The following is a 54294-nucleotide window of genomic DNA, read 5'->3' on the forward strand; positions in this document are numbered from 1 at the left end:
CCGCTCGCCCGCCTCATCGGCACCTGCCCCACCTGCCAAACCCGCTTCCCGCAACAGAAACCCAGACACCGGCGAAGATCATGACAAAGCACTACTAGTCGCAGTTTTCGGACTTATCCGGCTTGCGTTTCGCCGCCGCCGCGCAGCCCGGTCCCTGATCGCGACTCCACCGAGCACGTCGCTCTCGTCGCTGGCCGGCGACCACGCCGAGGCAGCGACCGAGACCGACGCCGAGCGCCGGGAGCGACTCGTCGAGCGGGCGTTCCTGTCGGGCGGCGTGCCCGCGGTCTGGTATCGGCAGGCGAAAACCGCGCTCGCAGCCGAAGCAGCCGAAGCCGAGGAAACCCGCGACTAGCACACACCGCCGCCCGCTCGGGCGTCGTCCACAGATCCGCGCCGTCCACAGGCCGCCCGGACACGCCCTCCCTAGGCCGCCAATTTCCACGACAATGGCCGCGGGGGCCGCCCCCTGGGAGGGCGGGCTTTGCGGCGGGCGAGCTTTGCGGCGGGCGGGCTTTGGGGGCTGTGGCGGTTTGGGCGAGCTACGTCGATTCGTCCGGCTGCTCCGGGTCCGTGCGGCGGGGGCGTCCCGGCCGGCGCATCTTGCCCGCCTCGTTGGGCAGCCTTCCCTCCTCGCGGAGCGCCTCGCGCAGCAGGAACTCGATCTGGGCGTTCGTGCTGCGCAACTCGGCCGCCGCCCACCGGGCCAGGGCGTCGTGCACCGCCGGGTCCAGTCGTAGCAGGATGCTCTTGCGTTCTGGCATCGGGCCGGATCAGTGGTAGAGGGTGCCGGTGTTGACGACCGGCTGGGTGTCGCGATCGGCGCACAGGACCACCAGCAAATTCGATACCATGGCCGCCTTGCGCTCCTCGTCCAGTTCGACGATCGCCTGCTCGGAGAGCCGGGTCAGGGCCATGTCGACCATCCCGACCGCGCCCTCGACGATCCGGTGCCGGGCGGCCACGACCGCGTTGGCCTGCTGGCGGCGCAGCATCGCCTGGGCGATCTCCGGTGCGTACGCCAGATGGGACAGCCGCGCCTCCACGATGGACACGCCGGCCGACGCCACCCGGTCGCCGATCTCCTCGGCGAGCCGGCGGGTGATCTCGTCGGCGCTGTCCCGCAGCGAGATCTCGCCCTCGCGGTGCGCGTCGTACGGGTAGCTGTTCGCGATGTGCCGCACCGCCGTCTCGGCCTGGATCGCGACGAACTGCTCGAACGAGTCCACGTCGAAGACCGCCTTGGCGGTGTCGCTGACCTGCCACACCACGACCGCCGCGATCTCGATCGGGTTGCCGTCGGCGTCGTTGACCTTGGTGACCTCGGTCTGGTGGTTGCGGATCCTGGTCGACACCGCCTGCCGGGTGGTGAACGGGTTCACCCAGCGCAGCCCGGTCTCCCGCACGCTGCCGGTGTACTTGCCGAGCAGCAGGATCACCCGGGCCTGGCCGGGCCGGACGGCGGTCAGCCCGAGCAGCACGATCGCGTCGGCGACCAGCAGCACCACGCCGATCGTCACGGTCGCCGGGGCGCCCACCACGATCAGCACCACCGCCACCACGATCGCCGCGATGCCGCCGAACAGCACGGGAAGGCCGGGCGCCCCGTTCGCGGGCCGCTCCTGATAAGTCGTCATCGAGCACTCCTTGTTCCGACGCCTATCATAGTGATATCACATTTCTCATGGAACGCCAGTTGGAAATCGACCGGGTCAGCAAGCGCTACGGCGACGTGGTCGCGCTGCACGGCATCACATTCGAGGTGCGCGCCGGCGAGATCTTCGGCCTCGTCGGCAGCAACGGCGCCGGCAAGACCACCGCCATGCGGGTGGCGCTGGGCGTGCTGGAGGCGGACGCGGGCGCGGTCCGCTGGGACCGCCGGCCGATCGGCCCGGAGACCCGCCGGCGCATCGGCTACATGCCCGAGGAGCGCGGCCTCTACCCCCGCATGCGGGTCGGCGAGCAGCTGGTCTACCTGGCCCGCCTGCACGGCATGACGCCGGCGGCGGCGCGCGCCGCGGTGGACCGCTGGGTCGAGCGGCTGGGCGTGGCCGGCCGCCGGGACGACGACGTGATCAAGCTGTCGCTCGGCAACCAGCAGCGCGTCCAGCTGGCCGCCGCGCTGGCGCACGACCCGGAGATCCTGGTGCTGGACGAGCCGTTCTCCGGCCTCGACCCGGTGGCGGTCGACGTGATGAGCGGCGTGCTGCGCGACCAGGCCGACGCCGGCGTGCCGGTGATGTTCTCCAGCCACCAGCTCGACCTGGTGCAGCGCCTGTGCGACCGGGTCGGCATCGTCCGGCAGGGCCGCATGGTCGCCGTGGGCACCGTCGACGAGCTGCGAGACCAAGGACAGGACGAATTGATCGTACGGGCACCCGCCGCTCCGCCGGGCTGGGCCGCGCAGCTACCGGGCGTCACGGTGGTCGAGGAGTCCGGCGCCGGCACCCGGCTGGCCCTGCACGACGGCGCCGACGACCAGGCGATCCTGCGCGCGGCCCTGGAAACCGGCCCGGTGCACGAGTTCACCCGCGCCCGCCCGTCACTGACCGACCTGTTCCGGCACATCGTCAGCGCAAAAGACGAGGAGGGCGAGCGAAAATGACCAGTTTCGGCACCGTACGGCTGATCGCGGGCCGCGAAATCAGCACCCGGCTGCGATCGAAAGTGTTCCGGATCGCGACCCTGGTCATCATCCTCATCCTGGTCGGCATCGCGGTGGCCACCAAGCTCGCCGGCGGCGGACCGTCCTATCAGGACGTCGGCATCGCCCCGGGCGCCGCCCCGCTGACCGCCGCCATCGCCTCGACCGCGAGCGCGATCCACGTCGACGTGCGCACCCATGCCGTCCGCGAGGACGCCGGCCGCCAACAGGTGCGCGACGGCAAGCTGGACGCGCTGCTCGTGGGCGCCCCCGGATCGATCCAGGTCGTCGTCAAGACCAGCCTCGGCGACGACCTGCGCTCGGTGCTCCAACTGGTCGCCCAGCGCGCCGCCCTCGACCGGCAGGTGACCGCGCTCGGCGGCGACCCGGCCAGGGTGGCCACCGCCGTCTCCGCCGCCGCGGTGAGCGTGACCGCGCTGGAACCGCCGAAGAAGGCCACCGGCGAACAGCTCGCGATCGGCATCCTGACCAGCGTCCTGATCTACCTGGCGCTGGTGCTGAACGGCCAGGCGGTGGCGCAGGGCGTGGTCGAGGAGAAGACCAGTCGCGTGGTCGAGATCCTGCTGGGCGCCGTACGCCCATGGCAGTTGATGATCGGTAAGGTTCTGGGTCTCGGCGCCGTCGGGCTCATCCAGGTCGCGGCGATCGCGCTCGCCGGCGTCGCGGCCGCCGTCGCCACCGGCGTGCTGCACCTGCACTCGCTCTCGACGGCCGGCGCGATCGTCTGGCTGCTCGTCTGGTTCCTGCTCGGCTACGCCGCCTTCTCGCTGGCCTTCGCCGCGGTCGCCTCGCTCGTCTCCCGGCAGGAGGAGGTGGCCGCTGCCACCACGCCGGTGCTGATGCTGCTGGTCGTCGGGTACGTGGTCGGCGTGTCGATCCTGCCGGGCCATCCCGGCTCGCCGCTGGTCGCCGTGCTCTCGATGATCCCGATCTTCGCGCCGACGCTGATGCCGGTCCGGCTGGCGCTCGGCGCGGCCCCGGCCTGGCAGGTGGCGGTGTCGCTGGCCGGCGTGGTGGTGGTGATCCCGCTGCTGCTCTGGGTCGCGGCCCGGATCTACCGCAACGCGGTGCTGCGCAGCGGCGCGCGGGTCCGGCTGCGGGACGCGTGGCGGGCGAGCTGACGTGATCATGCCGGGTACAGTGCGTGACATGGCAGACCTGAGGCAGCGGATCCTGGCCGAGCTCGGCGTCAAGCCGGCGATCGATCCGAAGGCGGAGATCGGGCAGCGCGTCGACTTCCTCAAGGACTACCTGCGCGCCTCTCCGGCCCAGGGCTACGTGCTGGGGATCAGCGGCGGCCAGGACAGCACCCTGACCGGCCGGCTCTGCCAGCTCGCCGTCGAGCAGCTGCGGGCGGAGGGCCGCGCCGCGACCTTCGTCGCCGTCCGCCTGCCGTACGGGGTGCAGGCCGACGAACACGACGCGGTGATCGCGCTGGAGTTCGTCCGCCCCGACCGGTCGATCGCGGTGAACGTCAAGCCCAGCGCCGACGCCGTCGCGGCCGAGGCGGCGCAGGGCCTGCGCGAGCTGCTCGGCGACGAGCCGCACCTGCGCGATTTCGTCCGCGGCAACATCAAGGCCCGCGAGCGCATGGTCATCCAGTACGCGATCGCCGGCCAGCTGAACATGCTGGTCGCCGGCACCGACCACGCCGCCGAGGCGGTCACCGGCTTCTTCACCAAGTACGGCGACGGCGGCGTCGACGTCACCCCGCTGACCGGGCTCACCAAGCGGCAGGGCGCCGCGCTGCTGCGGGAGCTGGGCGCCCCGCCGAGCGTGTGGGAGAAGGTGCCGACCGCCGACCTCGAGGACGACCGGCCGGCCCTGCCCGACGAGGTGGCGCTGGGCCTGACGTACCGCGAGATCGACGACTACCTCGAGGGCGTGGACGTCACCGGCGAGCTCGCCGCGAGGGTGGAGTCGGTGTTCCACGCGACCCGGCACAAGCGGGCGCTGCCGGTGACGCCGTTCGACGTCTGGTGGCGCTGAGATGGCCGAGCCGGCCGTCGGGCTGCGGCCGGTCACCGAGGACGACCTGGCGATGCTGCGGCGGTTCCGCACCGAGCCGGGCCTGATCGGACTGGATTGGAACGGTTTCCGCGACGCCGGAGCGGTCGCCCGGCGCTTCGCCGAGGACGGCTATCTGAGCGCCGACGACACGTCGCTGATCGTGTCGGTGGACAAGGACGGGACCGCCGCCGGGTTCGTGAACTTCCGGGCCGGGCAGTACGCGGCGGCCGGGAGGTACTACGAGATCGGGATCGCGCTGCTGCCGGAGTGGCGCGGCCGCGGCATCGGCTGGCGGGCCCAGGCGATGCTGTGCGACTACCTGTTCACGCACACCCCGGTGCAGCGCATCCAGGCCGGCACCCACCCGGAGAACCTCGCCGAGCAGCGATCGCTCGTGAAAGCCGGTTTCACCCTGGAGGGCGTCATCCGGGCCAGCGAGTTCCGGGCGGGCCAGTGGCGGGACGGCTACCTCTACAGCCGCCTCCGCGACGACCCGGCGCCGCTCTAGGACGGCAGCGGCAACTTCCGCAGTGGCGCCTTCTGGACCTTGTTCGAGCCGGTCCGCGGCAGCGACTCCACCACGTCCAGATATTTCGGGATTTTGTATCGGCCAAGCCGCGACGTGAGGAAGTCGGACAAGTCGGATAAATCAAGCCGAGCGTCGGGGGCGATGACCACGAAGGCACGCCCGACCTCGCCCCACTTCTCGTCCGGCACCCCGATGACCGCGACCTCCAGGACCGAGGGGTGCTCGAAGATCGCCGCCTCCACCTCGGCCGGATACACGTTCTCCCCGCCCGAGACGAACATGTCCTTCAGCCGGTCGACGATGAAGTAGTGCCCCGCCGCGTCGACCACCGCGATGTCGCCCGTCCGCAGCCAGCCGTCGGCCGTGAACGCCTGCGCCGTCGCCTGCGGATTCCGCCAGTAGCCCGGCGACACGTTCGGGCCGCGCACCTGCACCTCGCCCGGCTCCCCCACCGCCGCCGGCGTCAGGTCCGGCGTCACGCAGCGCACGTCCGCGAACATGACCGGCACGCCCGCCGACCCGACGTGCGCCGCGCTCTCCGGCGCCTCCAGGAAGGTCGCCCCCGGCGCCGTCTCGGTCATCCCGTAGCCCTGGCAGAACGTCAGTCCGCGCTCCAGATACGTACGGGTCAGCGCGCTCGGCACCGCCGCACCCCCGGCCATCAGGTTGCGCACCGAGGACAGGTCGGCCGAGGCGAACCGATCGGATTGCGCCAGGCCGGCGAACATGGTCGGTACGCCGAACATCCAGGTCACCCGATGCCGTTCGATCAGATCGAAGCAGGTGCCGACGTCCCAGGACGCCATGAGCACCGAGCAGCCGCCCTTGACGAACGTCGGCAGCAGGCACTGGTTGAGCGCCGCCACGTGGAACAGCGGCGCGCTGGTCAGCGTCACCGTGTCGCCGGCGACGTCCACGCAGACCAGCACGTTGTAGGTGTTCCAGATGACGTTGCCGTGGGTGAGCACGGCCCCCTTCGGCCGCCCGGTGGTCCCGGAGGTGTAGAGGATGCACGCCGGGTCGTCGAGGGTGACGGCCACGTCGTACGCCGCCCGCTCACCTTCCCGAACCATCTGCTCGTACGCCGCGTGCGGCACGAGGAACACGTCGGCCGTCAGGGCCCGCACCGTCGCGTCGCACTCCGGCCCGTGGACGAGCAGTTTCGCGCCGCTGTCCGCCAGCTGGTAGTCGATCTCGGGCGCGGTCAGCCGGAAGTTCAACGGCACGAAGACCCCACCGATCGCGTACGTGGCGAACATGGTCTCCACGAACGCCGGATGGTTCGGCCCGAGGTATGCGACCCGGTCCCCCGGCTCGATCCCGGCCGCCCGCAGGCGATCGGCGAGCCGGGCGATCCGGTCGTGCAACTCGGCGTAGGTGAACGACCGGTCGCCGTACACCAGCGCCACCCGGTCCGGCGAGATCAGCGCCCGCCGCGCGGGCCAGGAGCCCAACCCTGCGTCGCGCATGGCTAGACGTATTGCCGGTAGACCGTGCGGGCGACGCAGGCCGGCTTGGCCACGCCGTCGATCTCGACGGTGAAGTCGAAGGTGCTCTGCGTGCCGCCCGGCACATCCTCGACCGCGACCACCTTGGCGTTGAGCCGGATCTTCGAGCCGACCGGCACCGGGTGCGGGAAGCGCACCTTCTCCAGGCCGTAGTTGACGCCCATCTTCACCCCGTCGATCTTCAGCAGCTCGTTGAAGAGCGGGATGACCAGCGACAGCGTGAGATAGCCGTGCGCGATGGGCCCGCCGAACGGCCCGGCCTTGGCCCGCTCCGGGTCCACGTGGATCCACTGGTGGTCGCCGGTCGCGTCGGCGAAGGTGTTCACCCGTTCCTGGGTGATCTCCAGCCACTCGCTGACGCCGAGGTCCTGCCCCGCCAGGCCTTTCAGCTCGTCGATGCCGTTCACGGTGATCATGCGGAGGTCTCCTTGGTGAGGTTCAAGAGCCGGGCGGCGTTGTCCTTGAGGATCCTGGGCCGGACCTCGGGCTTGATGTCCAGCTTGTCGAAGTCGGCGAGCCAGCGGTCGGGGGTGAGCACCGGGTAGTCGGAGCCGAACAGCACCTTGTCGCGCAGCAGCGTGTTGGCGTACCGGACGAGCTGCGGCGGGAAGTACTTGGGCGACCAGCCGGACAGATCGATATACACGTACGGCTTGTGGGTCGCGACCGCAAGGGCCTCGTCCTGCCAGGGGAACGACGGGTGGGCCAGGATGATCCGCAGCTCCGGGAAGTCCACCGCGACGTCGTCGATCAGCATCGGGTTGGAGTAGCGCAGCCGGATCCCGCCGCCGCCCGGCACGCCCGCCCCGATCCCGGTCTGCCCGGTGTGGAACAGGGCCGGCACGCCAAGCTCCTCGATCGCCTCGTACAGCGGATAGGCGATCCGGTCGTCCGGCGAGAACCCCTGCAGGCTCGGATGGAACTTGAAACCGCGGACGCCGTGCTCCCGGACCAGGCGCCGCGCCTCGCGCACGCCGGCCGCACCCCGGTGCGGGTCGACGCTGGCGAACGGGATCAGCACGCCGGGGTGGGCCGCGCAGCTCTCGGCGACCTCCTCGTTCGGGATGCGGGCCTGGCCGGTGAGGTGCTCGGCGTCGACCGTGAAGACCACGGCCGCCATCCTCCGTTCCCGGTAGTAGGCGGCCATCTCGTCGATCGTCGGCTGCCGGTGGCCCTGCGCCTTGAAGTACGCCTCGGACGCCGCCAGCAGCTGCGGGCTCAGCGACGTGTGCCCGTCCTTGCTCACCTCGGCGTGGGTGTGGACGTCGATCGCGACGAGCGAGTCGAGGTCCATCTCAGGCCGCCGGCGGATGGGGCGCGGGAATCCCGTACGTCTCCAGCTCTTTGAAGGTCGACGACCAGCCCTCGGCGATGTCCGCAGCGCTCCACCCGCCGTCGCTGAAGGCGACGGTCTTCTCCTGCGGATGCGCCCAGAGCGCGAGCCGGTCGCCGCCGATGCCGATCGCCTGGCCGGTGATGCCGGCCGAGGCGTCCGAGGCGAGGAAGACGATCAGGCCGGTCACGTCCTCGACGCTGCCCAGGCCCTCGTCGCGGCGCACCCAGGCGGGCAGCGGCTCGCCGGTGCGCTCGGACTCGTCGATCAGCGGCGCGAAGGCCGGGATCGTCCGGGTCATCGCGGTCGCGGCCACCGGGACCACGGCGTTCACCGCGATCTCGTTGCGGGCCAGCTCCATCGCCCAGGTGCGGGCCATCGCGGCGATGCCGGCCTTGGCGGCGGCGTAGTTGGTCTGCCCGAAGTTGCCGCGCTGGCCGGCCGGCGAGGAGATCAGGATGATCCGGCCGCCCTCGCCCTGCTCGCGCATCCGGACCGCGGCGGCCCGCGCGCAGGTGAAGGTGCCGCGCAGGTGCACCCGGACGACCTGGTCGAACTCGTCGTCGCTCATCTTCCAGAGCACCCGGTCGCGCAGGATGCCGGCGTTGGTGACCAGGATGTCGAGCCGGCCGAACGCGTCGACCGCGGCCCGCACCAGGCGCTCGGCGCTCTCGGTGTCGCCGACCGCGGCGGCCACGCCGACCGCGTCGCCCCCGATCTCGGCGACGGCGGCGTCGACGGCGTCCTGATCGACGTCGTTGACCACGACCTTGGCGCCGGCGGCGGCCAGAGCTTTTGCGTACGCGAGTCCGAGGCCACGGCCACTGCCGGTGACGATCGCGACCTTCCCGCTGAGAGTGATGTCCACGCCCTTGAAGTTAGGCGCCTGCTTCACGGCCGTCAAGAATGTGCCTAACATTGGGCCATGCAGCCGCAGGACCTGATGCTCATGCTGTTCGGCAGCTACGCGCTCGACCGGGGCGTCTGCCTCGGCGCCGGCGGGATCATCGAGGCGCTCGGCCGGGCCGGCGTCTCCACCCACGCCACCCGCTCGACGCTGAGCCGGATGGTCGGGCGGGACCTGCTGCACCGGCAGCCGGCCGGCCGGAAGATGTATTTCGGCCTCACCGACCGGTCGGCGGCGATCCTGCGCGACGGGCGCGTCCGGATCTGGCAGAACGGCGCGGTCAACGACCGGTGGGACGGCACCTGGACGCTGCTGAGCTTCTCGCTGCCCGAGTCGATGCAGCGGGAGCGGCACGACCTGCGCTCCCGGCTGGCCTGGTCCGGCTTCGGCCCGGTGCAGGGCGGCCTCTGGATCGCGCCCGGCCGGGTCGACGCGGCCGGGATCGTCGCGTCGCTCGGGCTGGCGGCACACGCCCGGGTCTTCTTCGCGGCCGCGGACTCCGGCACCGACATCGCCGGGCTGATCGAGGACGCCTACGACCTGTCCGAACAGGCCGAGCGGTACGCGGCGTTCCTGTCCCGGTGGGCGGATCCGGCGACCGGCGGCGACCCGCTCGGCACCCGGCTGCGGCTGAGCGCGGAGTGGCTCGACGCGATCCGGCGCGACCCGCGGCTGCCCGTGGAGCACCTGCCCGCGGACTGGCCGGCGGCCCCGGCGCAGAAGGTCTTCCGGGCGCTCTCGGAGGCGTACCGGGAACCGGCGCTGAGGATCGCCGATGGCTTGCTGGACGCGCTTCCGATATCTTCGTCCCGCTGATCTGTCCGACCCCGGGGAAGGCGGTGCCGGTGCGCGATCAAGCCTTCCGCACCTTCTTCGAGCAGAACCACGTCTCGCTCTCCAGGCTCGCGTTCCTGCTCACCGGCGATTCGGGGGTCGCCGACGACCTGGCCGCCGACGCGCTGACCGAGGTGTGGAAGCACTGGGAGCGGGTGTCGGCGGCCGGCGATCCGGCCGCGTACGCCCGCGGGATCGTCGCCAATCTCACCCGCAACTGGATCCGCCGGCAGGGTCGCGCGCGGCGCGGCCTGGCGTTGCTCGGCCGCGGCGGCGAGCGCGCCGCCGCGCCCGACGTGCCGGCCGTGCTCGACGTGCGCTCCGCGCTGCGGAAGCTGCCCTACCGGCGGCGCACCTGCGTGGTGCTGCGGTACGCGTTCGACCTGTCCGAGCGGGAGGTGGCCGGCATCCTGGGCATCTCGGTCGGCGCCGTGAAGAGCCAGACCTCGCGCGGCGCCAAGCAGCTCGCCGAGTTGCTGAAGGACCTCGAGTTCGACCCGGAGGTGGCGCTGTGAACGACGACTTCCTCCGCGACCAGCTGCGCTCGGCGATGGACGAGCACACGCCGGACCGTACGGTCATGCTCAACCGGATCGCCGCCAACCGCGCCCGGGCGACGCGCCCGCGCGGCCGGCTCGTCCGCCTGGCCGGCTCGGCCCTGGCGGTGCTGATCGTGCTCGGGCTCGGCGGCGTCGCGAAGTGGGCAGTGGCCGGCCAGTCCCCCGGCACGCCCGCCGCGCCGGCCGCGGTCACCGCCGCCCCGGCGCCGTCGCCCTCGCCCTCGCTCGGCGGCGCGGTCACCGCGACCGCCGACCCGCCGCGCCCGGTGACCAGCCACCCGCGTTCGGCGTCGCCCACCACGACCACGCCCGTCCCGCCCTCGGCGAGCCCGGTGCGCGGCCACCCCGGCGACACCCAGCCGGAGAAGGGCAGCCTCTGGTCGGACGGCTCGGTGACGGCCGCCGGCCGGAGCACGATCACCCTGAAGGCGGCCGCCGACCTGACCGAGCTGGACCTGACCGTACGGCTGACCACCACGCCCGGCCTGACCCCGGACGGCTTCGAGTCGTCGGCCGCCACCGTCACGGCCACCGTGACGAAGGAATCGGACGGGCTGCTCTACCACTTCGTGCTGCGCACGGGTGCGACGCTGACCGCCGGCACGTACACCTTCACCGCGAAGTACGGCGGCGGCGCCCGCAACGCCGACGGCGACACCTACGAGGCGTACGCGTTCTCGGTCGAGCGCAAGCGCATCCACGTCTACGGCAACTTCTACCCCAACCAGTAACTCAGATCGCCGGCTCGACCCTGATCACGACGGCGGTGGCGTTGTCGGCGCCGCCCGCCTCCAGGGTGTCCTCCAGCAGGAAATGCACCGCGGCGGCCGGGTCGGGGTTGGTGCCGAGGAGCTGGATCAGGCGCTCGTAGGAGAGCTGGTCGGAGACCCCGTCGGTGCAGAGCAGGTAGACGTCGCCCGGGTGCAGGGTCACGTTCAGCACGTCCGGTTCCGGGCTGTCCGGGTGGCCCATGTACCGGGTGAGCCGGTAGCGGGCCGCGCGCGCCTCGGCCGACTCCGCCGTGAACCAGCCGTGCAGGAGGCCGAGCCAGGCGATCGTGTGGTCGGTGGTGAGCAGGTCGAGCCGGCCGTCGCGCAGCCGGTACGCCCGGGAATCGCCGATCTGCACGATCCAGGCGGCCGCGTGCGTGTCGGCCACGAACGCGGTCATCGTGCAGCCGGTCAGCTCGTCCAGGGTGCGGGCGGCGCGGCGTATCTCCTGCTGGCCCTGGTCGACGGCGACCCGCAGCGCGGCCGGCACGCCGCCCTTGGGCACGTCGCGGACGAAGACGTCGACCGCCGTCCGGCCGGCCGCGGCGCTGCCCGGGCCCTCGCCCATCCCGTCGGCCACCACCGCGAGGGCCCGGGCCGGGTCGAGGTGCACGACGTCGTAGTTGTCGCCGTACGTGTTGCCCACGACCGACCCGGCGGCGGCGGTCAGCCGCCGGCCGGCCTCGTTCCAGGCGACCTTCTGAATCTCCACGGTCTCTTTTCTAGACCATCGCGGGCCCGTTCGACGTCCCGCCGGTTTGTCCGGAAAGGGACCGAGGTCCCGCACCGCCCAGACGGAAATGCCCAGCTCAAGCCGTCTGCGACCGGGCCGGGCGGGGCGGTTGGAGCGACGTTTCGGCGGGCCGAATCCTTTAGTTCGGACTGTTGCGATGCCGATGGGTTCCGCCGACGGATCGGGTGACAGCTCATCACGAGTGACTGCAGGGCGAGCGGAGACTTCGACATGACGGTGTTGTTCAAGCGCACATCGCCGGGCGTTGCCGACTCCGGCGGCGCACCCGCCCGCCCGGCGAACGCCTCGTCCGGCGACGACGCGGAGATCCGCCAGATCGTCGACCGGCGGCTGGTCAGCGCCGAGTTCCAGCCCCTGGTCAACCTTGCCGGCCGCGAGCCGTGGGCGTTCGAGGCGCTGGCCCGCGGGCCGGCGAGCTCCCCGCTGGGCGCGCCGGGCGCGATGTTCGGCGCCGCGGCCAAGGCCGGCGTGGCCGGCGAGCTCGACCGCATCGCGCACGCCGCGGCGTACGGGGTGGTGCTCGAGAACTCGCCCGACTACCGGCTGCCGCTGTCGGTCAACGCCGGCCCGCGGGGAGTCCTGACGCCGAACCCGGCGGACCTCGCCGAGGTGCAGGAACGTGCCCGGCACCTGTTCCCGGTGATCGTCGAGTTCGCCGAGCGGGACGTCGCCGCGGACCCGCTGACCGCCCTCGTGGCGATCGACCGGGCCCACGAGGAAGGGTTGCACGTCGCCGTCGACAACGTCGGCCAGGCGCCGGCCTCGCCCGTCCTGCTGCCGCTGCTGCAACCGGACCTGGTCAAGCTGGACCGGTCGCTGGTCGCCGACGCCGCCGCCGCGTACCGGCTGATCGACGGCCTGGGCGGCTACCTCGGTCAGGGCGGGGTGCCGGTGGTCGCGCAGGGCATCGAGCGGGAGGAACAGCTCGACCTGGCCCAGGCGATGGGCGCCCGGTACGGGCAGGGCTACCTGTTCGGCCGGCCGCTGATCCTGCCCAAGGGCTCCGGCGAGCCCGACTGGAACCCGGCGCCGGTGGTCCACGACGCCGACACGACGCCGGTGGACATGCTGGGCGTCGGGCCGGACTCCGTGCTGGCCGATCTCACCGTCGTGCGGCAGGTCGCCGCCCTGATCACCCGGCGGGCCGAGCTGCACCCCGACCCGGCCGCCATCCTGCTGGTCAGCCCGGACGGCGGCCTGTCCGCCGACTCGTGGCTGCTGCCCCGGTCGCTGGTCAAGCGGTCGGCGCTGACGCTGATGCTGACCGCCGAGGAGGTCCGCAAGCCGATCCCGGACGTCGCCACCCACGCCCTGGCCGCGAAGGACCCGCTCGCCGCGCACTTCACGCTGGCGATCCTGACCACCGACGGGGCGAGCCTGCTCGCCGCGCGGCCGGCCACCGACCGCGCGGACGGGCCGTACCACTACCGGCTCAGCAACGACCGCGACCTCGTCCTGCGGGCCTGCCGGTCGCTGCTGCGGCGGCACACCGTCGCGCAGACGGCCGCGCTCGCCGCCCAGCCGCCGGCCGCCGCCTGACCGGTCAGGCTCTCGCCGTCAGCCTCGTGCGGGCGGCGGCGACCAGGTCGTCCGCCCGGTCGGCGTGGAAGCGGATCTCCCGGACCGGCTCGCCGCCGGTCCTCCGGTCGGGCAGTGTGATCGGCTCGGCCAGGACGAGGTCGACCGTGGTGCCGCCGGCCACCGCGTAGGAGAGCACGCCGTCCTCGAACCGGGTCTGGCCGCCCGGCGGCAGCGACCGGCCGCGCGACCTGATCTCCCGGATGTTGTCCCAGCCGACGGTGAGGTCGAGCGCGATCGACTTGCGGATGCGGACGCCCGGCTCGCCCACCACGTGCGGCAGGACGCGGATCGTCGCCATCAGGCCGATCATCCAGAGCAGCCCGTAGACGCCGGCGACCAGCGCGATGATCCGCGCGGTCCGCCAGGGCAGCAGCAGGTCCAGGATCGGGATCTCGATCGCCGACACCACGATGAACGCGGTCAGCAGCATCGTCCCCGAGCCGGAGTACGAGAACGGGACGCTGCCCGGCGGCAGGGGTTCCGGCCGGCGGAAGACCCAGCGGTACAGCGCCAGCCACAGCCGCATCTCGTAGCGCAGCAAGGATCTCATCAGTACGGGCTCCTCAATCCCAGGCCGTGCAGGGTGGCGAGCACGTCGTCGAGCCCGGCGACCAGCCCGTCGAGGCGCTCGGCGGGCATCCGCCCGAACAGTTGCCGGCCGAACTCGCGCTGGTCGGCCTCGAGCTTCTCGACCGCCGCGGTCCCCTTCGGCGTGAGCGTCACCAGGAACGCCCGGCGGTCCTCCGGGTGCGCCTCGCGGGTGACGAAGCCGGTGTCGACCAGCCCGTCGACCAGCCCGGTCACCGTCCGCGGCGCGATCCGCATCGCCTCGGCGAGCGCCTTCTGCGGCGCCGGCCCGATCCGCCGCAGCATCCAGAGCATGGTCGTACGCGACGGCGTCAGCCCCATCTCCCGCAGCCCCCGCTCCATGTCGTCATTGAGCAGCACAGTCAGCAGAAGCAGCCGGTCCAGCGCCGCCGCGTAAACAGAGTCGTGAGCGTCCATCACTATGAGCATAGCTCACCAAACGGCCCGGCGGAATCCGCGATAATGGCCCGCCATGGACCTCGACGAGTACCAGCGCGGCGCCCTGCGCACGGCCGCCCCTCGCGACAAGAAGAACGAACTGCTCCACCTGGTCCTCGGCCTGACCGGCGAATCCGGCGAGGTAGCCGAGAAGTTCAAGAAGTGGATCCGGGATCAAGACAGCGACGAGTCAAAACTCGACCGCGCCGACATCGCCAAAGAACTGGGCGACGTCCTCTGGTATCTCGCAGTCCTCGCCGACTACTTGAACCTGTCCCTCGACGACATCGCCACCACCAACCTCACCAAGCTGTCCAGCCGCCAGCATCGGGGAGTACTGAACGGAAGCGGCGACAACCGCTGATGTACCACGCGGGACAGCCCGGCAGCCGCGGTCGGAGGGTGACCAGCGACGGCGCCGGGCCGGCCCCCATGGGACTCGTCAATAATCCCGTATCATATGGTTTTAAGCTTTTGACTGGTTTTGACCTACTACACCGGTACACGAAACAGAACGACACCACCCCCCGCTCCTCGTGGGAAGAGAGCGGGGGGTGGCGGTTATGGGGGCGGGTCAAGAGAGCGGCGGGTACGCGTTCGCCATCAGCTGCTGGAACTGGGCGGAGAACCAGGCACCCGAGATCGGCGCGTTGGGAAGAGCGCCGGACATGCTGTTGCCGTTGCGGGCGTTACCGGTGTAGGTCGGGTCGCACATCTGGTCGAAGCCCTTGCCCTCGTTGTTGGGGATCAGAGAGCTCGAGCCGTCCGACTCGCCCGGGGGCTTGACCCAGACGTAGGCGTCGATACCGGCGGCCGGGGCCGCCTTCGGGCGCTCGCCGAGGCCGGCGCCGGACTGGTTGCACCAGTTGCCGGCGTGGATCCGGCGGTCGATGCGCGACTCGTTGACGAAGGTGTTCACGTCCGTCGAGGTGCTCGCCTTGGTCGGCCGGTTCGGGCCGCCCCAGCCATCGCGGGACGTGTCGATCAGCATGCCGATGCTGGCCGGGAAGCCGTCGCTGATCAGCTGGTTGCGGAACGCCTGGGCGAACGTGAGCTCGTCGACGTAGTCGTTCCAGTCGACCCACTTGGACTGCCGGACGCTGGTGCCGTTGACCGTGGTGTTGATATTGAAGTACGGCTCGGTCACCGGGGAGTAGTTCGCGGTGTCGGTGATGAACCCGGTGACGTTGTTGACGCTGCCGGAGGCGACCGCGGTCTGGTACAACAGGTCGGCGGTGGGCTTGAAGTTCGAGCTCCAGCCGATCCAGCCGTGGTGCGCGGCGTCCAGGTAGTTGTACACGTTGCCGATCGCGCCGAGCTTCTGCAGGGCGTACGCGATGCCGTTGACGTAGCCGCCGTTGGCCTTCATCGTGTCGCACATCGCGGTCGCGCCGGCCTGGCCGCTGGTGTTGGTGACCAGGTTGGGCAGCGAGTCGAGCTCGACGACGTTGATGATGCGCAGCGAGGCGTACTTGGCGTTGCCCTCGATCGCGGCGATCGGGTCGATGTACTCCGACTTGTAGCGCGGCAGGTCGTTCGGCCCGAGCTCACCGTTGGAGGAGAGCGCGGCACAGTCGCGGCCGGGCAGGTCGTAGATGACCAGCTGGATGTAGCCGGCGCCCTGGGCGAGCGCGGCGTCCAGGTGGGCGGCCAGCCCCATCGAGCCGTTGGAGCTGGAGCCGGTGGTGCCGGCGATCGCGGCGATCCGGTCCAGCCAGACCGCGGTCGGGTTGTTGGAGACGCGGCTGCCGCCGGGCTCCGCGTCGGCCTTGGCCTTCCACTCCGGGTTCACGTAGCCCTTGGCGCCCGCGTACGGGTTGTCGACCTTGTTGCCCGGCGGGTTGCTGGTCGGCGGGGTGGTCGGGGGCGTGGTCGGCGGGGTGGTCGGGGGCGTGGTCGGCGGGGTGGTCGGGCTGGTCGTCGGCGGGGTCGTCGGCGCCGTGCCGGTGCAGGCCGTGCCGTTGAGCTTGAACGTCGCCGGGGCGGTGTTGGTGCCCGAGTAGTTGGCGTTGAAGCCGAAGTTCGCGGTGCCGTTGGTGCCGATCGAGGTCGACCAGGAGGGGTTGGTCGCGGTCACGTTCGCGCCGGACTGCGTGATGGTCGCGCTCCAGCCCTGGGTGACGGTCTGGTTGCCGGGGAACGTCCAGGTGACGTTCCAGCCGCCCGAGATCGGGTCGCCCAGGTTGGTGACGGTGACGTTCGCGGTGAAACCGGTGTTCCACTGGTTCACCGAGTAGTCGACCCGGCAGCCGGCGGCGGCACTCGCGCTGGTCGCGGCGAAAATGCCGAGACCGGCGACGAGCGTCGTCGCGGCTCCCGCGATCAGTCCGCGGATGAGGACAGGTCTCATGTGGTGGCTCCTCGAGACATGCTGCGTGGGGCGCACCCTCGCGCCCGGGGGATGGGCCGGGGGCATATCGAGGGGCATCGCTCCCGGCTGTCCGCACAGCATGGCATGGGAGCGCTCCCACCGCAATCACCCAGATACTCCGGAGAAACATTTGTTTAACCGCGAGGGGATCGATCTTGATCGAGTGACGTATAAGGGACGCATGCGGAGCTTTGAACTGACCGAGGCGCTGGCCGAGGTCCCCGGCCTTGACGTGTCGATCCGCCGGGGCGCTCTGCACATCCATGTGCCCGCCCTGGGCGACACAGCAACCCTGGATCCCGACGATGTGGTGGAGGCGGCGGACGTCTGGGTGCCCACCGGGCAACCGGCCGTGCAGCTCGACATCCGGCTCAACCGCGACATCCTCCCGCTCATCGTGACCGTCGACGACCTGGTCTTCACCCCGTCCTACGCGGACGATGTGATCGCCGAGGACACCGAACTGATCGTTCCCGCGATGCCGTCGCTGATCGCCTACTCCGAGATGCACCGCGACGTCCGCGCGCTGGGCAAGGCGATCGACACCGAGGACCTCGACCCGCTGATGCTGGCCGCCACCCTGGTCGCCCACCGCTGCTTCCTGCGCGGCGCGATCCGGGTCGGCCTGTGGCCGGTGCGGGTGGCCGCGTGGTGGGAGTACACGAACTCCCGCACCCGCGAGACCATCCCGCTGCGCCCGGACCCGGTGTGGGACGAGCTGCTGGCGGACGTGGCCGAGGCAAGGGCGAAGACGACCGATTCCGTACGAAGGTAGGTTGCTCGCATGTTTGTGATCAGGGAGCGGTTCTTCGCGTTCGGCGACGACTTCGACGTGCTGGACGAGCACGGCAACAAGGTCCTGCACGTGGACGGCAAGGTCTTCACGGTCCGCGACAAGGTGGTGATCGAGGACCTGAACGGCGACGAGGTGGCCTCGATCCACCGCCAGCTGATCGCGCTGCGCCCGACCTACGAGATCCGGATCGGCGGCGAGAAGGCGGCCGAGGTCAAGAAGAAGCTCTTCACCCCGTTCCGGGAGAAGTTCACCATCGACGTCCCGGGCCCCGACGACCTGGAGATGAAGGGCGATCTGCTCGACCACGAGTACGTGATCGAACAGGGTGGCCGGGAGGTGGCGGCGGTCTCGAAGCGCTGGCTGACCATCCGGGACACGTACGCGGTGCAGGTCTCCGCGGAGGTGGACCCGCTGCTGGTGATCGGGAGTGTGCTGGCGATGGATCTGGCGCTGGAGCGGGCCAACGAACACGCCGACACCGACGACTGATGAGCCGGGCGTCAGCCGCCCGATGCGGCTGATCGGGCGTCAGCCCTCCCAGTCGAGCTGGTGCTCGGGGACGCCGGCGGCGCGTCCGTGCGCGATCGCGGCGGCGCGGGTGTCGGTGTCCCCCGGCGCGTAACGGAAGATGGCCCCGGCGTAGACGATGACGCGGTCGGGGCCGTCGCGGAAGTCCGCATACCAGCCGCCGTCGGGGTTGAGCGCATCGGCGAGGGCGTGGGCGACCGCGTCGGCGTCGTCGGCCTCGAAGTCGATGACCGTCCATATGCGGGGCTGGGCGGGACCGGCGGCGGTGCCCTGATCCAGGCGATAGACGCGGGTGATCCTGGTCGCGGGCGGGGCGAACTCGGCGCCCGGCCGGAGCCCGTCGCCGATGAGGGTGCCGGTGATTGCCATGGGAGGGACGCTAGCCCGGGGGTACGACAGAAACGGCTGCGTGCGGCGGTGTCGCCGGGCTCGGCTGTTCGGGCGATTCATGACCTTCGCTCCCCGCTGATAGCTTCCGGCTGATTCGGGCGGCGGTGAGCGTGGCATGAGCGGGGATGGGTGGGGTGCCGGGCATGTGGGAAGCGGTCGGGAAGCGCTGGCAGCACGCGGTTCGATCGGCACATGACGTGCGCGATCCGGGGACCGAGATGAAGAGCGTGCGCTGGTGGGACCGGCGCCAGTTGAGCGGAACCATCGCGATCACGGGCAGCCGCGGCGCCGGCAAGTCGGTGCTGCGGGACGCGCTCCTCAACCGCATCGGGCACTACTACGTGCCGCCGGACAAGAGTCTGGACGCCGAGAAGAGCCGCGCCGTGCTGGCGCGCAGCCGGATCAAGAGGCGGCTGGGCGTGGTGGTCGTTCCCGGGCAGGAATCCAGGGAGCGGACGAGGGCGCTCGACCAGATGTTCGACGCCAAGCTCGGCCGGTCGCCGATCGGGCTCATCCATGTGGTCTGCTGGGGACACAACGACCCGCAGGGCGCGAGCGAGCGCCGCGCGGCCCTGGAGGAGATCGTGGCCGGCGGGAAGACGGTCGACCTCGAAGCGGTGCTGGACTACAACCGGTACGCGGAGCTCGCCGACTTCCGGGAGGTCTGCGACAAGGTACGCGAGGTCTGGGCCCGGCATCCCTCGATGTGGCTGATCATCGCGGTGGCGCAGACCCACCTGTATTGGAACCGGATCGACGAGGCGTCGAAGTACTACGTGCCGCGGGAGGACGCCGGGGCCGATCCGGACGACGAGTCCGCGTTCCGGAAGGCTCTGCGGGACCTGGTCGAGGACATGCGGAAGCCCGAGCAGTCGCGGGTCGCCATCCTCCCGGTGGCCAGCTATCCCCAGGAGTACCGGTTCGCCGCCCGGCTGCCCCCGGTCCGGCCCGTTCTGACTCCGGCGGAGAGCCGCAACTTGATGGGTACCTTCAACGCGACCCTGGGAGAGTTCTGTGCGGGATAGCGAGACCGAACAGACCACGACGGCCGAGTTCGACGCGGCGCTCGCCCATGCCGAGCGGCTGCTCGGGACCGTCCGTGACCTGCGCCGTGCGATCAGCCGCCTGCGACTCGCCGAGATCGCCGCCGCGGCCGCCTGGGTTCTCGCCTGCGCACTCGTCCGCACCGGATCGGCGTCGTCGCGCACCGATGCCCTCCTGGTGGTCGCCGTGATCACGTACGCCGGCCTCGCCCTCGCGGTCGAAACGCTCGGGGTCCGCCCGCTGGTGCCGCGGATCCGGCGGGACGAACGCTCCATGATCGAGTTGGTCGACACGCTGCGTGAGCTCTCGCCCCACCTGGCGCGCCGGGAGGGGTGGAGCGGCATGCGGCAGAACCTGGTACGCACCCGGCTGGGACAGTTCCCGATCGGCGTCCCCCGGGAGTCCCGGTGAGCCCGTCGCGGCCCGCGACGGGCGGCGAGGGCCGGTGGACCTGGGTCGCGCGCACCGCCGACGCCTATTCGCTGATCTCGGCGACCGGATCGGCGATCCTGGTCACGGTGGCCTTCCTGGCGCCGGGCCTCAATCGCCGCGCGACGCAGGTCCTGCTGGCCGGCCTGACCGTGATGGTGGTCGGCGGGGCACTGTTGATCAGAGCGTTGATCGAACGGGGTGATCCCATGGTCGCCTGCGACCCCCGGCGCAACCGGCGGCTGACCCTGCGGCTGTGGTCCGGCGTCGCCCTGGCATTGGGCGGCACGGCCGTGTGGATCCCCACGGTGGTGGCCCTCGGGAGCTGAGCTTCATCGTCCGGCGGCCCCGGGAGCTTCCGCGTCGGACGGTCCCGGGGACCCGCCGGGATGGGGCGACCCGCCGGGATGGGGCGTCCCGGCAAGCCGGCGAATCGCGGGCGTGACAAGGCAACCGGTCGCGGCGGCGGAGACCAGCGCGGCGGCCGCGAGCACGGCGCGGGAGCCGAACGCGGCCGCCGCCAGCCCGCCGGCGAAGGCGCCCGCCGTGGTGGCGCCGTAGGAGATGGTCTTGACGACGGCGTTGACGCGGCCGAGCAGGGCGGGCGGGGTGATCGCCTGGCGGATCGCGATCGAGTGCAGGTTGAACAGGCCCGAGCCGGCGCCGGCCAGTGCCGAGCCGAGCAGGACCAGCGGCAAGCCGTGGGAGAGGGCGACGGCGCCGATGCCCAGCGCGCCGATCAGGGAGGCCGCGATGACCACCCGGCCGGCGCCGAGGCGGGTGGCCGCGCCGGGGCTGACCAGGGCGCCGAGCAGGAATCCGCAGCCGGTCGCGGCCACCGCCAGGCCGGCCGCGGCGGGGCCCCGGCCGAGCGTGCGCACGACGAACAGCAGCAGCGCGGTCTGGAAGGCCTGGGCGGCGACGTTGTTCGCGGCCAGATAGAGGGTCAGCGGCCGGACATATCGGTCGCGGCGCAGCCAGCCCCAGCCGGCGGTCAGGGCTCGCTCCCGGCTGGCGGGTGGTGCGGCCCGCCGGGAGCCGCGCTCCCCGCGGTTGATCGCGGTCAGCGTGGCGCCGATCCCGAACGACACGGCGTCCAGCGCGATGACCGCCGGCGCCGAGAGGGCCGCCACCAGTGCGCCGCCGACCGCCGGGCCCAGCAGGGAGGCTCCGGCGTGGGACGACTCGACCGCTCGGTTGGCGGCGGGCAACTGGGACGGCCCGGCCACCAACTCGGGGACTACGGACAGGTAGGCCACCTCGTGCGCCATCGTCGCCAGGCCGATCGCGAAGACCAGGGTGACCAGGCCGCCCAGCGGAAGGGTGACGCCGGCCAGCGCGACGGCCGCGGTGAGCGGGAGGCGGACGGCGTCGGCGGCCAGCAGCAGGCGGCGGCGGGAGACCCGGTCGGCGAGCAGGCCGATCGGGATCGCGAAGAGCAGGAACGGCAGGGTCTGGGCGGCGCGCAGGACGCCGACGAAGGTGTCGGAGGCGTGCCGGGTCTCGATCACCAGCAGCGGGAGCGCCACCACGGACAGGGCGGAACCGGCCGCGCTGATCGTGTCGCCGGCCCAGAACAGGCGGAACCGGCGAAGCGCCCACACCCCCGCTGCCACCCGTTCAGCGAAACAGGCGGCAGCGGTGGGCGCATCTTCTACTGGCCCGAGGCGTAGAGCTGGGCGATCTCGGCGGCGCTCAGCGCGCGGTCGTACAGGTGGACCTGGTCGACCGTGCCGTCGAGGAAGTCGACCTGGTTGCCGCCGTACTTGCCGCGGCCGATCACCGTGTTGCCGGTCGGGGCGGCTTGCGGCAGGCAGGCGCCCGCGGTGCCGGCCAGTTGCCCGTCGACGTACAGCCGCAGTTCGCCTTTGACCGTGTCGCGCACGCCGGTCAGGTGGTACCAGCGGCCTGCTTCGGGTTTGACCGGCGCCAGCGCGCGGACGCCCGCGAAGCTCATCGCGAAGCGCTGGTCGGCGCCGGAGTACTGCAGGTAGAAGTCGCTGTTCGAGGGGCCGTCCTGGCTGACGACGGTCTGGAACGCGCCGTCCACCTTGTCGAGCTTGACCCACGCGGCGACGGAGTAGTCCGACGCCGTGTTCAGCACCGGCCCGCCGGCGTCGAGAAAACCACCATTGAGGTGTACGGCCTGGCCCGTGTGCCCGCCGGCGAAGGGCGCGTCACCGACCGCCGTCAGCGAGCCGTAGTCGCCGTCGAGCGGCCAGAACGCTATCCCGGTCAGGCCCGGCGTTCCGGCCGGCGGCTGCGGCACGGTCGCCCCGCTGCCGTCCGCCGTCCTGATGATCTTCTGGTTGACGGCCCGGACCTGGGCGAGGTCCATCTTGGCGACCTGCCGGTCGTACGTGAAGAAGCCGTTGAGCTCGGCCTCCACGTCGGTGATCTGGGTGTAGATCGCCGCGCTGATCCCGCAGTACTCGGCCGAGGTGATCACCGCTTGCTGGTTGGCCACGTACTTCGAGGTCAGCGCGTCCGAGTCGGGTTCCATCTCGTACGCCTGGCCGTCGCCGAACCACATGTGGTTGGCGGTCCTGAGGCCGAAGCCGCCGTGCTCGCCGTCGATCGCGACCCGGTTGCCGGAGGGTGCGGGCGAGGCCGGGCCGAGGTACTGGTGGAAGTCGATCACGTCGCCGGCGCCCGAGTCGCCATGTGAGTTGCAGCAGTTCACCCCGCTGTGCGCGTCCACCAGCCGGGACGGGTCCTGGGTCTTGACCTCGGTGGCGATCCGGCCGGTGTCGTCCCGGCTCCACTCGCCCCAGCCCTCGTTGAACGGGATCCAGGCGACGATCGACGTCCAGGACTGGTGTTCGCGGACCATCTCGTGCAGCTCGGACTCGAACTGCGCGCGCCAGTCGGCCGGGATCGGGCCGGTGCCGGCGGCCGGCATGTCCTGCCAGACCAGCAGGCCGAGCCGGTCGGCCCAGTAGTACCAGCGGTCGGGTTCGACCTTGATGTGCTTGCGGACGGCGTTGAAGCCCATCGCCTTGTCCTGCTGCAGGTCCCATTTCAGTGCGTCGTCGGTGGGCGCGGTGTACAGGCCGTCCGGCCAGAAGCCCTGGTCGAGGTTGGCCAGGTTGAACAGGATCTTGCCGTTCAGGGTGATCCGGCGCTTGCCGTCGGCGCCGAGGGCGGTGCCGATCTCGCGCATGCCGAAGTACGATCCGACCGCGTCGACCGTTTTCTCGCCGTCGAGTAGTTGAACCGACAAGTCGTACAAATACGGATTATCGGGTGACCACAGGCGGGCATGCGGCATCGGCAGGGTCAGGTCGGTGCCGGCGGCGCCGGTGACCGATCCGCCGCCGCGAGCGACGGCCCGCACGCGGAGTCCCGTACCGCCGAGTGTGTTGACCTTGATCTTGAGGTTTCCGGCCGAGACCGAGGGCGTCAGGGTCAGCGAGGCGATGCTCGCGGCCGGCACCGGCTCCATCCAGACCGTCCGCCAGATGCCGGAACTGCCCTGGTAGAAGATGCCGTGATCGCTGGCGCGGCGCTGCTTGCCGATCGGCTGGCCGGTCGCGTCGGTCAGGTCCTCGGCCCAGACGATCAGCTCCTGCGGCCCGCTCGCGCTGAGCGCGGCCGTGACATCGGCGTCGAAGCCGTCGTACCCGCCGCGGTGCGTGGCGACCTGCGTGCCGTTCACGAACACCTTGGCGTCGTAGTCGACCGCGCCGAAGTGCAGTTGCAGGCGATTGCCGCCGCCGACGTGCCACCCGGGCGGCACGGTGAACGTGCGGCGGTACCACATCCGGTCCTCGTGCCGCTGGATGCCGGAAAGAGCACTTTCGATGGGGTACGGGACGAGCACGCGTTCCCCGAGCGTCCTACCGGCCGGCACCGGCTCGCCGACGGCGGCCCGGCCGAACTCCCAGACGCCGTTGAGGTTCTGCCAGCGGGCGCGGGTGAGTTGCGGACGGGGATATTCGGGCAACGCGTTGCCCGGACCTACCCGGCCGGTCCAGGGCGTGGCGAGCGGCGGGATGCCGGCGTGCCAGCCGTCGGCGGCCCGGATCACCGGCGGGGGCTGCGGAGCGACGGCGGCTTGCAGCGAGTCGAATGCCGAGGCGGAGGCGGACGAGGCGACGCTGAGCAGCAGGACGATGGCGGACCCGGCGGCGAGCAGCCAGCGGCCGCGGACACGTGTTCTCACGCGCGGAATTCCCTTCGGAGAGGAAGAGGTTTCATCACCATCTATGCCCGAGCGGCGGTCCGCAACCCAACTGCGACCGAGCCCGGGACCCCGGCCCCTCAACCGTCGCGGCCGACTGCCGACTCGTTATGCCGTGACAGTGAGCGTGAGCAGCGAGATGCGACCGGGGGGCGCAGTCCTGGATTCGCCGGATCATTCCGGCGATCCGCAGGACGCGCTGCTTGCCGACCTGGTCGGCTTCATGACCAAGGACACTCCGTCGGTACAGCACGTGCTCAACCTGGCCGTGCCCTATCTGCAGGCCGCCTCCGGGTTGACCGCCGCGACCGTCTTCGAGCTGGACTCGGAGACCGGCCTGCTGAATCCGACCGCGCGCCTCGGCGAACCGGGCGGCCGTGACATGATCACCGCGGGCAAGGTGTTCCGGATGGCCGCCGGCGCGAAGCCGCTGGTCGACGGCGAGCGGATGGCGGTGCGACTGCGCATCGGCGGGCAGACCGTCGGCGTGCTGCTGCTCACCGGCCCGCATCTCGACCTGCTCCGGCTGGACGTCGTCTACCCGCTGGCCTTGCACTTCGCGACCACCCTGCAGGGGCTGGCCGCGGAGAAGCAGCGGCAGTTCCTCGCGCACACGTCGGGGATCATCCGGCGCCTGTTCGAGCAGGGCATGGAGGCCACCACCGTCGACGAGGCGGCCCGCATCCTGGTCGCGTCGGCCGCCGAGGCGTTCCGCACGGACCACGCCGCGATCGGGCTCGTCGACCACGAGGGCCGGATCCGGTACATGCACAGCGTCGGCCTGGAGGACGGCGACGCCAAGCTCGCCCACCTGATCGGCACCCAGGCCTCGGACGCGCCGGTGTGGAAGGCCACCGCGGACGGCAAGCCCGCCCTGGTCGCCGACGCCACGAATGTCGCGGCGCTGCCGGACGGGGTCATCAGGCAGATGGGCATGAAGTCGTACGTGGCGATCCCGATCAAGTCGTCCCAGGGCGCGGTCGGCCTGATCATGTGCGGCGACGGCGCCGGCCGGGAGTGGACCAGCCGCGACCGCATCCTCGCCGAGCAGCTCTCGGTCGAGGGCGGCCTGATCGTGGACAGCGCCGGGATGCGGCAGGCCGCCCAGGCGCACGTGGCCCAGCTGTCCCACCAGGCGTTCCACGACTCGCTGACCGGGCTGCCGAACCGGTCGTACCTGCTCGAACGGGCCGAACAGGCGGTCGAGCTGGCCGGAGCGACCGGCACCCGTACGGCGCTGATGCTGCTCGACCTGAACGGCTTCAAGGAGGTCAACGACACCGCCGGGCACCAGACCGGCGACGCCCTCCTGCAGCAGGTGGCGAAGCGGCTGCTCGGCGCGGTCCGCGAGGTCGACGTGGTGTCCCGGCTGGGCGGCGACGAGTTCGCCATCCTGCTGACCCGCGACCCGGACGAGAAGGTGGCGACCGCGGTGGCCGACCGGATCGTGGACCGGCTGCGCGAGCCGTTCACCATCGAGGGCAAACAGGTGCAGATCGGCGGCAGCGTGGGCATCGCGCTGTTCCCGGACGACGCCGACTCCTACGACGAGCTCATGCGCGGTGCCGACGAGGCGATGTACGACGCCAAGCGGGACACCAAGCGGTTCGGCGGCGGTTTCCGGCGCGCCCAGCGGGTCTGACTGCCCGATTTATCCGGCATTTGCCTATCGTCGGACAAAGTGTTCAGCAGCCTGGCGGCGATCTCGGCCGCCGCGGTGATCAGCCGGTCGTTCAGGGCCCGGGACAACTCCCGGTCCTGGACGGCCGGCCGGCCGCATGTCAACGTGGAGCGGGTCCCGGCGGAGACGCCGGCCCGCGCTCCCCGGTGGTGAGCATGGCTCGGATCCGATCGATGGCCCGGCCGAAGTAGCGGTGCTCGACCGGGCGGGTCAGGAAGTCCGCCAGCGAGTACAGGTCGAGCGCGCGGCTGAGCCGGCGCCAGTCCGGGGGCAGCTCGCCGCCGTGAGCTCGGAAGCCGGCCAGGAACGCCTCCTCGAAGCCGGGCGGGCGCGGGAAGCGGAGCATGTTGCCGACGTCGTAGAGCGGGGAGCTGCTGAACGCGTACTCCCAGTCGAGGGCCGCGACCACCCGCCAGCCGGCACTGTCCCGTACGGCCAGGAGGTTCTTGGGGTTGAAGTCGGCGTGCACGAGCCGGCTGCTGCCGGCCAGGACGGCCAGCCGCGGGGTGGCCTCCTCGGCGTAGCGGCGCAGCTGCCGCTGTTCGGCCTCGGTCAGGTGGCCGGCGGCGTTGCTCTCGCGCAGGCAGCGGTCGACCCAGGCGTCGAGCCCGGCCGTCGGCTCGGCGCCGGGCGGCCCGGGCTCGAGGCGGGCGTCGGCGAAGAAACCGGGCGCGGCGAACGTCACCGAACCGATCGCGGCCAGCGTGGCGCCGACCGCGCGGCCCAGCTCGGCGGCGGTCGCGCCGGTGAGCACCTCGCCGACCTGCCGGCCGGGCACGAAGGCCGAGAGCAGGACCGGCTCGCCGGCCGTCTTCCCGGTGTCGTCGGCGGCAGGACCTCGGGGATGGGGACCACGCCGGTCAGCCGTACGGCGAGGGCCGCTTCGACCGCGCAGGCGTTGGCGCCCCGGTAGCGGCGGAGCACGAACTGCTCGCCGTCGGCCATCGTGATCAGGGTGTTCTGGTTGCTGTACCCGCCGGTGAGATCCCGCTCGGCGGCCACGCGGCGGCCGGGGAGGGCGTGCTCCTCGACCCAGCTCCGTAGCGGCTGATCCATGCCGCCATGATCCCGCGGCGGAGCCGAGTGTGCCGCCCACACCCCTCGCCCAGCAAGATACTCGCTCGGCTAGATACTCGCTCGGCTAGATACTCGCTCGGCTAGATACTCGCTCGGCTAGATACTCGCTCGGCGAGACAATGCGATCCTCGGTTACCGGAACGCGCCCATGTACATGTCATGGTCGGAGTACCCCGTGTCGGCCCGGCCCACCCAGATAGGCGTCAGAAAGCCCTTGCTGCCGAACAGGTAGTCGATCTTGCGAGACGGCCGCGGGATGAACGTGGACATCGGCTTCTCCCGGTCCACATTGGCCTCGGTGAACGCGGCGTAGAAACCGTCCAGCTCCGGCCTCTGCGGCGAGATGTTCAGGTCCCCGCCGAACACCAGCGGCTGGCCGGCCGCCAGCGGGGCCAGCCAGCGCCGGATCGCGGCCAGCTGCACCGGCAGGTTGGACCCGATCGTCGTGTGCGTGGTGGCCGCGAAGAGCGACCGGCCCGGCAACCGCACCGTGGCCGCGAGCACGACCCGCTCCTCCGGGGTGCTCGGCTCCGGGTTGGGCAGCCGGTGCACCACCTTCCCGGTCATCGTCCCGCGGACTATGAGCGCGATGCCGAACGCCTTGCCGTGCTTGTGGTCGTCGTCGTCGCAGTGCCCGCCGTTGGAGGCCGCCGCGAACTCGGCCGTGTAGCCGTAGCGGGCGAGCCGGCCGCGGATGCCCAGGAACTGCGAGTAGCAAAGCTCCTGCAGCATGGCCACCGAGGCGCCGATCTTGCGGATCCGGTACGCGATGTTGCCCGAGGTCGCGGCGACCTCCCCGTACCGGCACACGTTCCCGCACAGGTTGAAGGTCACCACCTTGACCGCGGGCGGCGCGGCCGGGGCCACCACCGGCGCGCCGGTCAGCACGGTCAGCACGGCCACCAGGGCGGCGAGAGCGAGACGAATGCGCATGCCGTCTCGTTCGGCGGCGCCGGAGGCCGTGGCCAGGCAAAACCGGTCGCAGCTGAGTTGCGGCTCACGAGGACAGGCTCACGAGGACAGGCTCACGAGGACAGGACCACCGCGACGGTCAGCCCGATGATCGTGCCGGTCACCGCCAGGCCGATGCCGAAGCGGCGGGTCTCCGGCAGCCACAGGCTCCCGCCCGCGATCAGCACGAACAACGGCACCCACCCCCAGTACGAAGCGAGCCCCGGGATCGCCTCGGACGGCCCGATCCGCGCCACGCACGGCCCGAGACAACCCATCCCGGCCCCGGCGATCAGCCCCGCGGTCAGCCCCCGGTCCAGGAACGGCGCCGGGAACTGCGGCGACGCCACACTCAGCACCGGGTCGTCGAGCCCATAGCGGGCCAGCGAGATCACGTAGCCGGTCGGGTCGGTGGCCTCGAACTGCCGCCCGTCGGGGGTGGCGGTGTCGGTGACCAGGCTGCCGGCCTCCCGCCACAGCTCGCCGACCACCTCGAAGACCTCGTCGTCGGCCTCGGGCAGCCGCCCGCCGCGGGTCACCCGCTGCCCGCCCGCCTCGGTCGCCGGCTGGCGGAGGAACTGCGCCGGGACCGGCTCGACCCGCAGGCCGGGGTACGCCTGCACGGTCGCGTCGAGGCGCTCCCGCACGCCGCGGGTCGCCGAAGCCCGAGTCAACTGCGCCACTTGCGCAGAATGTCGCATATGCGGCGGCGATACGGACCGAACGGCGGAAACTCAGCTCGCCCCGTCGGCCAGCTGCGCCACCCGGCCGCGCAGTCCGTCGGTCCCCTCGGGCCGGCCGCCGATCGCGGCGATGTCCTCGCGCAGCCCGTCCAGCCAGGTCCGCAGGTCGGCGATGACGTACAGGTCCTGGCCCAGGTCGTCGGGCCAGACCAGCCCGGTGAGCGCCGGCCCGGGCGTCGGCAGCTTCCCGTGCTCGGCCAGGGCCGCGGACGCGTCCTCGTACCGGCCGGCGACGTCCGACGCGAGCGCGGTGAGCGGCACGACGCAGGGCAGCAGGCCGCCGGCCGGGCACGATCGGACGAGCGCTTCCGATCCGCGTACGGCATGGTGTCCGGCCAGCAGAGTCGCCTGCCAGTCCAGCGACGCCGGCGGATGTCGTTCGCTCTGGTACAGGGCGAACGACGCGTCGGCGAGTTGCCCGCTCAGCCGGGCGGCCGGCAGGGCCGGGCCCGGTTCCCGCCCGTTCGCCATCACGTCGACCGTCTCGCGCACGACGCCCGCGGCCGTGGACAGGAACGTGCTGGTCGCGCGGTGCAGCTCGCCGCCACCTCCGCGCGGCCACGCGAACAGCCCGATCAGCACCCCGATCGCGGCGCCGAGCAGCACGTCCAGCACGCGCGCCTCGGCCAGCCGCCAGTCGACCGGCGTGACCTGGGCGAACACGAACGTGATGACCAGCGTGAACAGCGCCTGCGACCAGCCCAGGCCGAGCAGCGGACCGGCCGCGAAGCCGACCAGCATGACCACCGGCAGCGCGATCGCGAACACGGTCGGGTCGATGCCGCCGATCAGCAGCAGCGCCGCGACCAGCGAGCCGGCGACCGTGCCGATCAGGGCCGGGCGCAGCGCCGACCGGGTCTCGGCGGCCGAGGTGCGCAGCACGGTGAGGATGGTCAGCAGCACCCAGAAGCCGTGCGACAGGTCCAGCTCGCCGGCCAGCAGCCGGGCCACCGCCAGGGCGGCGGCCAGGCGCAGAGCGCCCTGGAACGCGACCGAGCGCGGCGTGAGATTCTCGCGCAGGCGGTGCAGGTAAAGAGCGGGACTCTTGCGGTACGCGTACCAGAACGGTCCCGGCCGCGCGGACGGCAGCGTCGGATCCGGATGGCCCGGCTCCTCGCCGGCGGCGATCCGGACGGCGAAGATGAGCGACTTGCTCCACTCCCCCAGGGCGAGGGCGAGCGCGCCCAGCCGCAGCCGGTCCGGCGGGACGCCGTTCGGGTCGGTGTTCATCCGCGCGATCCGGAACTCCGTGAGCGCTCCCACGACCAGTCCGGTGTCCGGCAGCGGCCCCTCGTCGCGCAGCCAGGCCGCGGCCGCCGCGGCGCAGCCGGCGACCTGACGGACCAGATGGGTCGCGGCCGGCAGCGTGACGGCGCCGCCCTCGTCGGTGAAGAACAGGTCGACCGTACGGCCGAGCAGCAGCCGGGCCGTGCCGGCGGCCGAGCTGAGCGCCCGGTCGCGGCGGCCGGCCGAGGCCGGGCGTTGCAGCGGCGGCAGCCGGGACGGGCGCAGTGCCTCGGCCGCCTCGGTGGCCTCGGGCAGCAGCGCGGCCAGCCGCTCCCGGCCGGTCGCGTCGCCTTCCCAGGTGTCCGCGACCGCCTCGAGGCAGCCGGCCAGCGCGCCGATCGCCGCGCCCAGCCGCGCCTGGTACGGAATCGGCGACGGGTCCGGCCCGAGCGTCACCTCGGCCGCCGCGAGCAGCACGATCGCCATGGTCACGCCGATCAGCCGGGCGGGCAGCGAACCCGGGTCGTACGGCGGGAAGCACGGCAGGATGTACAGCAGTTGCATGCCGGCGGCCAGCCCGGCCAGCCGCGGCCCGCCCACGCCCACGTAGCTGACCGTGAAACCGAGCACGAACATGCCGGCCGTCGCGGCGACCGTGCTGAACGACAGCAACGTGCCGAGCGATACCAGCACCCAGGCGACCGGCAGGACGATCAGCAGGGTGCGGGCGCGCTGCCGGGGCGTGCCGGGGATCTGCGAGAGGGCGCCGAGCGCGACGGTGCCGAACAATGCGTACGGGGCCATCGCGGGCGCGTGGAGAACGTACCGGCAGAGGTAGAAGCCGAGGCAGGCGACCAGCGTGACCCGGGCGGCCCGGCGGACCGCCGTCAGTTGCGGGTCGTGCCGCCGCAGCCAGCTCACTCGACGGATCTTCCCACTGCTGTGGCCGCGAGAACAGCCGTGCGGCCGCGCCGCCGCAGTCGTCTCACCCACCGGACCTTCGCGCCGCCGTGGCCGGCTCACCCGCCGGACCTTCGCGCCGCCGTGGCCGGCTCACCCGCCGGACCTTCGCGCCGCCGTGGCCGGCTCACACCTCGGCTCGCCGCACTGCCGTGGCCGCGAGAACAGCCGTCCCGGCGCCCGCCAGCAGGAACGTGACCGCCAGCACCGCCCAGCCCGGCCCGCCGTGTTCGATCGCGGTGCCGGTCACCACGGCCGGGGCGAGCATGGCGCCGACCGCCGGGCCGGTCTGGCTGACGCCCTGGTAGGCGCCGGCGTTGCGCGGGTCGGCCAGCTCGAACGCCAGCTCCCAGCCGCCCGCCTCGGCCAGCACCTCGCCGGTGCTGTGCGCGAACACGCCCAGCACGAGCAGCGCGGTGGCCACGGCGACCGGTCCGTGCGCGGCGATCGCGTACAGGACGCAGGCGACCGTGAGCGCTCCCGCGGCGGCGAACACCACCCGGCCGGCCGTGCGGATGTCGGTGACCAGCCGCGCGGCCCGCACCTGGAACAGCGCCACGAACGCCGTGTTGATCACGAGCAGCGCCGCGACCGTCGCCGCCGGGGCTCGGGTGTGGCCGGTCACCCACAGCGGCAGGCCGACCGTGAGCAGTCCGAACTGGATGGTGAGCAGGCCGTTCAGCGCCGCGATCCCGATGTATCGGTAGTCGCGCAACGGCGTCCGCTGCCGGTCCTCGTGAACCCGCGGCGGCTCGGGCAGCCGGCGCAGCGGGACGGTCGCGGAGAGCACCAGCACGGCGGCGACCGCCATCGTCGCGCCGTAGGCGGTGGCCGTGTCGACCGTGAGCGCTCCCGCGGCGGCCAGCGAGCCGACTCCGATGAAGACGTTCGTGACCACCCGCAGCCGGGCGCGCACCTCGACCCGGTCGCCGCCGGTGAACTGCCGCGCCAGCAGGGTCGTGCGCGCGGTCCGCTGCGCCGCCTCCGAACCGACCGCGACACAGGCGACCAGAACAAAGACCAGGGCGCTCCGCGCGAGGGTGTACGCGGCGAGCGCCGCACCCTGAGCGACGGTCGTGGCCAGCAGCACCCGCCGTGCGCCCAGCCGGTCGGCGACGTACCCCGACCCGAACGCGGCGGCCAGTCCCCCCGCGCCGGCGACGGTGAGCCCGAGCCCGACGGTGGCCGCGGACAGCCCGATCACCCGGGTGAAGAACAGCGCGCTCACCCCGAACAGCAGCCCCTTGGCCAGGGACGAGGTCGCGGTGGCCCAGGTCAGGGCCCGTTCGATCGGATTGCTTCGGGTTTTCGCGAGGACGGTCACGCCGCTATTTCTCGCAGCGTTTCTTGATCATGGCGAACGATGTAGCGTATTGCTTCATGGTCGTCCGGTACGTGCTGGTCGGGCAGGACCTGGCCGGCGTCCGGTTCGCGATCTCGCCGTTCAACGAGCTGTCCCTGTCGCTGCGGGCCTGGCGCGATCCGGGCCGCTACCCGCTGCACCTGCCGTGGATCCACGAGCTGATGCGGGCCCGCGGCGACCTGGACGCGGAGACCCTGGACCAGCTGGTCAACGGCATCCTGTGGACGCCGGACTTCCTCAACCCGCTGCCCGCCTCACCGGTGACGCGGCTCGAGGACGAGTTCGCGCTCGTCGCCGCCACCCCGCCGGCGGTGGTCGAGCGGGACCTGCGGGCGCTGCACGGTCCCGGCTACCGGCCGCCGCCGCTGTCCCGCATCATGTCCGCGCTCGAGGGCTACTGGGAGCGGTGTTTCGCGCCACACTGGCCGCGGATGCGGGCGCTGCTCGAGGGCGACGTCACGTACCGCGGGCGGGAGATCGCCCAGCGCGGGCTGGCCGCCATGTTCGCCGGCCTCACCGGGCGGGTCAGCCTGGTCGGCGACGTGGTCGAGGTGCGGCTGCGGACGAACGTCGAGTGGACCCGGCCCACCGCGGGCCAGCTCACCCTGGCCCCCAGCCTCTGGACGCTGAACGCCTCCACGCCCATCTCCCCCGACGAGCCGCCGCTCATCCTCTACGCCGCCCGCGGGGTGGGCACGCTCTGGGAGCCGCAGCCCCTGCCGGCGCCGGGAGCGCTCACGGCCCTGCTCGGCGCCGTGCGCGCCGGCCTGCTCGTGCACCTCGGGACGCCGGCGTCGTCGACCGAACTGGCGGCCCGGCTCGGCGTCACCACCACCGCCGTCAACCAGCATCTGCGGGCGCTCCGGGCCGGCGGCTTACTGGTCAGCGCCCGGCACGGCCGCTCGGTGCTGTACCGGAGATCCGAGGTGGCGGACCGGCTGCTGGCGTCGGCGGGTTAACATTCCGTGCGTGACACGTGGCTTTCCGTCACCTCCGGGGGTTTCATGATCCGCCGCTGGCATCTCGTCGTGCTGATCGTGCTCGGCGCCTTGACGCTCGCCTGCCAGCAGGGCGCGGGCGGGGCGACCCCGGCGCCGTCCGGGTCCGCCAAGGGGTATCCGTCCTCGATGGCCGCGCTGGGCGACTCGATCACCGCGGGCTTCGGCAGTTGCGGGGCGTTCCTCATCTGCTTCAAGAACTCCTGGTCGACCGGTACGTCGTCGCAGGTCGACAGCCACTACGCGCGGATCCTCGCCAGGAACCCCGCGATCAAGGGCCACGCCCACGAGTTCGCCCAGCCCGGCGCGGTGGCCGCGGCGCTGCCCGCGCAGGCCGACCGCGCGGTCGCGATGAAGGCCCAGTACGTGACCGTCCTGATCGGCGCGAACGACGCGTGCGGCGGCGGCGTGACCGCCATGACGCCGGTGACCGACTTCCGCGACTCGGTCGACGCGGCGCTCGCCAAAATCCGCAAGGCCCTGCCCAGATCCCTGGTCCTGGTGGCGAGCATCCCCGACGTCTACCGGCTCTGGCAGGTCGGCCACACCGACGCCGGCGCGGTACGGGTCTGGTCCCGCTTCCACATCTGCCCGGCGATGCTGGCCGCGCCCACGTCGACCGCCCCGGCCGATGACTCCCGCCGGCGCGCCGTGCGCGACCGGATCAACGACTACGACGCCGCCCTGCAGGAGGCGTGCCGGTCGTACGGAAAGCATTGCCGCTGGGACGGCGGCAGTGTCCACGAGGTCCAGTACTCCCTGGACCTGGTCAACCACTTCGACTACTTCCACCCCAACGCCGAGGGCCAGCGGGAACTGGCCGACGTCACCTACCCCGGCCGCTTCACCTGGTAGCGGCCCTTCACGGTGCGGCGCGGGCGGGGACGCCGTTGGTCACCCGAAGGAACTCCAGCTTCTCCGCATCGGCGGAATCCGCGGCCACCGTGTAGACGACGAGCCGGACGTCACAGCCCGGGACGGTGAGCACGTCGCAGTCGCAGGTCACCTCGCCGACCTGCGGGTGCACGATGGTCTTGCGGGCCGAGACGTGCGGACCGACCGCGCCCTCGTCCCACCGCCGGGCGAACTCCGGGCTGGTGGCGCGCAGCTCCCCGACCAGGTCGAGAAGTGCGCGGTCGCGGGGGTAGTCGACCAGTGCCGTGCGCAGGTCGGCGACGAGGGCGGCTTTCAGGGCGTCGCCGTCGTGCAGAACCGGCCAGTCGGCGAGCCCGCGGGGGCCGGCGGCGAAGACCGCCCGCACCAGGTTGAGCTCGGTCCCGCTCCGCCCGCCGGGGTCGCCGATCAGCGCCGCCCAGGCGGGTGTCCAGGACAGCAACGTCCAATCGGCGCTGAACACCCCGACCGGGAACTCCCCGAGGCGAGCCAGCATGCGCTGGACTCCCGGAGGGATGTGCGTGGAGATCGTGCCCGGCGGCGGCGGGAGGAGGCCGGCCAGCCGGTACGCGTGGTCGCGTTCCGCGGGTTGCAACTGCAGTGCCCTGGCCAGGCTCGCGACCACCTGGGCCGAAGGGCTCGTGGCGCGGCCCTGTTCCAGCCGCACCACGTAGTCGACCGACAGGCCCGCCAGCTCGGCGAGTTCCTCGCGGCGCAACCCCGCCGCGCGGCGCCCGGGCCGCGAAGCCCGCCCGACGTCGACGGGGGAAAGCCGGTCGCGCCAGCGGCGCAGGGCGGTGCCCAGGGTCTCGTCCACCCGCCCAGTGTGGAACGCCGGACCGCTGTGGTGCCTGGTACTGGTCGTCCTACCCCCGCGCAGGGCACTGGTTGCGCCCGGGTCACCGGGGCAATGGTGAGGGCATGACGACAACACTGATCACCGGAGCCAACCGATCCCTCGGGTACGAGACCGCCCGCCGTTTGCTCGAGGCCGGCCACACCGTCCTGGTCGGCGCCCGCGACCCGGAACGTGGCCGGGCCGCCGCGGACGCGCTAGGTGCCCGTTTCGTCGAGATCGACGTGACCGACGACGCGTCGGTAGCCGCTGCCGCCGCCGACGTCGCGGCTCGCGAGGGACACCTCGACGTCCTGATCAACAACGCGGGTGTGCTCGGGCCGCACGGCCCCGCCGACGAGATCACGGCCGCCGACGCGAGCGCGGTGTTCGAGGTCAATGTCGTCGGGATCGTCCGGGTGACGCACGCGTTCCTGCCCCTGCTGCGCAAGTCCGCCGGCCCGGTCATCGTCAACGTGTCGAGCGGCATGGGGTCGTTCGCGGCCACCCACGACGCCGGGCGCGTCGAGTCGCGGCCGATCGCGCCGCTCTACACCGCGTCGAAGGCCGCCGTGACCATGCTGACCACGCAGTACGCGAAAGCCTGGCCGGACGTGCGGGTCAACGCGGCCGACCCGGGTTACACCGCGACCGACTTCAACGGGCACAGCGGCCCGCAAACGGTGACCGAGGGCACCGACGCGATCGTCGAACTCGCCACCATCGGCCCGGACGGCCCGACCGGCACCTTCCGCGACCGGCACGGCACGGTGGCCTGGTGATCCGCCCGTGAGGGCGGGCCACAGCCGCACGCGAGAGGCGCGCTGCGGCCTGGAGTTGCAGGTGGTCGCGCGGAGCACCGGGGGCTGACAAGACCGGCGGGGAGCCGTCGCGCGTACTTTCGCATGGTTTTGATCGGGGGTGGGCGGTTAATCGGGGCTCCCCGCCGCCCGCCCACCTAGAATTGCCAGCCATGCTCACGATGCAGGACGCGCTGGCCCGGTTGACCTCCTACTGGACTGATCAGGGCTGCCTGGTCGTGCAGCCGATGAACACCGAGGTGGGGGCCGGGACACTCAATCCGGCGACGTTTCTGCGGGTGCTCGGGCCGGAGCCGTGGCGGGTGGTCTATGTCGAGCCGTCGGTGCGGCCGGACGATTCGCGGTACGGGGAGAACCCGAACCGGTTGCAGACGCACACGCAGTTGCAGGTGATCCTGAAGCCCGATCCGGGGAATCCGCAGGAGTTGTATCTCGGCAGCCTGGCGGCGCTGGGCATCGACGTGAGCACGCACGACGTGCGGTTCGTCGAGGACAACTGGGCGTCGCCGGCGCTCGGCGCGTGGGGGCTCGGCTGGGAGGTCTGGCTCGACGGGCTGGAGATCACCCAGTTCACGTACTTCCAGCAGGCGGGCGGGATCAACCTCGACCCGGTGTCGGTGGAGATCACCTACGGCATCGAGCGCATCATCATGGCTCTCCAGGACAAGAACCACTTCAAGGACATCGAGTACGGGCCGGGAATCTCCTACGGCGAGGTGTTCGGCCAGAACGAGTACGAGATGTCCCGGTACTACCTGGACGATGCGGATGTGTCGGCGAACCGGCAGCTGCTGGAGATCTACGCGGCGGAGGCGCAGCGGCTGATCGATGCCGGACTTCCGGTGCCGGCGCACACGTATGTGCTCAAGTGCTCGCAGGCGTTCAACGTGCTCGACTCGCGCGGCGCGGTGTCGACGGCGGACCGGGCGGCGGAGTTCGGCCGGATGCGGCGGCTCGCCGGCGAGGTGGCCAAGCTGTGGCTGGCGCGCCGCGATGAGCTGGGCCATCCGCTCGGTCTGGTGGCACCGGCGGCGGTGGCGACCGCGGCGGCGGCGCCGGCCGAGCGGGCGGGTGCGCGGTTGCTGGTGTTCGAGATCGGCACCGAGGAGTTGCCGCCGGCCGAGTGCCGGGCGACCCGGGAAGCGGTCGAGCGGGAGATCAGGAGCGGACTCGCCGGCACCCGGCTGACGCACGGCGAGGTGCGCGTCTTCGTCACGCCGAGGCGGGTGATCGCGGTGGTCGCCGACGTCGCGGCGCGCGAGGACGATCACGTGCGGACGGTGCGCGGCCCCAAGCTGGCCCAGGCGTACGCGGCGGACGGCTCGCCGACCAAGGCCCTGGAAGGGTTCCTGCGCGGCCAGGGTGCGGCGCCGCAGGAGCTCGCCGAGGCGGAGTTCAACGGCGTACGCCATGTGGTGGTGAACCGGCCGGAAGCCGGCGGCGCGGCAGCCGAGGTCCTGGCCCCCGTGCTCGCGAAGGTGGTGTCCGGGCTGCGCGCGGCGAAGAACATGCGCTGGCGCGACCCGCAGCTGTCGTTCAGCCGGCCGATCCGCTGGCTGACCGCGCTGTGGGGCGACGACGTGGTGCCGGTGGCGGTGGGAGCGCTCACGGCCGGCCGCCGGACCCGCGTGCTGCGGACCGCCGCGACGCCCACGGTGGAGGTCGCCTCGGCCGAGACGTTCATGGAGACGCTGGCGTTCAACGGGATCGTCGCCGACCCGGAGGACCGGCTCGAGCTGATCGTGACCGGCGCCCAGGACAACGTGTACCCGGACGGCAAGGTCGACGTACGCGGGGAGGCGGCCCTGATCGACCAGATCACGTATCTGGTCGAGGCGCCGACGCCGCTGCTCGGCACCTTCGACGAGAGCTACCTGTCGCTGCCGGACGCCGTGCTGACCACGGTCATGCGCAAACACCAGCGCTACCTGCCGGTCCGGTCGGCGGACGGCGCGCTGCTGCCGATGTTCGTGACCGTGGCGAACGGCCCGGTCGACGTGGAGCTCGTGCGGACCGGCAACGAGGCGGTGCTGCGGGCCCGCTACGAGGACGCGGCCTTCTTCTACCGCGCCGACCGGGAGACGCCGCTGCCGGAGATGCGCGAGCGGCTGCGGCGGCTCACCTTCACCGATCGACTTGGCTCGATGGCCGACCGGGCCACCCGCATCTCGTCATTGGCGCTCGACCTGGCGGCGTCGCTCGACCTGTCGTCGGCCGTGCTCAACCGGGCGGCGGCGCTGGTGAAGTTCGACCTCGGCTCGCAGCTGGTCACCGAGATGACCAGCCTGGCCGGCCTGATGGCCCGCGACTACGCGCTGCACGCCGGCGAGCCGCGGCAGGTCGCGCAGGCGATCTACGAGGCCGAGCTGCCCCGCAACACCGGCGACGACCTGCCGGCCTCGCTGCCGGGCGCGCTGCTGTCGCTGGCGGATCGGCTCGACCTGGTCGCCGGGCTGGCCGCCACGGTCGGGCTGCCGACCGGCAGCAGCGACCCGTTCGCCGTGCGCCGCGCGGTGCTGGGGCTGCTCGCCGTGCACCGGGCGCATCCGGCGCTGGCCGCGCTGTCGCTGACCGGCGCGCTGCGGGCGGCGGCGTCGAGGCAGCCGGTGCCGGTGTCCGACGAGGTGCTGGCCGGGTGCGCCGAGTTCCTCGCCAAGCGGCTCGAGCAGGCGCTGGTCGAGGAGGGTTTCCCGGTCGATCGGGTACGGGCGGTGCTGGGCCACGCCGATCGCCCGTCGGTCGCCGGGAACCTGCTGACCCAGCTGGCCACGGTGACGGCGAACCCGGACTTCGTGGCGGTCGCGGAGGCGGTGCAGCGGGCGCGCCGGATCGTGCCCCCGTCGACGGCCGCCGGCTTCGACGCCGGGGTGCTGAAGGAGCCGGCCGAGGTGGCGCTGCTCGCGGCCGTGGCGACGGCGCGCGACGAGCTCGGGGCGTCGCCGGAGCCGGACCTGTTCCGGTTCACCGAGGTGGTGTCGCGGCTGGTGGCGCCGCTGGCGACGTTCTTCGACGAGGTCTTCGTGATGGCCGAGGACGAGCCGGTGCGGGCGGCACGGCTGGGCTTGCTCGCGACCGTACGGGACCTCGGCGACGGACTGCTGGACTGGGCGGAGCTGCGGCTCTCCTAGAGGTCGCCGGTCAGGTCGGCGGGGGCGCGCATGCGCCACGCGTCGGTGACGAGCTCGGTGAGGCGGTCGACCGTGCACTCGGGCAGGCGCAGCATCACCAGCGGCAGGCCGTCGTAGCTGGGGTGGGTGAAGAACAGGCCGGGCTCGCCCAGCAGCAGCGCCTGCTTCTCCGCCTCGTCGCCGACATACAGAACCGCGACGTCGGTACGGATCACCCGCGGCTTGCCGGGCTGCCGCTCGGGGTAGGACCAGACGAAGCCACGGTTGCCGACCCGGAAGTCGAAGCCGTCGCTGTCGATCTCCTCGACCTCGGGCAGGCTCAGCGCCAGCCGGCGCACGTCATCGGCGTCCGCCACGCGGGTCCCCTCCCCTCAGCCGAGCGGCAAGGTGACTCTAACGGTCAGGCCGCCGTCCGGGCGCGGGTGGGCGGTCACCGCGCCGGCGTGCATCTCGGCGATCGACGCGACGATGGTCAGGCCGAGGCCCAGGCCGCCGTCGGCGGTGCGGCCGTTCAGGCGGTGGAACGGCTCGAACAGGGCGGCCACCTGGTCGGCGGGGACCACCGGGCCGCGGTTGGCCACGGTCACCGAGGCCGTTCGGTCGTCGGCGCCGGTCACCACCCACAGCTCGCCGTCGGGGACGTTGTAGCGGGCCGCGTTCTCCAGCAGGTTCACCACCAGCCGCTCGAGCAGCACCGGGTCGCCGACCGTGGCCGCCGGATCGAGCAGAGCATGCCGCCGTACGCCGTCGGTGCCGGCCGAGTCGAGCGCGTCCTCGGCGACCGTGGCCAGGTCGACCGGCTCGCGGACGGTCAGGCCGCCCTGGTTGCGGGCCAGGGTGAGCAGCGCGGCGATCAGCCGTTCGGTCTGCGCCACCGCGGCCTGCACCTCCCGGCCCATGTCGCGCAGCTCCTCCCGGGTCGGGTCGGGCTTGGCGAGCACCACGTCGACCGCGGTCCGCATCACGGTGAGCGGGGTGCGCAGCTCGTGCCCGGCGTCGGCGATGAACCGGCCCTGGCTCGCGAACGCCGCCTGCAGCCGGGCCAGCATCGCGTCGAACGTGTCGGCCAGTTCGCGCAGTTCGTCGCGGGGGCCGGTGAGCGCGACCCGGGCGTCCAGGTTGTGCTCGGAGGCGGCCCGGGCGGCCGCGGTGATCTGCTTGACCGGGCGCAGCACCCGGCCGGCCACGAACCAGCCGGCCGCGGCGGCGAAGACGGTCACCCCGCCGAGCGCGAGCAACGACGACCGGAGCAGGTTGTCGAGGGTGGCCTGCCGCTGGTCCTTCGCCCCGGCCGCCTTTCCTTCCTGGTAGGCCACCTCGCACTTGTAGCGCAGTTTCGTGTCGGGGCTGCTCTGATAGTCGCGGCACATCGTCAGCAGCTCCTGGCTGCCGCCGGGCTTGCCGGTGTCGTCCGCCTTCGCATACGGAAAACCCGCGACCACGCCGTACGTGATGGCGACCAGCGCGACGCCGCCGGCCAGGAACAGCCCGGTGTACAGCAGCGTCAGCCGGGCGCGGACGGTCAGTCGCGGTCGCACAGCCGGTAACCCCTGCCGACGACGGTACGGATCAGCGGCGGCTCGCCGAGCTTGCGGCGCAGCCGGGTCATCGTCACCGACACGATGTTGCTGAACGGGTCGGCGTTGGCGTCCCAGACGTGTTCCAGCAGTTCCTCCGCGCTCACCAGTCCCCCGTCCGCGGCGGCCAGCATCTCCAGCACGCCGAACTCCTTGCGGGTCAGCGACAGCATCCGGTCGCCGCGGGTGGCCCGGTGCCGCGCCCGGTCGACGGTGAGGTCGCCCAGCCGCACCATCGGCGGCGCCGACGGGGCCCGGCGGCCGAGCGCGCGCACCCGGGCGACCAGCTCGTGGAACGCGAACGGCTTGCCCAGGTAGTCGTCGGCGCCCAGCTCGAGCCCGTCCACCCGATCGTCCACCCCGGACGCCGCGGTCAGCAGCAGGATCCGCGGCGTCCCGCCGGCCAGTCGCCGGCACACCTGGTCGCCGTGCACGGCCGGCAGGTCACGATCCAGAACCACGACGTCGTACGCGGTCTCCGCGGCGGCGGCCAGCGCGGCGGCGCCGTCGTTGACCACGTCGACCGCCAGTCCCGCGTCGCGCAGCCCCTCGCCGATCCGGGCGGCGAGGGTCCGGTGATCCTCGGCCACCAACACCCGCATGGCGACATTGTGCGCCGCGGGAGGTGACATCGGTGCGACACGCTCTCCTCAGGCGACTCCGGCTCCTCAGGCGACTCCGGCTCCTCAGGCGACCCCGGTCAGCGCCGGGGCCGGGCGGCGTTTGCGGACCGCGCCGGTGCCCATCGGGTAGCGCCGGATGATCCACTCGGCGACGATCACGTTGATCACCCAGGCGGCGCCCATCAGGATCGCGCGGGAGATCGTGCCGGTCGGGCCGACCAGCAGGATCCACGGCAGCTGGGTGAGCGCCTGGGTGCCGGCGCCCTGGCCCAGCGCGTACGCCCGGATCATCCAGGCCCGGTGGGCGGCGATGTTCCGCCCGCGGACGGCCACGATCGCCAGCACGATCGCCGCGAACATCGCCGGGGCCACGATCAGCCGCTCGACCTTCACGGCCAGGCCGTCGGGCGGCGGGAACGCGTACGTCAAGGTCATCCAGGCGCCGGTGACCGCGACCGTCAGGCCGGCCGGCACCAGCACCCAGCCGGCCGTGCGGTGCCACCGCGGGTGGCGGCGCCGGAACCGGGGCGCGAACTGGAACGCGCCGGCAAAGCAGTACAGCAGGGCCGCGACGATGTGCAGCACGACCGGCAGCGGCATGGCGTGGAAGCGGGCGTTGCCGGCGGTCACCGGCCCGTTCGAGGCCAAGTCGCTCAGCCGGGCGGCGCCGCCGAGGGACGGGATGACGGTCAGGGCGATCAGGCCGGTCGGGATGAGCCAGCTCCTGCGCGATTTCATGTGGTCGATGCTCCCGGCCGCGGGCGCCGCGCTCATCGGGCTCGTGGCCACGGATTTCTCGGTCCGAAGAACGGCGGGAAAACCGTACTTTCGGCGGAGGCGGTGCTAGAAACGGCCGGTCTGGGCCAGGTGATCCGCGAGCCGCCGCAGCACCCCGGACGCCGCCAGCAGCGCCTCCGCGTCCGCCGGCTCCAGGTGATCCAGCGCGTCGATCGTCGAGTCGCCCCAGGCCTCCTCCCGGCGACCACGCGCGGCCGGGGCCTTCGACGTCGGGTACAGGCGGGCGACCCGGCCGTCCACCTCGTCCCGCCGCTTCGCCAGCAGGCCGTCGGCCTCCAGCAGACGTACGGCGGTGCTGACGTTGTTCGCCTGGACGCCGAGGGGTCCGGCCCGGCGACGACGCGTACGACCGCGACCGGCAGATCTCGAGCGGCCTGCACCAGCGCCGCCCGGCCGCGATCGCGCACTGCGCCGACGTGGTGGCCGCGCTGTCCTACGCCCGCGAGCACGACCTGGAGACAGCCGTACGCGGCGGCGGGCACAGCATGCCCGGTCGACGACGGCCTGGTCATCTCGCTGCGCGGCCTGCGCGCCGTCACCGTCGACCCGGCCCGTGGCCTCCGAAGTCGCGCCGGTCCCCTACCTGAGCATCCAGACCGCCGGCGACGAGGTCTTCCGGCACGGGCTCCGCACGTACGTCAAAGCGGGTTTCGCCGTGGAACTCTCCCCGCGCCTGGTGGACGTCTTGATGCGCGCGCACGGTCGCTCGGCTCGGACATCACCCAGATCGAGGTGCTGGGTCAGGGCGGCGCGATCGGCGACGTGGCCGTGGACGCCACGGCGTATCCGCATCGCGGACGGTCGCGTGGGCGGACTGGTTGGAGGGCGGCCCGCTCTTCGGCCACGCCATCGAGGTCCACCAGACGACCCCGCCGGTCCTCGCGATGTGTGAGGCGGTGCGGAACGCACCCGGCGGACGGCGGATGAACCCGATGGGCTGACGTTTCCCGACCCGTTACCCCAGGTATCCGGGAAACATCAGGGTGTCTGACATTTCGGCGAACGATCCGGGTGCTTCCGCCCAACGGCCGTGGAACATTAAGTGCGCCCTGACCAGGGTCTTCCAGGTCTGACCTTTGCGGCGCGAGGCTGACCCCGTGACACAGTCCACGGTCATTCTCGTCTTGGTGATCGTCACCGCGCTCGGTTTCGACTTCACCAACGGCTTCCACGACACGGCCAACGCGATGGCCACCTCCATCGCCACGGGCGCGCTGCGGCCAAAGGTGGCCGTAGCTCTTTCGGGTGCCCTCAACCTCGTCGGCGCCTTCCTCTCGGTGGAGGTCGCGCTGACCGTGACCAACGCCGTCGTCAAGCTGCAGAACTCGAACGGCACGCCCAAGGCGTCGCTCACCGCGGACGGCGGCGAGGCGCTCCTGCTGATCATCCTGGCCGGCCTGGTCGGCGGGATCATCTGGAACCTGCTGACCTGGCTGCTGGGCCTCCCCTCGTCCTCGTCGCACGCGCTGTTCGGCGGGCTGATCGGGGCGACCGTCGCGGGCCTCGGCTGGGCCGGCGTCAACTGGAACGGCAACGGCACCAAGCTCGACGGCGTGGTCGGCAAGGTGATCCTCCCGGCGGTCCTGTCCCCGGTGATCGCCGGCATCGTGGCCGGCGTCGGCACCTGGCTGATCTACCGGGCCGTGGTCGGCGTGGCGCAGAAGTACACCGACAACGGGTTCCGCTGGGGCCAGATCGGCAGCGCCTCGCTGGTCTCGCTGGCGCACGGCACCAACGACGCACAGAAGACGATGGGCGTCATCACCCTCGCGCTGATCGCCTCCGGCCACTGGACCAGCACCTCGAGCATCCCGTTCTGGGTGAAGGTGTGCTGCGCCCTCGCGATCGCCATGGGCACCTACCTCGGCGGCTGGCGGATCATCCGCACCCTGGGCAAGGGCCTGGTGGAGATCGCGCCGCCGCAGGGCATGGCGGCCGAGTCGGCGTCGGCCGCGGTCATCCTGGCCTCGAGCCACCTCGGCTTCGCGCTCTCCACCACGCACGTCGCGACCGGGTCGATCCTCGGCTCGGGCGTCGGCAAGCCGGGCGCGCAGGTGCGCTGGCGGGTCGCCGGCCGGATGGTCTCGGCCTGGCTGATCACGCTCCCGGCGGCCGCGCTCGTGGGCGCGCTGATGTGGTACCTCGGCGACCTGATCAGCGGCGTCGCCGGCGCGATCGTGATCTTCCTGCTCCTGCTCGGCGCGGCCGGGTACATGTACCTGCGCTCGCGCAAGGAGCCGGTCAGCCACGAGAACGTCAACGACGAATGGGACGAGGTCACCACCCCGTCCGAGCGCGTCCCGGCCGGCTCGGCGAACTGAGGAAAGGCAACCATGGGACACAACCTGCAGTTCACCTTCGAGGCGGCCTGGAAGGTCCTGCTCGCCGGCCTGGTCCTCGGCGCCGGCCTGCCGCTACTGTTCGCGCTGGGGGTCCGCTCCCTCGCCTGGGGCGCCGGCGGCGACGCCGAGACACACGCGGCGGGCTCCGCGGGCCCGAAGGCGCAGCCGATCGGCACGGTGATCGGCTGGCTCCTGTTCGCCGTCGTGCTGGCCGGCATCGCGCTGGGCATCACGTTCATCGTGGCCAGCGGCCTGGGCAAGCAGCTGAGCTTCGAGCACGTCTTCCCGACGATCGTGAACAAGCACTGACAGGAGATCTCGGTGAGCGACAACCGTTCCAATTTCCTGACCCGCAGCATCGAATGGCTGCGGGCCGGCTACCCGACCGGGGTGCCCCGGCAGGACTACGTCGCCCTGCTCGGCGTGCTGCGCCGCAAGCTGACCGAGGACGAGATCCGGCAGATCGCCAAGTCGCTGGCCGAGCAGTCACTGCTCTCCGACGACCCGATCAGCGGCGACGACATCGAGACGATGATCAGCAACTCGATGCTCCAGGAGGCCACTCCGGCGGACGTCGCGCGGGTCTCCGCGCACCTTGCCGCCGGCGGCTGGCCGCTGGTGGACCCGCCGACCGAATGATGAACCTCACATGAACGGCCGGGGCCATGCGCCCCGGACTTCCGCTTTCCGTAGCCAGCTGACTACCTTGCGTAGATCCTCAGTGAACGGCCAGTTAACAGGGATGGAACATCGAAAAGGTGAGATTCATCCTCTGGCAACGGTAGCGTCATCCGGGTGACCATCACGGCGTGACACATGCTTCGGTGATCCTCGCTCTGGTCATCGTGACCGCGCTGGCCTTCGACTTCACCAACGGGTTCCACGACACGGCGAACGCGATGGCGACGACCATCGCGACCAAGGCGCTGAAGCCGCGGGCCGCCGTGGCCCTGTCCGGCGTACTCAATCTGGTCGGTGCTTTTCTGTCGGTGCAGGTCGCGCTCACCGTCACGAACGCGGTCGTCAAGATCCAGAATTCCGACGGTACGCCGAAGGGGTCGCTGACCGCGGGCGGCGGCGAGGCGCTCCTGCTGATCATCCTGGCCGGCCTGGTCGGCGGGATCATCTGGAACCTGCTGACCTGGCTGCTCGGCCTCCCCTCGTCCTCCTCGCACGCGCTGTTCGGCGGCCTGATCGGCGCCACCGTGGCGGGCCTCGGCTGGGCCGGGGTGAAGTGGAACGGCGACGGCTCGAAGCTGGACGGCGTGGTCGGCAAGGTGCTGCTGCCGGCGGTCGTGTCCCCGGTCATCGCGGGGGTGGTCGCCGCCGTCGGCACCTGGGTCATCTTCAAGATCGTGGCCGGGGTCGCCGTCCGCTACACCCGGCAGGGCTTCAAGTGGGGTCAGATCGGCAGCGCCTCGCTGGTCTCGCTGGCGCACGGCACCAACGACGCGCAGAAGACGATGGGCGTCATCACCCTCGCGCTGATCGCCTCCGGCCACTGGGCCGACACCAAGAGCATCCCGCTGTGGGTGAAGGTGGCCTGCGCCGTCGCCATCGCGCTGGGCACCTACCTCGGCGGCTGGCGGATCATCCGTACGCTCGGAAAGGGTTTGGTGGATATCGCCCCCGCCCAGGGGATGGCCGCCCAGTCCGCGTCCGCCGCGGTCATTCTGGCCTCGAGCCACCTCGGCTTCGCGCTCTCCACCACGCACGTCGCGACCGGCTCGGTGCTCGGCTCCGGCGTCGGCCGGCCGGCCGGCGAGGTGCGCTGGCGGGTGGCCGGCCGGATGGTGCTCGCCTGGCTGATCACGCTGCCCGCGGCCGGTCTGGTCGGCGCCGCGATGTGGTGGGTCGGCGACCTGATCGGCGGGCTGGCCGGCGCGCTGGTCGTGTTCCTGATCCTGGTCGCCTCGGCCACGGCGATGTGGCGGCGGTCCCGCCGCGTCCCGGTCGGCGAGCACAACGTCAACGACGACTGGAACCCGGCCGTCGCCGGCGCCGCCGTTCCCGAGCGCGTCGCCGTCACCGCGGCGAACTGAGAGGCACACGATGAGCAACCTGGGTTTCGCCCTCGACGGCGCCTGGCGGGTGCTGCTGGCCGGGCTCGCGCTCGGCGCCGGCCTGCCGATCCTGTTCGCGCTGGGCATCCGCTCGCTGGCCTGGTCCGCCGCCGGCCCGGCGCCGCGCGTGGCGGCCCGGGTGGCGGGGTACGGACTGTTCGCGATCGTGCTGCTCGGGATCGCGCTCGGCATCACCTTCATCGTGGCGACCGGTTTCGGGAAGGCGCTCAGCTTCGAGCACATCTACCCGACGATCGTCGCGAAGAAGCACTGACGCAGCTTGCGGGCCAGGACGCCGATGTCGGCCTGGCCGGTGAACAGGCCGTCGATCCCCGCCTTCAGGAACGTGATCTGCTCGTCGAGCGCCCTGCCGTACGCGTTCGGATCGGTGCCCACCTGGTAGTCGGCCGGCAGGAACTGGTTCTCGGCGCGGAAGGTGTACGGGACCACCTCGAGCCCGGCCGCGTGCGCGTCGGCGACCAGCGGGGTCGGCGTGCCCAGCGTGTTGTCCGCCTTCCGCGGGATGACGTCGGTCGGCCACAAGTTCCTCCAGGGGATTCACCCCCGGCGGCCCTCGCCGGGGGTCCCGCGGCCAGTCGACGGGACCGGGGCGGCGCAGTGGCGAAGGCGACATGGCGATCACGCAAACGGCATGGGAAGCATCTATCGAAGGATCTCGCGCTCTCTTACTGTTGTCACTCGAATGCGGACGGGTACGATTTCGCCGGCTGGAGAGGGCCATGGGATTTCTGGACCGAGTGCTCCCGGGGCGGAACGCGCCCGCGTCCGCGGCCACGCCCCGGCACGCCCTCGAGGCCGACGAGCAGCCGCGCAGCTCCCAGGCGGAACGGCAGGACCCGATCGAGGTACGCATCCCGCCGCTGCAGCCGCCGCCCCCGCCGGCCGCGCCGCGCGTCGACGTGACCCAGCTGCTCGGCCGCAACCTCGCCGACCCGTTCGCCCAGGAGATCTGCCGCGAGTACGCGCTGTTGCCGGCCCTGGGCACCGCTCCCGCCCGGTCGTACCAGTCGCCGTCACTGGGCGTGTCGCTGCTCGCCGACGACTACGGCACGGTGATCAACATCTTCCTGCACTTCCACGGCGATCTGGGTTTCCAGCCGTACGCCGGGTCGATCCCCGGGCGCGGCGGCACGATCCCGAAGCGCAGCAGCTTGTGGGTGGCGCTGGGCCGGCCGGACCAGAGCACCGACCCGAACCGCGACCGGATCAACGAGTACGGCGCCTCCGACCAGTGGCGGTTCCCGACCTTCACGATGCACGCCTTGTACGCTCTCGACAACGAGGACCTGCTGAGGCTGACGTTGAGGCACTGAATGTCGCTGTTGCCCGCTCTCTGGGACGAACCGCGCGCGCCGGGCGCGCCGCCGCGGAACTGGCGTGATGGGGCGCTGGCCGGCACCTTCTGCGCCCTGGCAGTCGTCGAGGGCCTGACCCGGCCCGATCTGCCCGGCGGCGCGGTCGCGGTCGTCCTGGTCGTCCTGCTCGCGCCGACGCTGCTCTGGCGGCGCAGTCACCCGTTGCTGATGGTCGCCATCGCGTTCCCGGCAACCTTCGTCGCCCCGTTCCTCACCGGCGGGGTCCCGCCCGAGGCGCGGTCGCTCGCCTTCCTGATCCTGCTGCCGTACTCGTTGCTGCGCTGGGGTTCCGGCCGTTCGATCGCCGCCGGCATCGCGATCATGGTGGCCAAGATCGTGGCGTCGGTGGCGGCCGGTCAGATGACGGCCGGGACCGCGCTCGCCGGGGCGGCGGTGACCTTCGCGGTCGCGGCGCTGGGCGTGGCGATGCGCTACCGGGCCGCCGCCCGGCGACGGGAGCTCGACCAGGTGCGGCTGGTGGAGCGGGAGCGGCTCGCCCGCGACCTGCACGACACGGTCGCCCACCACGTGAGCGCGATGGCGATCCGCGCCCAGGCCGGGCTCGCGATGGCCGGCAGCGATCCCACGGCCGCCACCGACGCGCTGAAGGTGATCGAGGCCGAGGCGGCAAAGGCTTTGACCGAGATGCGTACGGTCGTGGCCGCGCTCCGCAGCGACGACCCCGTGCCGCTGCTGGCCTTCGCGGGCGGGCACCCGCCGGTCGACCTGGATGTCACCGGTGACCTGAACACGCTCGCGCCCGCGGTCGGCGCGGCGGTCTTCCGGCTCGCGCAGGAGGCGGTCACCAACGCCCGCCGACACGCCAGGGACGCGACCCGGATCGAGGTGCGGGTGGCCACCGACGACGAGGCGGTGCACCTGCGGGTGACCGACGACGGGTCGCCGGCCGAGGAGCCGCCGGCCGGCCGGGGCTTCGGGCTGGCCGGGATGCGGGAGCGGGCAGAGCTGCTCGGCGGGGTCTGCACGGCCGGGCCCGACCCCGGCCGCGGGTGGAGCGTCACCGCCACCCTGCCGCGCACCGGGCCGGCGTCGTGACCCTGCGCGTGCTGGTCGCCGACGACCAGGAGATCGTCCGCACCGGGCTGGCCATGCTGCTGAACTCGCGCCCGGGCATCGAGGTGGTCGCGGTCGCCGCGGACGGTCAGGAGGCGGTGGACCTGGCCCAGGCCGTACGGCCGGATGTCTGTCTGCTCGATATCCGCATGCCGGTGCTGGACGGCATCGAGGCGACCCGCCGCCTGCACCCGATCCCGGTCGTCGTGATCACCACCTTCGACCTGGACGAGCACGTCTTCGCGGCGCTGCAGGCGGGCGCCCGAGGTTTCCTGCTCAAGGAGGCCGGCGCCGAACTGCTCGACCAGGCGGTCCGCGCGGCCGCCTCGGGCGACGCGCTCATCGCGCCGAGCATCACCGCGCGGCTGCTCGGCACGTTCGCCACCGGGAAGGCGCGCCGCCGGCCGCTCGAGCCGCTCACCGACCGCGAGGAGGAGGTGCTCGCCGTGGTCGCCCGCGGCCGCACCAACCAGGAGATCGCCGCCGAGCTGTACATCAGCCTCAGCACGGTGAAGACCCACATCGCCAGCCTGATGATCAAGCTGCCGGCCCGGAACCGGGTCGAGATCGCGATGTGGGCCTACGAGAACGGCCGCGCCTGACCTCTGGGCGGCCGCGTCTCTTGGCGGCCGCGCCTCTTGGCGGCCGCGCCGTTCTAGAGATAGCGGACGATCGAATTGGCCATCCGATCGTGCAGTGTGCGTTGTCGATCACCGAAGCACATGAACGAATCCACCCAGAAATAGATGCCTAACGTGAATACGTTCAGAACCCACCCGAGCAGTCCTTTGATGCAGAATTCGCGCAGCGCCATCCGGCCCCAGTCGAACGCCGAACCGGTGTTCGCGTCGGCGACCACGTGGCCGAGCAGTTTCTTCGCCGGTGTCTGCCCGTCCGACCAGGTGAACATCGACCAGACAAGCCAGCCGATCCACAATGTCACCACCGCGAGCAGGCCGTCGAGCAGCATCGCGCCGAACCGCCCGCCGGCCGAGACCAGCGCCGGGCCGGCCGCCTGCGGATATGCCGCCGGAACCGGCTGGGGTTGCCGCATGGCGGGCGCGGTGGGTTGATACGGCTGGACGGCCTGGCCCGGCAGATAGGCGGGACTGACGGGATTGCCGTAGGTATGCGGAGCCACGCCGCCCGGGCTGCCGTAAGCCTGCGGCGGTGCCGAATACGTCGGCCCGTGCTGATGTGTCGGCTGACCGTACGCCTGCTGGTGGCCCGAAATCGGGGGTTGGCCGTTGGCGTGCGGTGGATTCGGGAATCCGGCAGGCGTCTCACTCACCGAAGGCTTACCTCTCCGCTATTACCAAGATGGAAAGCCCAGGCTCGACGAAATCCGGAGGGCCGTCAATCATTCGGACGGGTGCCTCGTTCCGGTTAAGGCCGGACACCGGGCGGCCTCGGGGTTTGTCGGCGCAAGGCGAGCAGCCGACCGCGACCCTGAAGTCCTCCTCGTCGCCGTGGCGCTCGCCGACCATGGCGTCGGCTTCATGGCGTCCCGTTGTCCGCCGTTGTCCGTTATGAAGCGCCGACGCGACGGCAGCCTGCGCCGCGCCGGTGATCCCTGCCGACGCCATGGATCAGTCCGACGCCACGCCGGCCCCGCAGCGCGTGGTCGCGGCACAACGCCGATCACGTCGGCGGGCTACGGCCAAAGGACGGATACTGCCCGCTGGCCGAGATGCGGTGGCGTCGGCGAAGGCGGACGGGCGGTGGGCGGCGGCCTACGCCTCGCCCTCGGAGGCCGAGGCGTCCGCCGACCTGCTGACCGGCGATCAACCGACCAAGCCGTCGCACAGCATGACGCCGACGGGGTCTTCTCGCACACGCTCATGCCGATGTGCGGGCGTCCGGCCGCCTACCGCGGCTGGCCGGCCGAACGCGACCACAGCTCCCTTTCCCTGCGGCTTTGCTCTGCTCACCTATACGCACCGAAATCGAGCGGGCGTTCGATTTCGGTGCGTATAGGTGGGCAGAGCAAAGGCAGGCGGACGTGTCCGGAGGTCGGTTGCGGTACAGGGCCCGCCGCCGAGGTCAAGCGTAAGGGGCCAGGGGCTGCGAGTTGTACGGAGAGCGTCTTCAGCTGCCGCTGAGAAGGCGGGTTCCGCATTTGGCCTACGTCTGGGCACTTCGCTTGTGGCCTCGTGTTCGTGCGTGGGCCGGCCGGCGGTTGCGGTCCAGGTGCGCGTGTCAACGACCGATGGTCGGGATCGTGTCCTGGATCAGGTGGCGCAGGCCGGGGATTGTGCCGATCTCGGTGCGGGTCTCGGGCACTGCGATGCAGCGGCGGATCGTGACCGCCAGCAACGCCGGGTCGATCTCCAGTTTGCCGGCCGGCAGGCGAAAAGGGAGCCGGAATCCGGTGGCGCTGACCTCGTACGCGGTGAGGGTGAAGTGGTGTCCCCACTTTCCAGGTGGTTTCGGATAGCCCGCGACCAGGGCGTCCCAGGCAACCGTGCGGGTTCGCCACGGCCGGTGGACGGTGATGCCCGTGGCGTCCAGCTCGAGGCGAGGCCGGCCGGTGAACAGCGGCGGCACGACCACGGCCAGGAAGACCAACCCGATTGCCACACAGAGCAGCAGGTAGACCCCGCCGTGCCGCAGCCGTATCTGGTCCGTGCCCAGCACGCGGTAGGTGGGCAGGACGGCGCCGAGCCACACGCCGATGATCACCTCGGTGCCGGCGACCACGGCGGAGGCGGGTGCGACCAACGCCCGGCGCACCGGGTCGACCTGCCAGGTGGGCTGCCGTCGTGGAACGCTTCTCGTGAGCAGCCGGTATACCGCCAGGGGCAGCGCCACGCTGAACAGCAGCCCTGACAACTGGGCGAGCTGACCGGCGACCAGGCCGGGCAGGCGCCACGACAGCGGGATCAGCCACAGCATGACGGCCACCTTGAACCCGGCGGCCAAGGCGCACAGCGGCAGAGCCAGCAGCCGGGCCGAGCGTAGCGACATGGCGCACAGCAGACGGACGGTCACCGTGACGGCTGGGGTGGGTAGCCCGCCTGCGCGGCGTAGTGCTGCGCCGCGGCCTGCTGGGCAGCCACTGCCTGGCTCGCGAAGTTCTCATGCGCGCGGGTGAATCGGACGGCCCGGCCGTCATCGGTCACCACGCCTCCGGCGATGCTCGGGCGAGTACCGCTCCCGGCGACGATGACTCCACCGACGAGCAGCACGACGCCGACCAGCGCCCCGACATGGGCTGGCCTGCTCAGCAGTTGCACACTGGCGAACCACAGCAACACGCCGGCGATGAGGCTGGCCCAGCCGATCAGGGTCCTGGTGACCTCTTCCTTCTTGCAGCGAGCGCAGAACGGCCACGCCGGTGATACCACCGTCTTGCGGGTCACCGCCATCACCACGACGTAGACGATCACGCCTATCAGGATCAGCCAACGCGAGGTGTGGGAAACGAACCGGACCTTCGTCCTCTCGACGGCCGGTTCACCGTGGCGTGCACATACCGTCGGTATTCCCCAACCCGCGGCTACGAAATTCGCCGGGACGTACACCTCGACCGACACCACATTCTCCCTGCTCCCATCGATGATGGCGCCATGATCCACTGCCCAGCGGCGCCGAGCAAGACGCAAGGGCAGAAGGGCTGCCGGTGCCGTCGGAGACCAAGGTTCTGCAGGCCCAGCGGATGGCCGTTCATGCCGTCGCTCGTCCTCGTCCGCGCGTTGTCTCGGCAAGGAAGTCGACGATCACGGCGGCCAGTTCGGGGGCGTCAACCGCCGTGCCGTGATTGCCCGGCACGTCGACGCGGGTCGCCTGCGGCAACAGCGCCGCCAGGTCATCCGCAGTGGCCTTGCGCTCGTCGTCGGCGCCAAGCGCGACCAGCACCGGCATGGCGATCCGCCGCAATTCGTCGTCGGTGGTGGGCGCGAGCGAACCCATCAGCCGATCAAGGCTGCCCTATCGTGGCCCGCCCCGCGCAGCCACTCCTCGGTCCGCGCTTCCCGCGACCCGGGCGCAGAACTGCCCGCTCCGGCGAAGATCCGGCGCACCATGTCCGCAGCTCCGCCGCCTCCGCCGCGAAGCTGGCGCGCTCATCTGCCGCAACGCGTGAAGGCCGGGGCTGACCTATTTCGGGGGAGAGATGGGCGTCGCCGTGCGAAGATCCGCGGCATGACGTCAGCGAGGGTGAGCAAGGCTGACCGGCTCTGTCGTGCGGCCAAGTCCCAAGCTCTCGTGCGAATCAAACGGTCTCCGCGCAACGCCGACCAAGTCGACGGCATCGTCGTCGCTGTCGGCTCCAAGTGGGCCCTGATCGCGCACACCGGTGACGGAGGTTTCTTCGAGGGCCTGGTCGCCATCCGCGTCAAGGACGTGGTGAAGGTCAAGAAGGACTCCTCGTTCGAGGAGCGCTTCGCCCGGGCCCAGCCCGAGTGGCCGCCCACCGCCCCGGCGGAGCTCGACCTGGACACGACCGCGGGCCTGCTCAGGGGCATGAGCGCGATCTCGCCACTGCTCGCAATCGAGCAGGAGAGACGGTTCCACTCGCGGATGACGTGGATAGGTGTCGTCGACCAGGTCACCAGACGGTGGCTGTGGCTGCGCGAAGTTCGCCCGGACGCCACCTGGCGCAAGCGGCCGCTCGGCTACAAGCTTCGCCGAATCACCAAGGTCTTCATCTCAGATCGTTACCTCACCGCCCTCGCGGCCATCGCCGGGACGGGACCCACGCACTGACATCTGGGCGATGGGCAGTCCGGAGAAGTTGCGTCGGCTCCCGACGTGCTGGTAGCGGCCGGACTCTGATGTCACCGTCGCGGGCGTCACCGTGAGCTTCCCGCTGCGCTGAGGTGCGCCGCCTTCCCTGCGGAGCGGAGCGACGCCGAGCGAAGCGGGGCGGAGCGACGCCGAGCGAAGCGACGCCGGCCGGGAGAGCCGGGCCCGCCCGGCGGCCGGGGTCGGAGCCGGTGTTGCAACCAGCGGCCCTGGCACGCCGGGGACTCGTCTTCGCTCGTACGGTCGAAGCAGCGGAACGGAACCGCTCAGCGCAACCCACGCGGGCGGTCAGCTACGGAAACGCGGTCAGGTGGGGATGACGCCGTCGAATTCGAAGACCGGATTCGGGACGTCGTGGCCGTGTTTGTCGGTGATGGTGGCCAGGCCGACGATCTTCGAGGGGCCGCCGGCCACGTAGGTCGCGTCGGTCCGGACCTGGACCTCGAACTTGCCGTCCTGGTGTTTGCCCTTGTTGTCGGTCCAGCTCATCATGCAGATCCAGTTCGGGCCGGCGCCGGTGTCGGCGACCTTCGGGCCGCCCTTGTCGCAGGTGTCGGTGGCGGCGACGGTGGCCGTGGCGACGCCGGCGATGCCGAGGAGGCCGGCCTGCTGCACGTAGAGGTTGGCGAAGGTCGGCGCGAGCGCCTTCTCCAGGCCGGCCCTGGTGATCTCGGGATGGCCGGCGGCGACGGTGGCCGCGATGCCGGCACCGGCGGCGAGCACGGCGACGGTACGGGTGACGATCGGGCGCATGGTCAGCCTCCGGTGATGTCGCGGCGGCGCACGCCGAGGTAGGCGC

At 71.8% G+C, this 54294-nt stretch carries 61 protein-coding genes and 1 pseudogene (1 of these 62 only partly in view); 30 read left to right on the top strand and 32 right to left on the bottom strand.

The genetic code is table 11. The annotated features are described in order from the left end of the window. Window positions 1–355, top strand: a 355-nt coding sequence (locus IH26_RS61545) for a hypothetical protein (protein ID WP_169789860.1), incomplete at its 5' end; no start/stop codon positions are given. Between the two features lie 187 nt (window positions 356–542). Here the strand turns inward: IH26_RS61545 and IH26_RS0133395 are convergent. Both IH26_RS0133395 and IH26_RS0133400 read right to left on the bottom strand, forming a co-directional pair. After that, window positions 543–764 carry a type II toxin-antitoxin system antitoxin gene (locus tag IH26_RS0133395; protein WP_030440251.1) on the bottom strand — a complete coding sequence of 74 codons (222 nt, stop codon included), beginning with the start codon at window positions 762–764 and terminating at the stop codon, window positions 543–545. 9 nt (window positions 765–773) lie between these two features. Next, complete coding sequence (locus IH26_RS0133400; RefSeq protein WP_030440252.1) at window positions 774–1637, bottom strand: SPFH domain-containing protein; 864 nt, start codon at window positions 1635–1637, stop codon at window positions 774–776. A gap of 47 nt (window positions 1638–1684) precedes the next feature. On the opposite strand from IH26_RS0133400, the gene IH26_RS0133405 reads away from it, so the two are divergent. The 4 genes from IH26_RS0133405 to IH26_RS0133420 are packed head-to-tail and all read left to right on the top strand — an operon-like array spanning window position 1685 to window position 5183. After that, window positions 1685–2605 carry an ABC transporter ATP-binding protein gene (locus IH26_RS0133405; protein ID WP_030440253.1) on the top strand — a complete coding sequence of 307 codons (921 nt, stop codon included), beginning with the start codon at window positions 1685–1687 and terminating at the stop codon, window positions 2603–2605. Beyond that, window positions 2602–3786, top strand: coding sequence for an ABC transporter permease (locus tag IH26_RS0133410; RefSeq protein WP_030440254.1), 1185 nt, complete (start codon window positions 2602–2604; stop codon window positions 3784–3786). The genes IH26_RS0133405 and IH26_RS0133410 overlap by 4 nt, the downstream gene beginning before the upstream one ends. A 28-nt stretch (window positions 3787–3814) precedes the next feature. Continuing rightward, window positions 3815–4654, top strand: a complete 840-nt coding sequence (gene nadE / locus IH26_RS0133415; protein WP_030440255.1) for an ammonia-dependent NAD(+) synthetase — start codon at window positions 3815–3817, stop codon at window positions 4652–4654. 1 nt (window position 4655) lies between these two features. Then, entirely contained in the window at window positions 4656–5183 is a 528-nt protein-coding gene (locus tag IH26_RS0133420) for a GNAT family N-acetyltransferase (protein ID WP_030440256.1), read from the top strand. Here the strand turns inward: IH26_RS0133420 and IH26_RS0133425 are convergent. The 4 genes from IH26_RS0133425 to IH26_RS0133440 are packed head-to-tail and all read right to left on the bottom strand — an operon-like array spanning window position 5180 to window position 8913. Next, window positions 5180–6673, bottom strand: a complete 1494-nt coding sequence (locus IH26_RS0133425; protein ID WP_030440257.1) for an acyl-CoA synthetase — start codon at window positions 6671–6673, stop codon at window positions 5180–5182. The two genes, IH26_RS0133420 and IH26_RS0133425, sit on opposite strands and share 4 nt — an antisense overlap. 2 nt (window positions 6674–6675) lie before the next feature. Then, a complete protein-coding gene (locus IH26_RS0133430) occupies window positions 6676–7128 on the bottom strand; it encodes a MaoC family dehydratase (RefSeq protein ID WP_030440258.1) in 453 nt (150 codons plus the stop codon). Then, window positions 7125–8006 carry an amidohydrolase family protein gene (locus IH26_RS0133435; protein WP_030440259.1) on the bottom strand — a complete coding sequence of 294 codons (882 nt, stop codon included), beginning with the start codon at window positions 8004–8006 and terminating at the stop codon, window positions 7125–7127. Before IH26_RS0133435 ends, IH26_RS0133430 begins: the two co-directional genes overlap by 4 nt. 1 nt (window position 8007) lies before the next feature. Further along, window positions 8008–8913 carry an SDR family NAD(P)-dependent oxidoreductase gene (locus IH26_RS0133440; RefSeq protein ID WP_425394418.1) on the bottom strand — a complete coding sequence of 302 codons (906 nt, stop codon included), beginning with the start codon at window positions 8911–8913 and terminating at the stop codon, window positions 8008–8010. A 57-nt stretch (window positions 8914–8970) separates the two neighbouring features. Between IH26_RS0133440 and IH26_RS0133445 the strand changes: the two genes are divergently transcribed. Genes IH26_RS0133445 through IH26_RS0133455 form a run of 3 tightly spaced genes read left to right on the top strand, consistent with a single transcriptional unit; the run spans window position 8971 to window position 11077 of the window. After that, window positions 8971–9768 carry a PaaX family transcriptional regulator gene (locus IH26_RS0133445; RefSeq protein WP_030440261.1) on the top strand — a complete coding sequence of 266 codons (798 nt, stop codon included), beginning with the start codon at window positions 8971–8973 and terminating at the stop codon, window positions 9766–9768. 29 nt (window positions 9769–9797) lie between these two features. After that, complete coding sequence (locus IH26_RS0133450) at window positions 9798–10301, top strand: SigE family RNA polymerase sigma factor (RefSeq protein ID WP_034216587.1); 504 nt, start codon at window positions 9798–9800, stop codon at window positions 10299–10301. Continuing rightward, window positions 10298–11077, top strand: coding sequence for a hypothetical protein (locus tag IH26_RS0133455; RefSeq protein WP_030440263.1), 780 nt, complete (start codon window positions 10298–10300; stop codon window positions 11075–11077). The genes IH26_RS0133450 and IH26_RS0133455 overlap by 4 nt, the downstream gene beginning before the upstream one ends. Window position 11078: 1 nt before the next feature. On the opposite strand, the gene IH26_RS0133460 is transcribed toward IH26_RS0133455, so the two are convergent. Next, the gene (locus IH26_RS0133460; RefSeq protein WP_157437515.1) at window positions 11079–11828 is read right to left on the bottom strand and encodes a PP2C family protein-serine/threonine phosphatase; all 750 of its coding nucleotides are present in this window, start codon (window positions 11826–11828) and stop codon (window positions 11079–11081) included. A gap of 252 nt (window positions 11829–12080) precedes the next feature. Here IH26_RS0133460 and IH26_RS0133465 point away from each other — a divergent pair, with 252 nt between their 5' ends. Further along, complete coding sequence (locus IH26_RS0133465; RefSeq protein WP_030440265.1) at window positions 12081–13409, top strand: EAL domain-containing protein; 1329 nt, start codon at window positions 12081–12083, stop codon at window positions 13407–13409. A 4-nt stretch (window positions 13410–13413) separates the two neighbouring features. Here IH26_RS0133465 and IH26_RS0133470 read toward each other — a convergent pair whose 3' ends face one another. Then, window positions 13414–14001 (bottom strand): hypothetical protein, encoded by a 588-nt coding sequence (locus tag IH26_RS0133470; RefSeq protein WP_051808967.1) that lies wholly within the window; start codon window positions 13999–14001, stop codon window positions 13414–13416. Continuing rightward, window positions 14001–14456, bottom strand: a complete 456-nt coding sequence (locus IH26_RS0133475; RefSeq protein WP_034216550.1) for a MarR family winged helix-turn-helix transcriptional regulator — start codon at window positions 14454–14456, stop codon at window positions 14001–14003. The genes IH26_RS0133470 and IH26_RS0133475 overlap by 1 nt, the downstream gene beginning before the upstream one ends. Before the next feature lie 55 nt (window positions 14457–14511). On the opposite strand from IH26_RS0133475, the gene IH26_RS0133480 reads away from it, so the two are divergent. Then, a complete protein-coding gene (locus tag IH26_RS0133480) occupies window positions 14512–14841 on the top strand; it encodes a nucleoside triphosphate pyrophosphohydrolase family protein (RefSeq protein WP_030440268.1) in 330 nt (109 codons plus the stop codon). 210 nt (window positions 14842–15051) lie between these two features. Here the strand turns inward: IH26_RS0133480 and IH26_RS0133485 are convergent, their stop codons facing one another. Beyond that, on the bottom strand, window positions 15052–16827 hold the full coding sequence (locus IH26_RS0133485; RefSeq protein WP_030440269.1) for a glycoside hydrolase family 6 protein: 1776 nt from the start codon (window positions 16825–16827) through the stop codon (window positions 15052–15054). 202 nt (window positions 16828–17029) lie between these two features. On the opposite strand from IH26_RS0133485, the gene IH26_RS0133490 reads away from it, so the two are divergent. Both IH26_RS0133490 and IH26_RS0133495 read left to right on the top strand, forming a co-directional pair. Next, entirely contained in the window at window positions 17030–17623 is a 594-nt protein-coding gene (locus IH26_RS0133490; RefSeq protein WP_030440270.1) for a hypothetical protein, read from the top strand. Window positions 17624–17632: 9 nt separating this feature from the next. After that, the gene (locus IH26_RS0133495) at window positions 17633–18133 is read left to right on the top strand and encodes an LURP-one-related/scramblase family protein (RefSeq protein ID WP_030440271.1); all 501 of its coding nucleotides are present in this window, start codon (window positions 17633–17635) and stop codon (window positions 18131–18133) included. 39 nt (window positions 18134–18172) lie between these two features. Here IH26_RS0133495 and IH26_RS0133500 read toward each other — a convergent pair whose 3' ends face one another. Next, entirely contained in the window at window positions 18173–18541 is a 369-nt protein-coding gene (locus IH26_RS0133500) for a hypothetical protein (RefSeq protein WP_030440272.1), read from the bottom strand. Between the two features lie 164 nt (window positions 18542–18705). Here IH26_RS0133500 and IH26_RS56350 point away from each other — a divergent pair, with 164 nt between their 5' ends. From IH26_RS56350 to IH26_RS0133515, 3 genes are read left to right on the top strand one after another with little or no spacing between them, the layout of a single operon-like run. Further along, the gene (locus IH26_RS56350) at window positions 18706–19587 is read left to right on the top strand and encodes a hypothetical protein (protein ID WP_051808969.1); all 882 of its coding nucleotides are present in this window, start codon (window positions 18706–18708) and stop codon (window positions 19585–19587) included. After that, window positions 19577–20017 (top strand): hypothetical protein, encoded by a 441-nt coding sequence (locus IH26_RS0133510; protein WP_030440274.1) that lies wholly within the window; start codon window positions 19577–19579, stop codon window positions 20015–20017. Before IH26_RS56350 ends, IH26_RS0133510 begins: the two co-directional genes overlap by 11 nt. Beyond that, window positions 20014–20364 carry a hypothetical protein gene (locus IH26_RS0133515; protein WP_030440275.1) on the top strand — a complete coding sequence of 117 codons (351 nt, stop codon included), beginning with the start codon at window positions 20014–20016 and terminating at the stop codon, window positions 20362–20364. The genes IH26_RS0133510 and IH26_RS0133515 overlap by 4 nt, the downstream gene beginning before the upstream one ends. Before the next feature lie 3 nt (window positions 20365–20367). Here the strand turns inward: IH26_RS0133515 and IH26_RS0133520 are convergent, their stop codons facing one another. Together IH26_RS0133520 and IH26_RS0133525 are read right to left on the bottom strand one after the other, a co-directional pair. Continuing rightward, window positions 20368–21651 carry an MFS transporter gene (locus IH26_RS0133520; protein ID WP_084599251.1) on the bottom strand — a complete coding sequence of 428 codons (1284 nt, stop codon included), beginning with the start codon at window positions 21649–21651 and terminating at the stop codon, window positions 20368–20370. Window positions 21652–21689: 38 nt separating this feature from the next. Continuing rightward, window positions 21690–24200: a glycoside hydrolase family 2 gene (locus IH26_RS0133525; RefSeq protein WP_030440277.1), complete on the bottom strand. Its 2511-nt coding sequence runs from the start codon at window positions 24198–24200 to the stop codon at window positions 21690–21692. A gap of 139 nt (window positions 24201–24339) precedes the next feature. On the opposite strand from IH26_RS0133525, the gene IH26_RS0133530 reads away from it, so the two are divergent. Then, window positions 24340–25860 (top strand): sensor domain-containing diguanylate cyclase, encoded by a 1521-nt coding sequence (locus IH26_RS0133530; protein WP_245665751.1) that lies wholly within the window; start codon window positions 24340–24342, stop codon window positions 25858–25860. Between the two features lie 139 nt (window positions 25861–25999). Here IH26_RS0133530 and IH26_RS56355 read toward each other — a convergent pair whose 3' ends face one another. The 6 genes from IH26_RS56355 to IH26_RS0133565 all read right to left on the bottom strand — a co-directional run bounded on the left by IH26_RS56355 (window position 26000) and on the right by IH26_RS0133565 (window position 32181). Then, the gene (locus IH26_RS56355) at window positions 26000–26692 is read right to left on the bottom strand and encodes a phosphotransferase family protein (protein WP_245665791.1); all 693 of its coding nucleotides are present in this window, start codon (window positions 26690–26692) and stop codon (window positions 26000–26002) included. Continuing rightward, window positions 26581–26955 carry a phosphotransferase family protein gene (locus IH26_RS63320; protein ID WP_030440280.1) on the bottom strand — a complete coding sequence of 125 codons (375 nt, stop codon included), beginning with the start codon at window positions 26953–26955 and terminating at the stop codon, window positions 26581–26583. Before IH26_RS63320 ends, IH26_RS56355 begins: the two co-directional genes overlap by 112 nt. Before the next feature lie 153 nt (window positions 26956–27108). Then, the gene (locus tag IH26_RS0133550) at window positions 27109–27909 is read right to left on the bottom strand and encodes an endonuclease/exonuclease/phosphatase family protein (protein WP_030440281.1); all 801 of its coding nucleotides are present in this window, start codon (window positions 27907–27909) and stop codon (window positions 27109–27111) included. A gap of 92 nt (window positions 27910–28001) precedes the next feature. Beyond that, window positions 28002–28610 (bottom strand): hypothetical protein, encoded by a 609-nt coding sequence (locus tag IH26_RS0133555; protein ID WP_030440282.1) that lies wholly within the window; start codon window positions 28608–28610, stop codon window positions 28002–28004. A gap of 51 nt (window positions 28611–28661) precedes the next feature. After that, window positions 28662–30818, bottom strand: coding sequence for an FUSC family protein (locus tag IH26_RS0133560; protein WP_051808976.1), 2157 nt, complete (start codon window positions 30816–30818; stop codon window positions 28662–28664). 166 nt (window positions 30819–30984) lie between these two features. Further along, the gene (locus tag IH26_RS0133565) at window positions 30985–32181 is read right to left on the bottom strand and encodes an MFS transporter (RefSeq protein ID WP_084599255.1); all 1197 of its coding nucleotides are present in this window, start codon (window positions 32179–32181) and stop codon (window positions 30985–30987) included. 56 nt (window positions 32182–32237) lie between these two features. On the opposite strand from IH26_RS0133565, the gene IH26_RS0133570 reads away from it, so the two are divergent. Beyond that, complete coding sequence (locus tag IH26_RS0133570; RefSeq protein WP_030440285.1) at window positions 32238–33179, top strand: ArsR/SmtB family transcription factor; 942 nt, start codon at window positions 32238–32240, stop codon at window positions 33177–33179. A gap of 45 nt (window positions 33180–33224) precedes the next feature. After that, complete coding sequence (locus IH26_RS0133575; RefSeq protein WP_030440286.1) at window positions 33225–34073, top strand: GDSL-type esterase/lipase family protein; 849 nt, start codon at window positions 33225–33227, stop codon at window positions 34071–34073. A 7-nt stretch (window positions 34074–34080) separates the two neighbouring features. On the opposite strand, the gene IH26_RS0133580 is transcribed toward IH26_RS0133575, so the two are convergent. After that, window positions 34081–34929 (bottom strand): helix-turn-helix transcriptional regulator, encoded by an 849-nt coding sequence (locus IH26_RS0133580; RefSeq protein WP_030440287.1) that lies wholly within the window; start codon window positions 34927–34929, stop codon window positions 34081–34083. A gap of 104 nt (window positions 34930–35033) precedes the next feature. Between IH26_RS0133580 and IH26_RS0133585 the strand changes: the two genes are divergently transcribed. Beyond that, window positions 35034–35729: an SDR family NAD(P)-dependent oxidoreductase gene (locus tag IH26_RS0133585; protein ID WP_030440288.1), complete on the top strand. Its 696-nt coding sequence runs from the start codon at window positions 35034–35036 to the stop codon at window positions 35727–35729. Window positions 35730–35920: 191 nt separating this feature from the next. Next, window positions 35921–38896, top strand: a complete 2976-nt coding sequence (locus IH26_RS0133590; protein ID WP_030440289.1) for a glycine--tRNA ligase — start codon at window positions 35921–35923, stop codon at window positions 38894–38896. Here IH26_RS0133590 and IH26_RS0133595 read toward each other — a convergent pair. From IH26_RS0133595 to IH26_RS0133615, 5 genes are all read right to left on the bottom strand, one after another. Beyond that, window positions 38893–39252, bottom strand: a complete 360-nt coding sequence (locus tag IH26_RS0133595; RefSeq protein ID WP_030440290.1) for an MmcQ/YjbR family DNA-binding protein — start codon at window positions 39250–39252, stop codon at window positions 38893–38895. The genes IH26_RS0133590 and IH26_RS0133595 overlap by 4 nt on opposite strands. A gap of 15 nt (window positions 39253–39267) precedes the next feature. Further along, a complete protein-coding gene (locus IH26_RS0133600; protein ID WP_034216555.1) occupies window positions 39268–40434 on the bottom strand; it encodes a HAMP domain-containing sensor histidine kinase in 1167 nt (388 codons plus the stop codon). Next, window positions 40419–41075, bottom strand: coding sequence for a response regulator transcription factor (locus IH26_RS58580; protein WP_030440291.1), 657 nt, complete (start codon window positions 41073–41075; stop codon window positions 40419–40421). Before IH26_RS58580 ends, IH26_RS0133600 begins: the two co-directional genes overlap by 16 nt. Window positions 41076–41159: 84 nt before the next feature. Next, window positions 41160–41834: a DUF2306 domain-containing protein gene (locus tag IH26_RS54290; protein ID WP_051809094.1), complete on the bottom strand. Its 675-nt coding sequence runs from the start codon at window positions 41832–41834 to the stop codon at window positions 41160–41162. A 105-nt stretch (window positions 41835–41939) separates the two neighbouring features. Continuing rightward, window positions 41940–42134, bottom strand: coding sequence for a hypothetical protein (locus tag IH26_RS0133615; protein ID WP_030440293.1), 195 nt, complete (start codon window positions 42132–42134; stop codon window positions 41940–41942). A gap of 857 nt (window positions 42135–42991) precedes the next feature. On the opposite strand from IH26_RS0133615, the gene IH26_RS0133625 reads away from it, so the two are divergent. The 5 genes from IH26_RS0133625 to IH26_RS0133645 all read left to right on the top strand — a co-directional run bounded on the left by IH26_RS0133625 (window position 42992) and on the right by IH26_RS0133645 (window position 46573). Next, complete coding sequence (locus IH26_RS0133625) at window positions 42992–44215, top strand: inorganic phosphate transporter (RefSeq protein WP_030440294.1); 1224 nt, start codon at window positions 42992–42994, stop codon at window positions 44213–44215. A gap of 12 nt (window positions 44216–44227) precedes the next feature. Continuing rightward, window positions 44228–44545 (top strand): hypothetical protein, encoded by a 318-nt coding sequence (locus IH26_RS0133630; RefSeq protein ID WP_030440295.1) that lies wholly within the window; start codon window positions 44228–44230, stop codon window positions 44543–44545. A gap of 12 nt (window positions 44546–44557) precedes the next feature. Continuing rightward, window positions 44558–44875 carry a DUF3349 domain-containing protein gene (locus IH26_RS0133635; protein ID WP_030440296.1) on the top strand — a complete coding sequence of 106 codons (318 nt, stop codon included), beginning with the start codon at window positions 44558–44560 and terminating at the stop codon, window positions 44873–44875. Window positions 44876–45045: 170 nt separating this feature from the next. Beyond that, window positions 45046–46278: an inorganic phosphate transporter gene (locus tag IH26_RS0133640; RefSeq protein ID WP_034216558.1), complete on the top strand. Its 1233-nt coding sequence runs from the start codon at window positions 45046–45048 to the stop codon at window positions 46276–46278. 10 nt (window positions 46279–46288) lie between these two features. Beyond that, window positions 46289–46573, top strand: a complete 285-nt coding sequence (locus IH26_RS0133645) for a hypothetical protein (protein WP_030440298.1) — start codon at window positions 46289–46291, stop codon at window positions 46571–46573. Here the strand turns inward: IH26_RS0133645 and IH26_RS0133650 are convergent. Continuing rightward, a complete protein-coding gene (locus IH26_RS0133650; RefSeq protein ID WP_030440299.1) occupies window positions 46543–46842 on the bottom strand; it encodes a glycerophosphodiester phosphodiesterase family protein in 300 nt (99 codons plus the stop codon). The two genes, IH26_RS0133645 and IH26_RS0133650, sit on opposite strands and share 31 nt — an antisense overlap. 197 nt (window positions 46843–47039) lie before the next feature. Between IH26_RS0133650 and IH26_RS60235 the strand changes: the two genes are divergently transcribed. The 3 genes from IH26_RS60235 to IH26_RS0133665 are packed head-to-tail and all read left to right on the top strand — an operon-like array spanning window position 47040 to window position 49351. After that, complete coding sequence (locus IH26_RS60235) at window positions 47040–47633, top strand: hypothetical protein (protein WP_030440300.1); 594 nt, start codon at window positions 47040–47042, stop codon at window positions 47631–47633. Next, window positions 47634–48731 (top strand): sensor histidine kinase, encoded by a 1098-nt coding sequence (locus IH26_RS0133660; protein ID WP_030440301.1) that lies wholly within the window; start codon window positions 47634–47636, stop codon window positions 48729–48731. It abuts the gene before it with no gap. Next, the gene (locus IH26_RS0133665; RefSeq protein ID WP_030440302.1) at window positions 48728–49351 is read left to right on the top strand and encodes a response regulator transcription factor; all 624 of its coding nucleotides are present in this window, start codon (window positions 48728–48730) and stop codon (window positions 49349–49351) included. The genes IH26_RS0133660 and IH26_RS0133665 overlap by 4 nt, the downstream gene beginning before the upstream one ends. 53 nt (window positions 49352–49404) lie before the next feature. On the opposite strand, the gene IH26_RS60240 is transcribed toward IH26_RS0133665, so the two are convergent. Then, entirely contained in the window at window positions 49405–50040 is a 636-nt protein-coding gene (locus IH26_RS60240; protein ID WP_157437516.1) for an RDD family protein, read from the bottom strand. Between the two features lie 288 nt (window positions 50041–50328). Between IH26_RS60240 and IH26_RS63325 the strand changes: the two are divergent. Beyond that, a pseudogene (locus IH26_RS63325) lies at window positions 50329–50525 on the top strand (YdeI/OmpD-associated family protein); the annotation flags it as partial. 423 nt (window positions 50526–50948) lie between these two features. Here IH26_RS63325 and IH26_RS0133680 read toward each other — a convergent pair. From IH26_RS0133680 to IH26_RS0133690, 3 genes are all read right to left on the bottom strand, one after another. Beyond that, entirely contained in the window at window positions 50949–51716 is a 768-nt protein-coding gene (locus IH26_RS0133680; protein ID WP_030440305.1) for a PH domain-containing protein, read from the bottom strand. A gap of 20 nt (window positions 51717–51736) precedes the next feature. After that, complete coding sequence (locus IH26_RS0133685) at window positions 51737–52285, bottom strand: hypothetical protein (RefSeq protein WP_030440306.1); 549 nt, start codon at window positions 52283–52285, stop codon at window positions 51737–51739. Window positions 52286–52415: 130 nt separating this feature from the next. After that, a complete protein-coding gene (locus IH26_RS0133690) occupies window positions 52416–52661 on the bottom strand; it encodes an alpha/beta fold hydrolase (protein ID WP_030440307.1) in 246 nt (81 codons plus the stop codon). A 294-nt stretch (window positions 52662–52955) separates the two neighbouring features. On the opposite strand from IH26_RS0133690, the gene IH26_RS0133695 reads away from it, so the two are divergent. Then, window positions 52956–53456 (top strand): hypothetical protein, encoded by a 501-nt coding sequence (locus IH26_RS0133695; RefSeq protein ID WP_030440308.1) that lies wholly within the window; start codon window positions 52956–52958, stop codon window positions 53454–53456. Between the two features lie 345 nt (window positions 53457–53801). Here IH26_RS0133695 and IH26_RS0133700 read toward each other — a convergent pair whose 3' ends face one another. Beyond that, entirely contained in the window at window positions 53802–54248 is a 447-nt protein-coding gene (locus IH26_RS0133700) for a hypothetical protein (RefSeq protein WP_030440309.1), read from the bottom strand. A gap of 2 nt (window positions 54249–54250) precedes the next feature. Further along, a protein-coding gene (locus IH26_RS63330; RefSeq protein ID WP_084599259.1) for an ATP-binding cassette domain-containing protein crosses the window boundary here: on the bottom strand, window positions 54251–54294 show its 3' portion. It continues 1462 nt past the right edge of the window; only the last 44 of its 1506 coding nucleotides appear in the window; its start codon lies beyond the right edge, outside the window — the gene reads right to left on this strand; its stop codon occupies window positions 54251–54253.

The sequence above is a fragment of the Actinoplanes subtropicus genome, assembly GCF_000721705.1.
Taxonomy (GTDB): Bacteria; Actinomycetota; Actinomycetes; order Mycobacteriales; family Micromonosporaceae; genus Actinoplanes; species Actinoplanes subtropicus.

Excerpts from the sequence above, each read along its gene's own strand:
- IH26_RS58580 (WP_030440291.1), bottom strand. The coding sequence starts at position 41,075 with ATGCGGGTGTTGGTGGCCGAGGATCACCGGACCCTCGCCGCCCGGATC.
- nadE (WP_030440255.1), top strand. The coding sequence starts at position 3,815 with ATGGCAGACCTGAGGCAGCGGATCCTGGCCGAGCTCGGCGTCAAGCCG.
- IH26_RS0133680 (WP_030440305.1), bottom strand. The coding sequence starts at position 51,716 with ATGTCGCTACGCTCGGCCCGGCTGCTGGCTCTGCCGCTGTGCGCCTTG.
- IH26_RS0133490 (WP_030440270.1), top strand. The coding sequence starts at position 17,030 with ATGCGGAGCTTTGAACTGACCGAGGCGCTGGCCGAGGTCCCCGGCCTT.
- IH26_RS0133630 (WP_030440295.1), top strand. The coding sequence starts at position 44,228 with ATGGGACACAACCTGCAGTTCACCTTCGAGGCGGCCTGGAAGGTCCTG.
- IH26_RS54290 (WP_051809094.1), bottom strand. The coding sequence starts at position 41,834 with ATGAAATCGCGCAGGAGCTGGCTCATCCCGACCGGCCTGATCGCCCTG.
- IH26_RS0133395 (WP_030440251.1), bottom strand. The coding sequence starts at position 764 with ATGCCAGAACGCAAGAGCATCCTGCTACGACTGGACCCGGCGGTGCAC.
- IH26_RS0133500 (WP_030440272.1), bottom strand. The coding sequence starts at position 18,541 with ATGGCAATCACCGGCACCCTCATCGGCGACGGGCTCCGGCCGGGCGCC.
- IH26_RS0133700 (WP_030440309.1), bottom strand. The coding sequence starts at position 54,248 with ATGCGCCCGATCGTCACCCGTACCGTCGCCGTGCTCGCCGCCGGTGCC.
- IH26_RS0133435 (WP_030440259.1), bottom strand. The coding sequence starts at position 8,006 with ATGGACCTCGACTCGCTCGTCGCGATCGACGTCCACACCCACGCCGAG.
- IH26_RS0133660 (WP_030440301.1), top strand. The coding sequence starts at position 47,634 with ATGTCGCTGTTGCCCGCTCTCTGGGACGAACCGCGCGCGCCGGGCGCG.
- IH26_RS0133550 (WP_030440281.1), bottom strand. The coding sequence starts at position 27,909 with ATGCGCATTCGTCTCGCTCTCGCCGCCCTGGTGGCCGTGCTGACCGTG.
- IH26_RS0133400 (WP_030440252.1), bottom strand. The coding sequence starts at position 1,637 with ATGACGACTTATCAGGAGCGGCCCGCGAACGGGGCGCCCGGCCTTCCC.
- IH26_RS0133495 (WP_030440271.1), top strand. The coding sequence starts at position 17,633 with ATGTTTGTGATCAGGGAGCGGTTCTTCGCGTTCGGCGACGACTTCGAC.
- IH26_RS0133430 (WP_030440258.1), bottom strand. The coding sequence starts at position 7,128 with ATGATCACCGTGAACGGCATCGACGAGCTGAAAGGCCTGGCGGGGCAG.
- IH26_RS0133425 (WP_030440257.1), bottom strand. The coding sequence starts at position 6,673 with ATGCGCGACGCAGGGTTGGGCTCCTGGCCCGCGCGGCGGGCGCTGATC.
- IH26_RS0133470 (WP_051808967.1), bottom strand. The coding sequence starts at position 14,001 with ATGAGATCCTTGCTGCGCTACGAGATGCGGCTGTGGCTGGCGCTGTAC.
- IH26_RS63320 (WP_030440280.1), bottom strand. The coding sequence starts at position 26,955 with ATGGATCAGCCGCTACGGAGCTGGGTCGAGGAGCACGCCCTCCCCGGC.
- IH26_RS0133420 (WP_030440256.1), top strand. The coding sequence starts at position 4,656 with ATGGCCGAGCCGGCCGTCGGGCTGCGGCCGGTCACCGAGGACGACCTG.
- IH26_RS0133575 (WP_030440286.1), top strand. The coding sequence starts at position 33,225 with ATGATCCGCCGCTGGCATCTCGTCGTGCTGATCGTGCTCGGCGCCTTG.
- IH26_RS0133690 (WP_030440307.1), bottom strand. The coding sequence starts at position 52,661 with ATGGGTTCGCTCGCGCCCACCACCGACGACGAATTGCGGCGGATCGCC.
- IH26_RS0133410 (WP_030440254.1), top strand. The coding sequence starts at position 2,602 with ATGACCAGTTTCGGCACCGTACGGCTGATCGCGGGCCGCGAAATCAGC.
- IH26_RS56350 (WP_051808969.1), top strand. The coding sequence starts at position 18,706 with ATGTGGGAAGCGGTCGGGAAGCGCTGGCAGCACGCGGTTCGATCGGCA.
- IH26_RS0133585 (WP_030440288.1), top strand. The coding sequence starts at position 35,034 with ATGACGACAACACTGATCACCGGAGCCAACCGATCCCTCGGGTACGAG.
- IH26_RS0133475 (WP_034216550.1), bottom strand. The coding sequence starts at position 14,456 with ATGGACGCTCACGACTCTGTTTACGCGGCGGCGCTGGACCGGCTGCTT.
- IH26_RS0133480 (WP_030440268.1), top strand. The coding sequence starts at position 14,512 with ATGGACCTCGACGAGTACCAGCGCGGCGCCCTGCGCACGGCCGCCCCT.
- IH26_RS0133485 (WP_030440269.1), bottom strand. The coding sequence starts at position 16,827 with ATGAGACCTGTCCTCATCCGCGGACTGATCGCGGGAGCCGCGACGACG.
- IH26_RS0133465 (WP_030440265.1), top strand. The coding sequence starts at position 12,081 with ATGACGGTGTTGTTCAAGCGCACATCGCCGGGCGTTGCCGACTCCGGC.
- IH26_RS0133405 (WP_030440253.1), top strand. The coding sequence starts at position 1,685 with ATGGAACGCCAGTTGGAAATCGACCGGGTCAGCAAGCGCTACGGCGAC.
- IH26_RS60235 (WP_030440300.1), top strand. The coding sequence starts at position 47,040 with ATGGGATTTCTGGACCGAGTGCTCCCGGGGCGGAACGCGCCCGCGTCC.
- IH26_RS0133645 (WP_030440298.1), top strand. The coding sequence starts at position 46,289 with ATGAGCAACCTGGGTTTCGCCCTCGACGGCGCCTGGCGGGTGCTGCTG.
- IH26_RS0133590 (WP_030440289.1), top strand. The coding sequence starts at position 35,921 with ATGCTCACGATGCAGGACGCGCTGGCCCGGTTGACCTCCTACTGGACT.
- IH26_RS0133570 (WP_030440285.1), top strand. The coding sequence starts at position 32,238 with ATGGTCGTCCGGTACGTGCTGGTCGGGCAGGACCTGGCCGGCGTCCGG.
- IH26_RS0133445 (WP_030440261.1), top strand. The coding sequence starts at position 8,971 with ATGCAGCCGCAGGACCTGATGCTCATGCTGTTCGGCAGCTACGCGCTC.